General features: G+C 46.9%; 56 protein-coding genes and 1 tRNA gene (1 of these 57 running past the window's edge). 36 read left to right on the top strand and 21 right to left on the bottom strand.

Going from position 1 to position 57,671, the window contains the following annotated elements; genetic code table 11:
* Together AWU56_RS09055 and AWU56_RS09050 are read right to left on the bottom strand one after the other, a co-directional pair.
* Positions 1-171 carry the 5' end (the start) of a YchJ family protein gene (locus tag AWU56_RS09055; RefSeq protein WP_286682313.1) on the bottom strand. 207 nt of this gene lie to the left of the window's left edge, so only the first 171 of its 378 coding nucleotides appear in the window; its start codon is at positions 169-171; the stop codon falls past the left edge of the window.
* Between the two features lie 57 nt (positions 172-228).
* Positions 229-873 carry an outer membrane beta-barrel protein gene (locus tag AWU56_RS09050; RefSeq protein ID WP_286682312.1) on the bottom strand — a complete coding sequence of 215 codons (645 nt, stop codon included), beginning with the start codon at positions 871-873 and terminating at the stop codon, positions 229-231.
* Positions 874-1,087: 214 nt separating this feature from the next.
* Between AWU56_RS09050 and AWU56_RS09045 the strand changes: the two genes are divergently transcribed.
* Positions 1,088-1,462 (top strand): thiol-disulfide oxidoreductase DCC family protein, encoded by a 375-nt coding sequence (locus AWU56_RS09045; RefSeq protein ID WP_286682319.1) that lies wholly within the window; start codon positions 1,088-1,090, stop codon positions 1,460-1,462.
* 7 nt (positions 1,463-1,469) lie between these two features.
* Here AWU56_RS09045 and AWU56_RS09040 read toward each other — a convergent pair whose 3' ends face one another.
* Positions 1,470-2,075 (bottom strand): methyltransferase family protein, encoded by a 606-nt coding sequence (locus tag AWU56_RS09040; RefSeq protein ID WP_286682311.1) that lies wholly within the window; start codon positions 2,073-2,075, stop codon positions 1,470-1,472.
* 171 nt (positions 2,076-2,246) lie between these two features.
* On the opposite strand from AWU56_RS09040, the gene AWU56_RS09035 reads away from it, so the two are divergent.
* Positions 2,247-3,458, top strand: coding sequence for a M24 family metallopeptidase (locus AWU56_RS09035; protein WP_286682310.1), 1,212 nt, complete (start codon positions 2,247-2,249; stop codon positions 3,456-3,458).
* On the opposite strand, the gene AWU56_RS09030 is transcribed toward AWU56_RS09035, so the two are convergent.
* Positions 3,459-5,087 (bottom strand): serine hydrolase domain-containing protein, encoded by a 1,629-nt coding sequence (locus AWU56_RS09030; protein WP_286682309.1) that lies wholly within the window; start codon positions 5,085-5,087, stop codon positions 3,459-3,461. It lies immediately after the preceding gene.
* Positions 5,088-5,301: 214 nt separating this feature from the next.
* Between AWU56_RS09030 and katG the strand changes: the two genes are divergently transcribed.
* A complete protein-coding gene (gene katG / locus AWU56_RS09025) occupies positions 5,302-7,476 on the top strand; it encodes a catalase/peroxidase HPI (RefSeq protein WP_286682308.1) in 2,175 nt (724 codons plus the stop codon).
* Positions 7,477-7,538: 62 nt separating this feature from the next.
* Here katG and AWU56_RS09020 read toward each other — a convergent pair whose 3' ends face one another.
* Genes AWU56_RS09020 through AWU56_RS09010 form a run of 3 tightly spaced genes read right to left on the bottom strand, consistent with a single transcriptional unit; the run spans position 7,539 to position 11,249 of the window.
* The gene (locus AWU56_RS09020) at positions 7,539-8,537 is read right to left on the bottom strand and encodes a LacI family DNA-binding transcriptional regulator (RefSeq protein ID WP_286682307.1); all 999 of its coding nucleotides are present in this window, start codon (positions 8,535-8,537) and stop codon (positions 7,539-7,541) included.
* Position 8,538: 1 nt separating this feature from the next.
* A complete protein-coding gene (locus AWU56_RS09015) occupies positions 8,539-9,864 on the bottom strand; it encodes a glycoside-pentoside-hexuronide (GPH):cation symporter (protein ID WP_286682306.1) in 1,326 nt (441 codons plus the stop codon).
* Entirely contained in the window at positions 9,858-11,249 is a 1,392-nt protein-coding gene (locus tag AWU56_RS09010; protein WP_286682305.1) for a GH1 family beta-glucosidase, read from the bottom strand. The genes AWU56_RS09015 and AWU56_RS09010 overlap by 7 nt, the downstream gene beginning before the upstream one ends.
* Positions 11,250-11,371: 122 nt before the next feature.
* Here AWU56_RS09010 and AWU56_RS09005 point away from each other — a divergent pair, with 122 nt between their 5' ends.
* Both AWU56_RS09005 and AWU56_RS09000 read left to right on the top strand, forming a co-directional pair.
* Positions 11,372-12,646 (top strand): sugar MFS transporter, encoded by a 1,275-nt coding sequence (locus AWU56_RS09005; protein ID WP_286682304.1) that lies wholly within the window; start codon positions 11,372-11,374, stop codon positions 12,644-12,646.
* Positions 12,646-15,165 (top strand): glycoside hydrolase family 3 protein, encoded by a 2,520-nt coding sequence (locus tag AWU56_RS09000; RefSeq protein WP_286682303.1) that lies wholly within the window; start codon positions 12,646-12,648, stop codon positions 15,163-15,165. The genes AWU56_RS09005 and AWU56_RS09000 overlap by 1 nt, the downstream gene beginning before the upstream one ends.
* A 118-nt stretch (positions 15,166-15,283) precedes the next feature.
* On the opposite strand, the gene AWU56_RS08995 is transcribed toward AWU56_RS09000, so the two are convergent.
* The 4 genes from AWU56_RS08995 to hexR form a co-directional block, all read right to left on the bottom strand.
* Entirely contained in the window at positions 15,284-18,247 is a 2,964-nt protein-coding gene (locus tag AWU56_RS08995; protein ID WP_272977495.1) for a TonB-dependent receptor, read from the bottom strand.
* A 30-nt stretch (positions 18,248-18,277) separates the two neighbouring features.
* Entirely contained in the window at positions 18,278-20,914 is a 2,637-nt protein-coding gene (locus tag AWU56_RS08990) for a glycoside hydrolase family 16 protein (RefSeq protein WP_286682302.1), read from the bottom strand.
* A gap of 87 nt (positions 20,915-21,001) precedes the next feature.
* Positions 21,002-22,060: a type I glyceraldehyde-3-phosphate dehydrogenase gene (gene gap, locus AWU56_RS08985; RefSeq protein ID WP_286682301.1), complete on the bottom strand. Its 1,059-nt coding sequence runs from the start codon at positions 22,058-22,060 to the stop codon at positions 21,002-21,004.
* Between the two features lie 12 nt (positions 22,061-22,072).
* Entirely contained in the window at positions 22,073-22,933 is an 861-nt protein-coding gene (gene hexR, locus AWU56_RS08980) for a transcriptional regulator HexR (protein ID WP_006955416.1), read from the bottom strand.
* 128 nt (positions 22,934-23,061) lie between these two features.
* On the opposite strand from hexR, the gene zwf reads away from it, so the two are divergent.
* From zwf to AWU56_RS08950, 6 genes are all read left to right on the top strand, one after another.
* Positions 23,062-24,525, top strand: coding sequence for a glucose-6-phosphate dehydrogenase (gene zwf / locus AWU56_RS08975; protein WP_286682300.1), 1,464 nt, complete (start codon positions 23,062-23,064; stop codon positions 24,523-24,525).
* Complete coding sequence (gene pgl / locus AWU56_RS08970) at positions 24,518-25,222, top strand: 6-phosphogluconolactonase (RefSeq protein WP_286682299.1); 705 nt, start codon at positions 24,518-24,520, stop codon at positions 25,220-25,222. The genes zwf and pgl overlap by 8 nt, the downstream gene beginning before the upstream one ends.
* A 9-nt stretch (positions 25,223-25,231) precedes the next feature.
* Positions 25,232-27,055 (top strand): phosphogluconate dehydratase, encoded by a 1,824-nt coding sequence (gene edd / locus AWU56_RS08965; RefSeq protein ID WP_286682298.1) that lies wholly within the window; start codon positions 25,232-25,234, stop codon positions 27,053-27,055.
* On the top strand, positions 27,056-28,072 hold the full coding sequence (glk, locus tag AWU56_RS08960) for a glucokinase (protein WP_272977501.1): 1,017 nt from the start codon (positions 27,056-27,058) through the stop codon (positions 28,070-28,072). It begins immediately after the preceding gene.
* An 8-nt stretch (positions 28,073-28,080) separates the two neighbouring features.
* Positions 28,081-28,641 carry a bifunctional 4-hydroxy-2-oxoglutarate aldolase/2-dehydro-3-deoxy-phosphogluconate aldolase gene (locus AWU56_RS08955; protein WP_006955411.1) on the top strand — a complete coding sequence of 187 codons (561 nt, stop codon included), beginning with the start codon at positions 28,081-28,083 and terminating at the stop codon, positions 28,639-28,641.
* A 126-nt stretch (positions 28,642-28,767) separates the two neighbouring features.
* Positions 28,768-29,469 (top strand): dUTPase, encoded by a 702-nt coding sequence (locus tag AWU56_RS08950; RefSeq protein ID WP_006955410.1) that lies wholly within the window; start codon positions 28,768-28,770, stop codon positions 29,467-29,469.
* A 29-nt stretch (positions 29,470-29,498) separates the two neighbouring features.
* On the opposite strand, the gene AWU56_RS08945 is transcribed toward AWU56_RS08950, so the two are convergent.
* Positions 29,499-30,341, bottom strand: coding sequence for a restriction endonuclease (locus AWU56_RS08945; protein WP_286682297.1), 843 nt, complete (start codon positions 30,339-30,341; stop codon positions 29,499-29,501).
* A gap of 261 nt (positions 30,342-30,602) precedes the next feature.
* Here AWU56_RS08945 and AWU56_RS08940 point away from each other — a divergent pair, with 261 nt between their 5' ends.
* The 3 genes from AWU56_RS08940 to AWU56_RS08930 all read left to right on the top strand — a co-directional run bounded on the left by AWU56_RS08940 (position 30,603) and on the right by AWU56_RS08930 (position 32,510).
* The gene (locus AWU56_RS08940; RefSeq protein WP_286682296.1) at positions 30,603-31,787 is read left to right on the top strand and encodes a GGDEF domain-containing protein; all 1,185 of its coding nucleotides are present in this window, start codon (positions 30,603-30,605) and stop codon (positions 31,785-31,787) included.
* A gap of 127 nt (positions 31,788-31,914) precedes the next feature.
* Positions 31,915-32,322, top strand: a complete 408-nt coding sequence (locus AWU56_RS08935; protein ID WP_286682295.1) for a hypothetical protein — start codon at positions 31,915-31,917, stop codon at positions 32,320-32,322.
* The gene (locus AWU56_RS08930; protein WP_071462655.1) at positions 32,319-32,510 is read left to right on the top strand and encodes a helix-turn-helix transcriptional regulator; all 192 of its coding nucleotides are present in this window, start codon (positions 32,319-32,321) and stop codon (positions 32,508-32,510) included. Before AWU56_RS08935 ends, AWU56_RS08930 begins: the two co-directional genes overlap by 4 nt.
* 45 nt (positions 32,511-32,555) lie before the next feature.
* On the opposite strand, the gene AWU56_RS08925 is transcribed toward AWU56_RS08930, so the two are convergent.
* The 3 genes from AWU56_RS08925 to AWU56_RS08915 all read right to left on the bottom strand — a co-directional run bounded on the left by AWU56_RS08925 (position 32,556) and on the right by AWU56_RS08915 (position 34,844).
* Positions 32,556-33,554 (bottom strand): NADP-dependent oxidoreductase, encoded by a 999-nt coding sequence (locus AWU56_RS08925; protein WP_286682294.1) that lies wholly within the window; start codon positions 33,552-33,554, stop codon positions 32,556-32,558.
* A 121-nt stretch (positions 33,555-33,675) separates the two neighbouring features.
* Positions 33,676-33,752: transfer RNA gene (locus tag AWU56_RS08920), tRNA-Val, on the bottom strand.
* Positions 33,753-33,869: 117 nt separating this feature from the next.
* On the bottom strand, positions 33,870-34,844 hold the full coding sequence (locus tag AWU56_RS08915; RefSeq protein WP_286682293.1) for a DUF3080 family protein: 975 nt from the start codon (positions 34,842-34,844) through the stop codon (positions 33,870-33,872).
* A 94-nt stretch (positions 34,845-34,938) separates the two neighbouring features.
* Here AWU56_RS08915 and AWU56_RS08910 point away from each other — a divergent pair, with 94 nt between their 5' ends.
* The gene (locus AWU56_RS08910; protein ID WP_286682292.1) at positions 34,939-35,550 is read left to right on the top strand and encodes a riboflavin synthase subunit alpha; all 612 of its coding nucleotides are present in this window, start codon (positions 34,939-34,941) and stop codon (positions 35,548-35,550) included.
* Here the strand turns inward: AWU56_RS08910 and AWU56_RS08905 are convergent.
* The gene (locus tag AWU56_RS08905) at positions 35,544-35,753 is read right to left on the bottom strand and encodes a CPXCG motif-containing cysteine-rich protein (RefSeq protein ID WP_286682318.1); all 210 of its coding nucleotides are present in this window, start codon (positions 35,751-35,753) and stop codon (positions 35,544-35,546) included. The genes AWU56_RS08910 and AWU56_RS08905 overlap by 7 nt on opposite strands.
* 35 nt (positions 35,754-35,788) lie before the next feature.
* The gene (locus AWU56_RS08900) at positions 35,789-36,673 is read right to left on the bottom strand and encodes a DMT family transporter (RefSeq protein ID WP_286682291.1); all 885 of its coding nucleotides are present in this window, start codon (positions 36,671-36,673) and stop codon (positions 35,789-35,791) included.
* A gap of 151 nt (positions 36,674-36,824) precedes the next feature.
* Between AWU56_RS08900 and thrS the strand changes: the two genes are divergently transcribed.
* From thrS to AWU56_RS08865, 7 genes are all read left to right on the top strand, one after another.
* A complete protein-coding gene (gene thrS, locus AWU56_RS08895; protein ID WP_071462661.1) occupies positions 36,825-38,741 on the top strand; it encodes a threonine--tRNA ligase in 1,917 nt (638 codons plus the stop codon).
* A 20-nt stretch (positions 38,742-38,761) separates the two neighbouring features.
* Positions 38,762-39,304 carry a translation initiation factor IF-3 gene (infC, locus tag AWU56_RS08890; RefSeq protein ID WP_083405017.1) on the top strand — a complete coding sequence of 181 codons (543 nt, stop codon included), beginning with the start codon at positions 38,762-38,764 and terminating at the stop codon, positions 39,302-39,304.
* 77 nt (positions 39,305-39,381) lie between these two features.
* On the top strand, positions 39,382-39,579 hold the full coding sequence (rpmI, locus tag AWU56_RS08885; RefSeq protein ID WP_006955398.1) for a 50S ribosomal protein L35: 198 nt from the start codon (positions 39,382-39,384) through the stop codon (positions 39,577-39,579).
* A gap of 14 nt (positions 39,580-39,593) precedes the next feature.
* A complete protein-coding gene (rplT, locus tag AWU56_RS08880) occupies positions 39,594-39,947 on the top strand; it encodes a 50S ribosomal protein L20 (protein ID WP_006955397.1) in 354 nt (117 codons plus the stop codon).
* Between the two features lie 126 nt (positions 39,948-40,073).
* A complete protein-coding gene (gene pheS, locus AWU56_RS08875; protein ID WP_006955396.1) occupies positions 40,074-41,054 on the top strand; it encodes a phenylalanine--tRNA ligase subunit alpha in 981 nt (326 codons plus the stop codon).
* A 13-nt stretch (positions 41,055-41,067) separates the two neighbouring features.
* Complete coding sequence (gene pheT / locus AWU56_RS08870) at positions 41,068-43,452, top strand: phenylalanine--tRNA ligase subunit beta (protein WP_286682290.1); 2,385 nt, start codon at positions 41,068-41,070, stop codon at positions 43,450-43,452.
* 3 nt (positions 43,453-43,455) lie between these two features.
* Positions 43,456-43,752, top strand: a complete 297-nt coding sequence (locus AWU56_RS08865) for an integration host factor subunit alpha (protein WP_272978396.1) — start codon at positions 43,456-43,458, stop codon at positions 43,750-43,752.
* Positions 43,753-43,785: 33 nt separating this feature from the next.
* Here AWU56_RS08865 and AWU56_RS08860 read toward each other — a convergent pair whose 3' ends face one another.
* From AWU56_RS08860 to AWU56_RS08850, 3 genes are all read right to left on the bottom strand, one after another.
* Complete coding sequence (locus tag AWU56_RS08860; RefSeq protein WP_272978395.1) at positions 43,786-44,466, bottom strand: ChrR family anti-sigma-E factor; 681 nt, start codon at positions 44,464-44,466, stop codon at positions 43,786-43,788.
* Positions 44,459-45,079 (bottom strand): sigma-70 family RNA polymerase sigma factor, encoded by a 621-nt coding sequence (locus tag AWU56_RS08855; protein ID WP_040487855.1) that lies wholly within the window; start codon positions 45,077-45,079, stop codon positions 44,459-44,461. Before AWU56_RS08855 ends, AWU56_RS08860 begins: the two co-directional genes overlap by 8 nt.
* An 81-nt stretch (positions 45,080-45,160) precedes the next feature.
* Positions 45,161-45,739, bottom strand: coding sequence for an LON peptidase substrate-binding domain-containing protein (locus tag AWU56_RS08850; protein ID WP_272978394.1), 579 nt, complete (start codon positions 45,737-45,739; stop codon positions 45,161-45,163).
* A 181-nt stretch (positions 45,740-45,920) separates the two neighbouring features.
* On the opposite strand from AWU56_RS08850, the gene AWU56_RS08845 reads away from it, so the two are divergent.
* From AWU56_RS08845 to AWU56_RS08795, 11 genes are all read left to right on the top strand, one after another.
* Positions 45,921-46,856, top strand: coding sequence for a YbgA family protein (locus tag AWU56_RS08845; protein ID WP_286682289.1), 936 nt, complete (start codon positions 45,921-45,923; stop codon positions 46,854-46,856).
* 2 nt (positions 46,857-46,858) lie between these two features.
* Positions 46,859-48,265, top strand: coding sequence for a cryptochrome/photolyase family protein (locus AWU56_RS08840; RefSeq protein ID WP_286682288.1), 1,407 nt, complete (start codon positions 46,859-46,861; stop codon positions 48,263-48,265).
* Positions 48,258-48,692 carry a nuclear transport factor 2 family protein gene (locus AWU56_RS08835; protein ID WP_006955388.1) on the top strand — a complete coding sequence of 145 codons (435 nt, stop codon included), beginning with the start codon at positions 48,258-48,260 and terminating at the stop codon, positions 48,690-48,692. Before AWU56_RS08840 ends, AWU56_RS08835 begins: the two co-directional genes overlap by 8 nt.
* Positions 48,689-49,414, top strand: a complete 726-nt coding sequence (locus AWU56_RS08830) for an SDR family NAD(P)-dependent oxidoreductase (RefSeq protein WP_272978392.1) — start codon at positions 48,689-48,691, stop codon at positions 49,412-49,414. Before AWU56_RS08835 ends, AWU56_RS08830 begins: the two co-directional genes overlap by 4 nt.
* Positions 49,414-50,688, top strand: a complete 1,275-nt coding sequence (locus AWU56_RS08825; RefSeq protein WP_286682287.1) for an NAD(P)/FAD-dependent oxidoreductase — start codon at positions 49,414-49,416, stop codon at positions 50,686-50,688. The genes AWU56_RS08830 and AWU56_RS08825 overlap by 1 nt, the downstream gene beginning before the upstream one ends.
* Positions 50,681-51,418, top strand: coding sequence for a DUF1365 domain-containing protein (locus AWU56_RS08820; protein WP_006955385.1), 738 nt, complete (start codon positions 50,681-50,683; stop codon positions 51,416-51,418). Before AWU56_RS08825 ends, AWU56_RS08820 begins: the two co-directional genes overlap by 8 nt.
* 12 nt (positions 51,419-51,430) lie before the next feature.
* Positions 51,431-52,663 (top strand): SAM-dependent methyltransferase, encoded by a 1,233-nt coding sequence (locus tag AWU56_RS08815; RefSeq protein WP_286682286.1) that lies wholly within the window; start codon positions 51,431-51,433, stop codon positions 52,661-52,663.
* A 19-nt stretch (positions 52,664-52,682) separates the two neighbouring features.
* Entirely contained in the window at positions 52,683-53,192 is a 510-nt protein-coding gene (locus AWU56_RS08810) for a DUF2878 domain-containing protein (protein WP_006955383.1), read from the top strand.
* Entirely contained in the window at positions 53,189-53,731 is a 543-nt protein-coding gene (locus AWU56_RS08805; RefSeq protein ID WP_286682285.1) for a chalcone isomerase family protein, read from the top strand. Before AWU56_RS08810 ends, AWU56_RS08805 begins: the two co-directional genes overlap by 4 nt.
* Positions 53,709-54,260 carry a DUF3833 domain-containing protein gene (locus tag AWU56_RS08800; RefSeq protein WP_286682284.1) on the top strand — a complete coding sequence of 184 codons (552 nt, stop codon included), beginning with the start codon at positions 53,709-53,711 and terminating at the stop codon, positions 54,258-54,260. The genes AWU56_RS08805 and AWU56_RS08800 overlap by 23 nt, the downstream gene beginning before the upstream one ends.
* An 84-nt stretch (positions 54,261-54,344) precedes the next feature.
* A complete protein-coding gene (locus tag AWU56_RS08795; RefSeq protein ID WP_006955378.1) occupies positions 54,345-54,596 on the top strand; it encodes a DUF3912 family protein in 252 nt (83 codons plus the stop codon).
* Between the two features lie 38 nt (positions 54,597-54,634).
* Here AWU56_RS08795 and AWU56_RS08790 read toward each other — a convergent pair whose 3' ends face one another.
* The gene (locus AWU56_RS08790) at positions 54,635-54,976 is read right to left on the bottom strand and encodes a hypothetical protein (RefSeq protein ID WP_286682283.1); all 342 of its coding nucleotides are present in this window, start codon (positions 54,974-54,976) and stop codon (positions 54,635-54,637) included.
* A gap of 141 nt (positions 54,977-55,117) precedes the next feature.
* On the opposite strand from AWU56_RS08790, the gene AWU56_RS08785 reads away from it, so the two are divergent.
* From AWU56_RS08785 to AWU56_RS08775, 3 genes are read left to right on the top strand one after another with little or no spacing between them, the layout of a single operon-like run.
* Entirely contained in the window at positions 55,118-55,879 is a 762-nt protein-coding gene (locus AWU56_RS08785; RefSeq protein ID WP_286682282.1) for a Nif3-like dinuclear metal center hexameric protein, read from the top strand.
* On the top strand, positions 55,876-56,652 hold the full coding sequence (locus AWU56_RS08780; RefSeq protein ID WP_286682281.1) for a methyltransferase domain-containing protein: 777 nt from the start codon (positions 55,876-55,878) through the stop codon (positions 56,650-56,652). Before AWU56_RS08785 ends, AWU56_RS08780 begins: the two co-directional genes overlap by 4 nt.
* Positions 56,653-56,665: 13 nt before the next feature.
* Positions 56,666-57,553, top strand: coding sequence for an NAD(P)-dependent oxidoreductase (locus tag AWU56_RS08775; protein ID WP_286682280.1), 888 nt, complete (start codon positions 56,666-56,668; stop codon positions 57,551-57,553).
* Positions 57,554-57,671: the final 118 nt, after the last annotated feature.

Here is a 57,671-nt window from a genome sequence, read left to right as displayed (position 1 = left end):
TCGGTGCCATGTCTTGCGGATATAGGGCAAGTCGCCAATTACGTACGCCGTATAACGCGATCGCATGAGTTGTTCGGGGGTTTGTGCGAGTGTTCGATCACTCAATAACAAATGGCAGCAGTGTTTAAAACTCTTTTCGCTACCACAGGGGCATTGATGGTCAAGATCCATAGGGCATACTTGTCTCACAAAATGCCAAGTATGCCATGTTCAGATGGACAACCCCACTTAAAACCAAAAACGTAGGTTAAGAAGATAGTTGTCTTGTCGATAATCGGTATCAGAAGCAGTGCGGCGTTGATAGCTGACGCCAAGTGCAGTGCGTGGGTTCATCATGTAAAACGCGCCCAATTCGGTCTGCCAATAGCGCACATCGCGTGTGAGGCGGCTATAGCTCGCAGAAGCAAATAGCGTTAGCTGAGTTTGAGTTTGGTGTTCAATACCGAGCTCAATGCCAGGACCCGTTTCTTGATCTTCTGTACGCGTGGTGCCGTCGTCAACTTCAACTGTAAGACGTTGTATGAATAACTCTGAAAACAACCGTGTGTTCGCTGATAAGAAATGTTGTGTGCCTAGTCGTAAACTCATTTGGTCAGTGAGCATGTCAATGTTGTTATGGCTGACTTCGGAAAATTGACCTGAGACACCAACGTACCAATCATTTTGCCATTGCAGTTGAAGTTCAGCACGAGCGCCACCACCATCAAATGCATTTTGTTTAGAGCCGCCATCTAAGTCGGTTTCAGTACTAAAACCGCTCAATGTTAACTGGTTGAGGGATTGTGCGGGCATGGTAAATGCGCTTTGAGCAAAACTAGGAAAAGAAACTGATGCAATTAAGGCGAATGCTGAAATATTAAAAAAAACTTTCATAAAGACTCTCAGTTAAAGTGACTTTCGTTGACTAGATTAGTTCGAATTATCATGTTCGCTATCGGTAAAAAGCCGCAAACGGTGTACGCTTTAACTGAGAAATGGCTCGACTCATTAATCGATAACTTGGAATAAATCGTATTTTAAAGGGAACAAATTGAAACCTAATCTGAGGTGTCTTGTGTCAAAAAGTAAACCAAAGACCAGTGGCAAGGTGCTCATTTTTTATGATGGCGGATGCCCTTTATGTGTGAAGGAAATGCGTCACTTAAAGCGTTTAGATACCAACAACAAACTGGCGTTTGAAAATATTAATGTGAACGATTTCAGTGCGCGGTATCCCGACATCGATCCAGATGCCGCCAATCAATTTTTACATGGTATCAACGCCGATGGGAACGCAATATACGGTCTTGATGTCACTCACGCTGCTTGGCAGGCGGTTGGGAAGGGCGCTTATATCGCGCCCCTGCGATGGCCTGTGATCCGTTGGTTTGCTGACCGAGCATATTTATTATTTGCCAAACATCGTAACCGTATATCACGCTGGGTTACCGGGCAAGCTCGCTGTGAACAGTGCAATTTATAACACTGAATTAGAGCCAACGCGGTGTCTTTTGCTTGTACTGGATATAGACGTCCCCATGGCTTTTTTCGAGCGCTATTTCTTCCTGACGAACTTGGAGACAAATCATGGTAACGCCCGTGATAAGGCAGACGAGTGTAAATAGTGAAGGGAAGGTTAAAAACAAACCGAGTTGACCGAGCAACACGCCCTTAAAGATAGGGTTGCGGGTTCGTTTAAAAGGACCACTCACTAGCAGGGGGTGTTGCGAATCTTCATCAATGCCTGAACGCCACTGGGATTGCATGTAAGCGTGACTAAAACTTACTAAGAAAAACGAACAAAGCATCAGAATAACCCCAGAATAAACGGTTACGGGCTGATAAATCACCTCAATCACGCCAAGCTGGGTGTCAATATCCCACAGTAAACGAGCAATACAAATGGCTAATATTGCCGAACGAAACATGTTGAAGGTTTGTCTTATCCACCATGGTGCGCTCAGAGCCTTGCCTACGTGCACTTGTTTTTGTTGTGTTCTTGCTTTTCGGCCAAGCGCAACGCTACTGTAGTGAACGGCTATAATAGTAAAATAAATCGCAAGAAAATACTGACTCAGTATGTCAAAGTTGAACACACGATACCCCTATATTTTCGAATGAATATAGCATCTATTGTACTATTATTTTAAATAATTGAAACCCTTCTGAGTGTGCATTCAAAAAGCAATGATTTGCCTTTTGGTCTACGCCATGCGAGCCTTGCTGTTCAATATTTGAGTTTTCATTACTTAAGGCTGGAGTGCAGTATGACGCGCGGTATTGGTTATCAAACACAGAACGAAGCATTAACTCAATTGGTGAATAGGGCAAAGGGAGCTAAACCAATTGGTATTGACGAGTTTAATCAACGTATCGAGCGCGCTCAGACTCTCATGAAAGCGCAGGGGATCGATGCTATTTACCTTAATGCGGGCACGAATCTTGAGTACTTTACAGGGTTGCGTTGGTATCCGAGCGAACGGTTAGTGGGGGCAATTATCCCAGTTGAAGGTACACCGCGGCTTATTGCTCCGGCTTTCGAACTCGGTTCACTAAAGCAAGCGATGCAGGTCCCCCTTGAGCCATTACTGTGGGAGGAGCATGAATCGCCCATTGAGCTGATGGCAAGCACGTTAAAGGATACGTTCGGCGCTAAATTAAGGCTGGGCATTGACGAGTCAACGGCCTACAGTTTCGTCGCTCGACTGGAGGAATACGTCCCGGCACAGCAGTTATGTGATGCCAAAACGGTTATTGCTGAATGTCGAATGCACAAGTCAGAGGCCGAACTTGCACTCATTCAAACTGCCATGGATATGACGATTGCTGTTCATCGCGCGACAGCATCGATGCTGAAAGAGGGGATGAGTGCGACGGAAGTGCGGACATTCATTGATGAAGCACATCGTCGAGTTGGTGCTTCGGGCTCTTTTTTCTGTATCGTCCTATTTGGTCAAGCAACCAGCTATCCGCATGGCGTACAGCACGAACAGTACTTGAACGCTAACGACTGGGTGTTGATTGATACAGGTTGCAAGTTGCATGGTTATCACTCTGACATCACGCGTACGTACGCTTTTGGTGAAGCGACGTCTGAGCAACGTGAATTTTGGCAATATGAGCGTCAATTGCAACAAGTCGCTTTTGACTCGGCGCATCTAGGCGAGCCATGCTCTAGCGTGGATGACGCAGTGCGGCAGGAGCTTGCTCGCTTATCCCTTAAACCGGATTATCAGCTACCGGGAGTGCCTCATCGAACAGGGCATGGTATCGGCATGGACTTACACGAATGGCCTTATCTAGTGGGCGGAGACGAAACACCTTTAGCGCGCGGTATGTGTTTTAGTAATGAACCCATGTTAATACAGCCAGAACAATTTGGTGTCCGGTTAGAAGATCATTTTTATATGACCGATGAGGGACCGAAATGGTTTACTGAGCCCTCTCGGTCGTTGGATGATCCGCTTAACCTAGAGTAATTAGTCCGCAGGTGCTAGCAGCAGCTGCTGACCTAACTGAGTAACTGGGCGTGCCTGGTTACTCAGTAGCACGACGCCGCGACGACCATCTAATGTAAATCCAACATAACTGGTGAACCCCGCTGTTTGACCGTTGTGCCAAGCCCATTCTTGTTGGCCGTTGCGTTGAATTAACCAACCCAGTGCCTGTTGCGTTTGTTGGCTGAGTGATTCGCGTGGTGCTAACACGGTCGCGACGGTTTCTGTTTGTGAGTCGGGCGGTTGCATCATCAGCTTTAAATAAGCAACCATATCATCAACCGTGGATACCACGGCGCCAGCACCCGCCATCGCATCGAAATACCAGTGTGGTGCTGAACGACCATCAAACCGATGTCCTTGAGCAAGCGCGTGAATATGCGCTTTAACATGCTCCTCATTTTCCAGAGCAAGATAACTATGGTTCATGTTTAATGGTCTAAATACGGATTCAGTGAGCAGTGTATCGAGCGATTGATGATGAAAAGCAACCAATGTTTCGGCGAGCACGGAGTAGCCAAAGTTAGAATACTGATAACCTACGGGTGATGCTAAATCGGTGTCGCGAAGGGCGTCCGATAACTGATTGAGATGATAGTCTGCATACGGATTCTGATCGTCGTCGACGTCGAGGTTGGCAGGTAAACGCGGTAAGCCTGAAAAATGGGTAGCAAGCGAAACTAAACTGATTTCACTGACCGGTTTTGATAACTCGTCCCAAATGTTACCCAACTGCGCATCACTCGCTAATACTCCATTTGCCAAATCCTTAGCCAGTAAAAACGCTACCATAGTTTTTGTCACTGAACCAATCTCAAATTGAGCATCCGCAGGTACTTGGTGAGTAAATCGTTTTATTTGCCAGCGGTCATTATTATAAGTGATCACCGCACCATCGACGTTGAACCCGGCAGGATCTAACTGTTGTTGGGTCGAAGCGGTCTGCGTTTGCTCAAGACACAAGGTAAGAGGTAGTTGCCCGCCCTGGGAAAACTGTCCTTGATAGCAACCTGATGATCCATCCTTGGTCAGAGTGCCTGTGTATGATGCGCCAATCAGGCTAGAGCTAAAAGTAAGTTGTTGGTCACCGATGTTAATTTGATTAATTGGAATGCCAAAGGACTCTTGGGCTGGGCTATCGAGGGTCGCTAAGTACCCATCGGCGACAACCGCAATGTTAAGTTGTAGGGGTAATGTTGTGCGAGTATTTATCTCTAATGTGCCTTTGTAGGCCCCTTCAAAACGCAGCCGTTGTTTGTCTTGGTTGTTTAAACGCGTCAGTTTAATCGGCGTCGCTTGGCCTTGCTGCCATTCACCGCTCAATACTTGGTCATCAACTTGACCGACAAATTGAGCTTTGAGCTTGTCAACTTTAATGGTTAGCTGGTTATTATTCACAGTGACTGAGGACGCTGGAAAATCGTACATGCCTTGATTAGGACTGTCGATAAAGACGCTAATCTCACCGTCTGTATCTTGATTGATATCAAACCCTAATACGATAGAAGCACCGCGCCCAACTTCAAGCTCACCGCGCCAAATACCCGCAAAATCGCTGGCTGATACGAGTGGGGTCACAAAAACAAGAAAATAAAGTAGAAATCGTTTCATAAAGCAGAGTGGGCTTGTAAAAGTAATGCGTATGTTATCATTTAGTTTGTTTAATAAATCAACAAAGATCAAGTATCCCTTAAACTCTAATCGAAAAAACCTTTTAAGGTGACCGTTTTAATAACCTTGGGCTATTTACCCTCTGAGTGCTATAAATCTAATCAGTAGAAAGGTTCGTAGTTATCTCAACACAACGAAAAGAGGGAAGCGACATATGAGCTCAGGTAAATGTCCTGTCATGCACGGTAGCATGACCAATACCGGAAAAACGAATACACATTGGTGGCCCAACTCACTCAAACTCGAGATCCTGCGCCAGCATGACACCAAAGCGAATCCAATGGATCCGGATTTTAACTACGCTGAAGAGTTTAAAAAAATAAACTTGGAAGAGTTAAAGAAAGACGTAAAAGACTTGATGACCGACAGTAAGTCTTGGTGGCCAGCTGACTGGGGTCACTATGGTGGCTTTATGATTCGTATGGCGTGGCACTCTGCAGGTTCTTATCGTCTCGCTGACGGCCGCGGCGGTGGCGGTACAGGTAACCAACGCTTTGCACCGTTAAACAGTTGGCCTGATAACGTCAGCTTGGATAAAGCTCGCCGTCTGTTGTGGCCAGTTAAAAAGAAATATGGCAACAAGCTATCTTGGGCAGATTTGTTCATTCTTGCTGGCACCATGGCTTATGAGTCAATGGGGCTTAAGGTGTTCGGTTTCGCTGGGGGACGCGAAGATATCTGGCATCCAGAAGAAGATATTTATTGGGGTAGTGAGAAAGAATGGTTGGATGCAACTAAGAACCGTTATGACTCGGATCAAGAGCGTGAGTCACTCGAGAATCCGTTAGCCGCTGTTCAAATGGGTCTTATCTATGTCAACCCAGAGGGTGTTGACGGTCAACCCGATCCGTTGCGTACTGCGAAAGACGTGCGAGAAACGTTCAAACGCATGGCTATGAATGATGAGGAAACGGTCGCTTTGACAGCCGGTGGTCATACGGTTGGTAAATGTCATGGTAACGGTAAGGAAGAGAACTTAGGTCCAGAACCAGAAGCCGCCGATGTGGAAGAGCAAGGCCTAGGCTGGCGCAACAGCGCTGGCAAGGGCATGGGTCGTGACACAATGTCGAGCGGTATTGAAGGCGCTTGGACAACTCATCCTACTCAATGGGATAACGGCTACTTCTACTTGTTATTCAACTATGATTGGGAACTTAAGAAAAGCCCGGCGGGCGCTTGGCAGTGGGAACCTATCGACATCAAAGAGGAAGACAAGCCCGTTGATGTAGAAGATCCTTCGATTCGCCATAACCCAATTATGACGGACGCCGATATGGCGATGATTAAAGATCCTGAGTATCGTAAGATTTCTGAGAAGTTTTACAATAATCCCGACTATTTTGCCGAAGTGTTCGCACGTGCTTGGTTTAAGTTGACGCACCGCGATCTGGGTCCAAAAGATCGGTACCTTGGAGCCGATGTACCTGAAGAGGATTTGATCTGGCAAGATCCGATTCCGAAAGTGGATTACAGCCTGTCTGATAGCGAAGTGGCTGAGCTCAAGAAAAAGCTACTTGAAAGCGGTTTAACCGATTACGAGTTGATTTCTACGGCATGGGATAGTGCACGTACATTCCGTGGCTCAGACTATCGTGGCGGTGCTAATGGCGCCCGCATTCGTCTTGCGCCACAAAAGGATTGGCACGGTAATGAGCCCGAGAAATTACAACGTGTGTTGGCGACTTTAGAGCGTGTTCGACGCGAACTCGAAAAGCCTGTTAGTATTGCTGACTTGATTGTTTTAGGCGGCACGGCCGCAGTTGAGAAAGCTGTGCACAAAGCAGGATACGATTTTACTGTGCCGTTCACGCCAGGGCGCGGTGACGCGACCGACGGGTGGACCGACGCTGAGAGCTTTGAACCACTTGAGCCCTTACACGACGGGTACCGCAATTACTTGAAGAAGGACTACCAAGTTCCAGCAGAGGAGTTGATGCTCGACCGAACTCAACTGATGGGGTTAACGGCACCTGAGATGACAGTGCTCGTCGGTGGTCTACGCGTACTTGGCGCGAACTATGGTGAATCCAAACATGGCGTTTTCACTGACCGTGTGGGCACATTGACCAATGACTTCTTTGTCAACTTGACGGATATGGAAAATGTCTGGAAAAAAGCGGGTGATCATTATGAAGTCCGTGATCGAGCGACTGATACGGTCAAGTGGACAGCCAATCGTATCGATTTGGTATTTGGTTCAAACTCAATTTTGCGTGCTTATTCTGAGCTGTATGCGCAAGATGATAACCAAGAGAAGTTTGTAAAAGACTTTATCAATGCGTGGGTCAAAGTCATGGATGCAGACCGTTTTGATGTGAAAGCAGCTTAGTCTGCGTTAAAAGTCGATATCTTAGAAAGCTCGTGTGTTAAGCACGAGCTTTTTTTATGCGCTCAAATACTGTGAACAGAATCGCGTTCAATTACGCGAGGCTCAAACACGGTCTGGATATTATCGAGTTTTTGCTGATAAATATGTTTAAGTACCCAACGCGCAGCCATGACGCCCATGCCGCCGATGGGGTAATCGATAGTGGTTAGTTTTGGATACATATAGTGGGAGAAATTGACGTTATCAAAGCCGACAATAGACAAGTCGTCGGGCAACGTTAAGCCTTGTTCGCGTGCGGTGGTCACAGCCCCCGCGGCCATCTCGTCATTCGCGCATACAATAGCGGTGATGTCAGCATCGGCGTGTAATAGTGCTGCAACGCCTTTAACACCGCCAAGTTCATGGAAATCACCTTCATAAAATAGGCTACTTTTGGATTCGATGCCATACTCCGCAAGAGCGCGCAAATGCCCTAAGTACCGTTGCTCAGCATCGTTTTTCCACATCGGGCCGGAAATATAGCCAATTTTACGGTGACCATTACGCAGTAGATGTTGGGTAGCGAGGTAGCCACCGTGCTGGTTATTCAACGTTACACAGCGATCTGACAAGCTCTCGACAAAACGATTGAGAATAACGAATGGCGTGCCACCTTGATTAAGTTGACTTAAGTAGTCATCTGAAACCGCTTCAACATGTAAAATGAGGGCATCGCAGTTACGACTTTTTAAAAATGCGATACTTTCCTTTTCGAGCCTCTCATCACTGTGTCCAGCCGCTATGATGACATGCTTTCCTGCACGTCTGAAAGCAGCCTCAATATCACTTAACAAAGTTCCAAAAAATGGACCGTTGAGTTCGGAAACGACAATGCCGATTGAGTTGGAACGGCTCGATGCCAGAGACTGTGCAATAGAATTAGGGTGATAACCCAGTTTATCCATTGCATCGAGAACTTTCACTCGAGTTGCCTGGCGTACGGGCGCGTTATTGTTAATAACACGAGACACGGTCGCTAAGGAAACGCCCGCGAGTTTCGAAACTTCGTAAATGGTCGCCATGTTAAGAGTATTGCTCCAACGCTTCTGATATTTGCTGAACACGCTTTTGTTTTAAGGTGTAGCGAAGCATAACTGCTGCAACGAGCAGGGATGCAAGTGCCGGCAGCACGGTAAACGCTAACTGAATGCCGTGTTGCGCCTCAATATTTTGCATTTGATTGGGGGTGTAGCCGTAAAATGCCAACCACCAACCGCTAATCGCCCCCCCTAACGCGAGGCCAAACTTGATAAAAAATACCACCGATGAATACACCAGACCCGTCGCACGCACGCCTGTTTTCCAGTAGCCATAATCTGCTACGTCGGCGATCTTAGCCCACAGCATCGGTGTTCCCATCTGTAAGAAAAGGCCCCACAAGAAGTACATAACAAATGCCGTCGTGAGTTGTTCGGGCGCTACCCAATAGGCTGCCACGCAGACGATAGCGGCTAGAATCTGAATACCGATATATGCATTCACTTTATCCATATATCGACACACATACTGGGCTAATGCGCAACCCATGATATTACCGACCATACCAGTGCTTACAAAGGCGGTCACTAGATCATCGCGCACAAGGTAATACTTTACATAGTAAACAGCGAGTGTATTTTTTAAAGCGATACCTGTCAGTACAAGCGCTGCTGCAACGGATAGTCGGCGCCATTGTTCATTCTGCCATAAGGTCCGAAGCGCCTGTCGAAACGAAAGATGTTGTTGCTTTGGTGGTCTGAGACGTTCTTTTGTACCCAAAAAGCATACAACAAAAAGTATCATTCCGAATATGCTCAACGTGACGATAGTGAGTTGATAGCCAACGACTGGACTACCATCGCCGAACCAATCGACCAGAGGCAACGTACAAGTGGTGACTAATAAGCCACCTAACATGCCAAGTACAAAGCGATACGATTGAATTGATACACGTTCCGATGGATCTTCCGTTAATACGCCACCAAGTGCGGAATAAGGAATATTGATCGCCGTGTAGGCCAACATGAGTAACGTGTACGTAATGTATGCATAAATAAGTTTACCGAAACCGTCTACTTCGGGAGTAGTAAACGCCAATACGCTGAAAACTGCAAAGGGTACTGCCATCCATACTAGGTAAGGGCGGAACTGACCGTGATGCGAGCGTGTCTTGTCGGTAAGTAAACCCATGAGTGGGTCGGTGACGGCATCGATAAGTCGCACAACGAGGAACATACTGCCCACAGCGGCGGCTGAGATGCCAAAAATGTCTGTATAAAAAAAAGCCAGAAACAACATAACCGTTTGGAAAATGATGTTACTGGCAGTGTCACCCAAGCCATAGGCTATTTTTTCGGTGCGACTTAGCATATATCCTCCACAGCGTGATGCTGTGATTGTCTAGCTAAGAAGAGTTTCTGTAAAGCTTTTGCACTGTTTTTAAATGTGCGCTGTTGTGTATTGTAGTCGACATAGATAATCCCAAAGCGTTGTGTATAGCCCTCTGCCCACTCAAAGTTGTCCATCAGGCTCCAGGCAAAATAGCCCCTTATATCCACACCGTGATTAATTGCGTCGTGAACCGCCAATAAATGGCTTTGAAAATAATCAATACGCATCACATCGTCAACTTCACCTTTATTACAGCTGTCGGCGGTCGCAATACCGTTCTCGGTAATGTAAATCGGTGGTAGGTTGTCATATTGGCGATCCAGTGTAAGCAAAATTTCAGTCAGCCCCTTCGCATAAACTTCCCAACCCATGGTGGTTAACCCGTCGCCCGATGCCGGTACATCACTGAAACCATGTTGCTGGTTGGCCTTAAATACGGTTCGGGTATAGTAGTTCACACCGAGAAAGTCGAGTGGCTGATTGATGATCGCCATATCGCCGGCATTTATTTGCGGACGATCCGTAACAGCCAATTGCTCAATAACATCGGGATAAGTACCGCTAAGCATTGGTTGTAGATACCATAAGTTGTGGTACTGATGAGCAAATTCAGCGGCGTCGCGATCGGCTTGCTGTGAAGTCAGCGGATGACACGGGCTAAAATTAAGTACCACGCCTAACGCCGGCGCTTTACCATCAGCGAAGCTGTCGCGCAGGGCTTGTAATGCTAAACCATGTGCTAAAAGCAAATGGTGAGCAGCTTGACGTCCTTGCTTGCGACGTGAAGCATCACCTGCTTGAGGTCCTGGAGCATGAATACCTGCCTCATAACCTAAATATGCACTACAGAAAGGCTCATTCAGTGTTGCAATACTTGATACTTGGTGACCGAGTGCATCGGCTATCACACGCGCGTAATCAGCGAAACGATAGGCAGTTGCGCGATTTAACCATCCTCCTTGATCCTCCAAATACTGAGGTAGATCCCAGTGGTATAGCGTTATGTGAGATTGGATTCCGCGCTCCGCGAGTGCCGCAACGAGCTTGATATAAAAGTTTAAACCGCTTCGATTAATTTCACCATTGGCTTTGATTACACGCCCCCAAGCGATGGAAAAGCGATATGCATCAACACCCAGCTCGCTAATTAGTTCAACATCTTCTTGCCAACGGTGAATGTGATCGCAAGCCACGTTGCCGTTACTGCCATCTTTTATCGTGTTCGGTTGCTCACAAAAGCTGTCCCAGATACAGGGTTCGCGGCCAGCAATATCGCCCTCAATTTGAAATGATGATGTAGCAACACCAAACGTGAAACTCGGATGGTTTAGTCGTGACTGATAAGGTAGCGTTATTTTTTTCATAAGAGTTCGCTCGCCAGGCAGGTTTTAATTGCCTTTGAATTAAATTATGCTATACATGAAAGCGCTTACATAATATTAGATGGTCTGATGGCTATCGTCAAAAAATAAAGCAAGAGGGAATTATGACAACTCCACAAACCTCAGCGTTACACGGGAGTGAACAACCGACCAACTATCGGTTTGCTCTGACTGCGCTCACATCACTATTTTTTATCTGGGGCTTTATTACCTGCCTCAATGACATTCTTATTCCATATTTGCGTTTGTTATTCGATTTAAATTACGCGCAGTCTATGTTGATCCAATTCTGTTTTTTTGGTGCTTACTTCATCATTTCAGTACCGGCAGGGTTGATGGTGGGTCGAATCGGATATAAGTCTGGGATTATCGTTGGCCTACTAACCGCGGGGGCAGGTTGTGTGCTGTTTTATCCCGCCGCACAGCTAGAGATTTACGGTTTATTTTTAGGTGCCTTATTTATTTTGGCTTCCGGGGTTACGATTCTACAAGTCGCAGCGAATCCCTATGTCACACGGTTAGGTCCAGAAAAGACCTCATCCAGCCGCCTAACGATGACACAAGCTTTTAACTCTTTGGGCACAACGGTAGCGCCGTTCTTTGGCACTTGGCTTATTTTTGGTGGTGTAGCCGATCCCGAGGTATCCGGTGTGTCAAAGGATACCGTTTCGTTACCTTACTTTATCTTAGCGGCAACACTCGTCATTATGGCGTTGGTTTTCGTTCGGTTGAAGCTCCCCGCGATGGGCAAAGTCGACCAAGCGGCACCACTTCCAACTGGAGGCGGTGCATGGGGTCAAAAGCACTTGGTATTAGGAGCGCTGGGGATTTTTGTCTATGTCGGCGCAGAAGTCGGTATTGGCAGCTTTCTAGCGATTTACTTGTCACAAGACCACATTGGCGGAATGACGACATCGCAAGCCTCTCATTATATATCTTGGTATTTTGGCGGTGCTATGGTTGGACGTTTCATTGGAGCCGCCGTCATGCAGCGTTTTGCTGGCAATCGAGTGCTATTGTTTAACGCAACATGTGCGATATTGCTTGTTCTTACTACCATCTTGAGTTCAGGTGCCATCGCAATGTGGTCGATTCTATTTGTTGGATTGTGCAACTCAATTATGTTCCCAACGATTTTCAGTCTTGCATTACAAGGCTTGAAAGAAAGCACGGGTCAAGGCTCTGGCATTTTGTGTTTAGCTATTGTCGGTGGCGCGGTGTTGCCACTATGTCAAGGAGCGTTGGCTGATGTGGTAGGCGTGCAAACAGCCTTTATTGTGCCCCTTATGTGTTATGCCTACATCGCATACTACGGTTTCGCTGGCTATGTACCCCGTGCCTTTAAAAAAGCAAAGCAAACAGCTGAGGTGGCAGAATAATGAGACAAAAAAAATGGCTATTGGCTGCGTTACCCGCAGCCATTCTTTCGGCCTGTACGGCAGACACAGCAGCACCTACGAGTGAGGACTCAGTTTGGCCACAGTTGGATATTCCTGTTGCTCAAAAGCCAGCAATGGAACAACGTATTGATGCATTACTCGCCGAGATGACGCTCGAGCAAAAAGTGGCGCAGATGATCCAGCCTGAAATTCGTGACATTACTGTCGAAGACATGCGTCGTTACGGTTTTGGTAGCTACTTAAACGGTGGTGGAGCTTTCCCAAATAACGATAAATATGCCACACCGCAGGATTGGATTGCTCTTGCAGAGTCAATGTATCAAGCTTCTGTTGATGATAGTGTCGATGGTATTGATATTCCTACGATGTGGGGTACTGATGCGGTGCACGGTCATAATAATGTATTGGGCGCAACCATCTTCCCTCATAATATTGGTTTAGGAGCCGCACGCAACCCGGCGCTTATCGAAGCTATCGCTGAAGTAACGGCGACCGAAGTGATAGTCACCGGGATAGACTGGGTGTTTGCGCCGACTGTTGCAGTGGCACGCGATGTGCGCTGGGGGCGCACCTACGAGAGCTACTCTGAGGATCCCGCGGTAGTGCGCGATTATGCAGCCTCAATTGTGCGCGGATTGCAAGGCCATGTGGATGGCGACTTTCTTTCAGAAAAGAATGTCATTAGCACGGTAAAGCACTTTATTGGTGATGGTGGTACGACCGACGGTATCGACCAAGGTAATACAGAAGTCGATGAGCAAACCTTATTTGATATCCATGCTCAAGGCTATGTGGGAGGCCTCGAGGCTGGCGCACAAACGGTGATGGCAAGCTTCAATCGGTGGAATGGTGATAAGATTCACGGTAGTAAATACCTGCTGACTGATGTCTTAAAAGAAAAAATGGGCTTTGATGGTTTTGTCGTGGGTGACTGGAACGGTCATGGACAAATTGAAGGCTGCACCAATGATAATTGCCCGCAAGCAGCAAATGCAGGGCTTGATGTCTATATGGTGCCAACCCAAGCTTGGAAACCGCTATACGAAAACCTCATTGCACAGGTAAAAGATGGCACTATTGCAGAATCTCGTATTGATGACGCAGTGCGCCGAATTTTGCGTGTAAAAATGCGTGCTGGGCTATTTGATAAGCCGTCACCCGCTAACCGTCCATTGTCGGGTAAAACCGAACTCATTGGTGCTGAAGAACACCGCGCAATTGCTCGTCAAGCCGTGCGAGAGTCTTTGGTGTTACTGAAGAACAACAACAACGTGTTACCGATAAAGCCGAACCAACGTGTGTTGGTTGCTGGACCGGCAGCCGATAATATTGGTCAACAGTCCGGTGGCTGGACGATAAGCTGGCAGGGTACGGGTAATACCAATGAAGACTTCCCAGGTGGCACGTCAATCTACGATGGCATCGCTGATGCTGTAAAACAAGCAGGCGGCGAAACTGAGCTTGCTGTTAATGGTGAGTATCAAGAAAAACCTGATGTTGCAGTGGTCGTTTATGGTGAAACACCTTACGCTGAAGGTAATGGCGATATTGACAATGTAGATTATCAACGCGGTAATGCGGTTGATCTTGAACTGTTAAAACGACTTAAAGAGAAGGGTATCCCTGTTGTTTCGGTGTTTATCAGTGGTCGACCCATGTATGTGAACCCGGAGCTCAATGCTTCTGATGCCTTTGTAGCGGCGTGGTTACCTGGTAGCGAGGGAGCAGGCGTCGCGGATGTACTTGTGACAGACGCCGAAGGACAGACACGTTTCCCAGTCTCTGGTCAATTGCCTTTTTCTTGGCCGAAGACGCCAACTCAGGGACGCTTAAACGGAGATGAGGCAAATTACGATCCACTGTTTAAACTCGGCTATGGTTTGAGTTTTGACGATAATGTAACCCTTGATACGTTAAACACCGACTTTGCGACTAGCGACCAACCGTTAGAAATGGCGATCTTTGAGCGCTCGCCACAAGCGCCTTGGCGCTTGATGATAGGCAATAGCGCAAAGCGTATTGAAGTGACAAGCAGCATCCAGTCACTGAATGGCGTAAAAGCTGAAACTTTTGATGATCAAGTTCAAGAGGATGCCCGACGCTTTATGTTTGAAGGCGAGGGTGCAAACTACTTTAGTTTTGTAAGTCCTTTCCCACGCGATTTGCGGGCGTATAGTGTCGAGGATGGCGTGTTGAGTGTGACGGTTAAAGCGAGTCCAGATAAGCCGCTGACATTGTCACTGAACTGTGGACCTGATGCCTGTGAGTTTAGTCAGAACATTGAAGCGTATCTAAATGAAGACTCAGCGCAACAATGGACCACGTTAAATTTCTCGGTTCAATGCTTGGAACAAGCCGGCGTAGACACGGCGAGTACGGGTGAAGTACTGCGTCTGGGAAGCTCTGCGGATAGCCATGTCAGTATTCGCGATGCGCGCTTGCAAGTCACCAAAGCCATAAACGATGAAGTGCTATGTTTGTCGGAAGACGTTAATTAGTTCGCTCATTAATCGGTGATAGGGCAAAAGCAAAGGCCAGCTAATAACTTAGCTGGCCTTTTTAATGGGTGTTGCTTGTTGGTCCAGGGAAGACAACAAGCAACTGAGTTACGCAAGCTTAGAAGGTGTAACGTGCACCGACTGCGTAACGCGGACCGTATTGACGTGCGAATAAGAACTGCTCTTCGTAGCGTCCGTAACCTTCTTCGGTTTCGTTGTTGAGGTTAATACCTTCAAAGAATACCGTTAGCTTTTCAGTCACGTCATAGTTAACACTTAAGTCCCACTGTCCATAAGACTTAGCGAACTGTGGTGGCGCATCAGAAGAGCCCTGTGCCTGACCAACACCAATCAGGTAGCTATCACGCCACGCGTATGTAGCGCGGATAGACCAACCATCTTTCTCGTAGAATGCTTGGAAGTTAGCTGAGTCACTTAAGCCTGTAAGCGGTGCTTGCTGCTCAAGGCTGGTTACGTCAAAACGCACATCGCCATCGACGAACGTTGCGTTAGCAGCTAAACCAAATCCAGAGCGTCCAAAGAGGTGTTGCGCCGCAATTTCGAAACCGTCGACGCTCTTACTATCGGTATTGCTTGGACGGCTAATACTCCACACAATTAACGGGTCGTCTGCGTTCGGCTCAATAGCACCATCCGCATTGCCGTAACCGTTGGCTATCATTTGCTCAAAAATCGCCGTGCTGGTGGCTTGCTCACCGCGCGCTTCAACATCAGCGACAGCTTGCTGATAGCGAGGCCCTTCAAAGATGTCACGCAAACCTTCTACCGTCGTTTCGGTGATGGTGGTTTGAACAAAGTTATCAACATCCTTCTTAAAGTAACCAACCGATGCATAGCTACCTTCGCCATAATAATATTCAATGGCTAAGTCGAGGTTGGTTGACTCAAATGGCAACAGGTTAGGGTTACCTGAGCTACCTGTGCGAGCACCCGGTTTTGGACTTGCTGATAAACTGCGACCACCGGCTAATGCGCCTAATGGTGCACGAGAGATGGTTTTGCCTGTTGAGAAGCGACCAATCAATTGATCAGTAAAGTTGACCTTCAAATCGAGCATTGGCAAGAACACGTCGTGTTCACCGGTTTGCGTCAAGAAAGTCGCATCACCTTCTTCATATTGCATGATCCACTCTGAAGCACTGACCCAGTTGACTTGCTGTTCTACTCGTTGACGCACTGTACTGGTAACATCCGTTGTTTCATAACGAACACCGACATTGAGCTCCGTTGGAAACGCACCGAGCGAGAATTCCCATGATGTTTGCAAGAAGATAGCATCTGTTTTCTCACGTACGTAGCTTTGGCTATCAATACCGTCATAGTAGGCATCGGCTACAAACTCATCAGCACCCATGAGATCTTCGGTCAAATAGGCCACATGACGCGCAAGCGCTTCGTTGTAATCGTAGGTGTAATAATAGTTTTGCGCGAGGTCAGAACCGCCACCTTCAAATTCGTCTAGGAAACCACTGGTGTCATGGTATTCGAACATACCGTCTGGGAATATTTCGGCGAAACTAGGACTGAAGCCGGGCCCACCGCGTAAACCACTCCAAGCTTCGTAACCGCTCATATCTTGGTCGGTGCGTGAAATACCCGCTTTCACAGAGACCAGAGGAATATCCAACACCGAATTATACCAAGTACCTTCAATCTGATACTGTTTTACGTTGGATTCGCCTGGAGAGTGGATGAATTGACCAAAGTTAGAGCCAATTTCGTTGGGTGCTAGCACCGAAGTCCCATTGTTCCAAAGTACGCTCGCTTGCGGAATTTCGCCGTTGCGATAATCGTAGAATTTGGTTTGTAACTGGTCAGAACCCATAATGATTTGACCATTTGAACCGAGACCGGGATCTGCACCGTTGTCGATGCTGTTGCTTGAGTCATGGGCATCGACCCAAAGTCTAAAGTCGGGCGTGATGTCCCATGTCAGGTTTAAACCGACGGAATCCGCCTCGATTTCAGTGGTATCCCAGTTTGCGGTAAATGAGGCATCATTACCTGCGATATCGGCATAAACCGCTGTACCGTTCTCATCTAAGATATAGGAATTGATGTTACCACCAAATTCGTTCCATATACCCCAGCCAAAGCCGACGCGACCCGACGTTCGGCGTGAACCGGTGTAGTCGGCAGTCAGTACCATGGTATCGGTCGGTGCAAACTGTAGCGTCACTTGACCGTTAGTACGTTCGTTTTGAACGTCGGTAAAGCCATAGTTCATATCTTTAGGAAAGAAGTGGTTGCCGATACGCTCACCATCCTCGCCGATGGGGCGAGGATCAACATAGTCCCCTTCGTCAAGGTCAGGTAAACCGACATTCGCCTGCCAACCTTGTATATTGGCGTACTGTTGGCGGAAGTCACGGCGTTGCTGGGAAACCGAGAAAGCGATACCGAACGTATCATCGGCAAACGTATTACTGTACACCGCAGCCAGTTCTGGCGTCACGCTATCGCCTTTTTCGACTGAGCTATCGTGCAGGGCTTTGCCCATGATTACGAACTTTTGTCCTGAGTGCTGGAATGGGCGAGTAGTAACAATATTTACCGTTGCTCCTAAACCACCACTGGGTGTATCAGCCCGTGCAGTTTTATACACTTCAAGTGCTGTAACTCCCTCAGACGAAAGGGCTTCCATATTGTAAGAACGACTAAAGCCAGTGCCTGGCATTTGCCGGCCATTGAGGGTGATCAAGTTAAACTCTGGGCCAAAACCACGTACGGTTATTTGGCTACCTTCGCCATCATTGCGACTCACCGAGACACCGGTAATACGCTGCAGTGATTCTGCCAAGTTGGTATCTGGGAATTTACCCATTTCCTCAGCAGAAATCGCGTCGACAACACCGCTTGACTGGCGTTTAAAGTCAGTTGAGCGTGCTAAGCTACCGCGAATACCACTGACATTAATGACTTCAATGGATTCATCTTTGGCTTTTTCTTCGTTATCTTGTCCTTGATCTTGCGCATATACAGGAAACGCCAGACCCGCGGTCAGTACGAGAGACACTGCCGTCGCAACAGGACTTATGCTAAACGTCATTGGTTTTTTCATTGTTCTATCCATTTCTGTTTGTCGTACTGCTTAGAAGTTATCGATGACTAAGTTATCGACTTGATACTCAGCACCGAGCGACTGACCCCAGGTCGGGAAAATCATAATGGTTTTGATATCGCTAATATCTAAACCTGCGTCAAACAGTGATTGCAGGGTAAAGTTATATGTCGCCCATTCACCTGCTACTGGCTCTTCGCCGTAGTTACCGCTGGCCAGAGGCACTTCCACGAATATTTTGCTATCGCTCGATTCAACTTTAAATAACCACTGTGCGTCAGCACCTTCCGGCTGACTCATAACCCGAATATCAAAACTGATTGCACCGTTAGCTAACATCGCTGAAGCGTCAAAAGAAACCTCGTCCTTCGCTTGGAAACCAAGTACCGTATCAGGGGTACTTTGAATGACGAACTCAGTGACTTGTCCATGATCATCGCCACTATCGACGACGCCAGGTTTGGAACCGGCACAGCAATCAAACAGGTTCCAGTCTTCGTTCAAGGACTCTTCGAATATCGCCAAACCTTCTTGCCCAGCACTAGGATTATAAATGCGTGCCTCATCAACACGATAGACAGCGCCTTCACCGGTGTCCCAAGCAGGGTACATCATGACAACGTCAATGGCAGAGAGGTCAAAACCTTGATTGGCGATTTCTTGCAAACTAAAGGTATAGGTTTGCCATTCACCCACGACCGGCTCTGCGCCACCGCTACCCTCAGTGAGGTCAAGTTCAAGCGCTGATTTCGCGTTGTTGGATTCAATCTTGAATTTCCAAACAGCGTCAGGATTAGAGGGTGACTCGACGACTTTTAAATCGAACTGAACCACACCTTCGACCATTAGGGCGCTCGCATCAAACTTGATACCTGAATCTTCCGGTGGCTTAAAGCCCAATACTGCGGGTTCCGCGCCAACAGAAAACTCCGCGACATTGCCACGTTCTTCATCAGTAACAACAATGGGCGTCGTACCGCCACAACAGTCCCACATGGGCCAGTCAGGGTTTTCGCTGTCACCGAATAAAACCAGTTCAGGCGATGCCGCTTCTGGTGATACGATCTCGGCGTTAGTAACAAGGTATTCAGCACCATTACCCATATCCCATGTCGGGAAGATCATTAACACATCGATTGCTGAGGCTTCTTTTAAGCCGGCGTCGACCAATGCTTTAATTGGGAAGGTATAAGTTTGCCATTCGCCGACTGTTGGAGCGACACCTTCTTCGCTCGCAGTTAGCGGCAGTTGTCCTGCGTATTGACCGTCGTTGTTTTCAACCTTGAACAGCCATTCTGCGCCGCCGTTACTGGGTGGCGTTACCACTTTTAAGTCAAAGGTGAAATAGCCTGAATCGATGATTTGTGAAGCATCGTAAGGTTGTGGCGAAACGGTTTCGTCTTCAATAAATGCTTCGCGACTTACAAAGCCATTTACAGTCGGTGTTTCGTTGACCACAAACTTGTAAACATCACCTTTGTCGGCATCACTGATCAACTCGGGGGTTGAGCCACCACAGCAATCCCATGCAGGCCACGCTGGATTAGGCGTGCCGTCAAAAATGGTTAACGTGTCGGGGATAGTTGTACTTGGAGGTACTGGAATAGGGGCTTTACCTGTGACAAGGGTTTCTTCGTCTTTATAACCCGCACGAACGGTTTCACAACCTTTACCCGTATCCGGGTTTTGTGAGCATTGGAATACGCGAATATAGTCGATTTCTAACGTTTGACCTTCTGCGAAAGCGCTTTCATCTATGCCCGTGTTATTCGTGTTTTCTGGCCAGTCTCCGCCGACTGCAAGATTCATGATGAGGTAAAAACGTTGGTCAAATGGCTCAGGACCATAGGCAACTTCCAGCTCACCTGTACTCTGATTATAAAACTCGGTATACCAACCTTGATGATTCAAACCAATGGCTTCACCTTTGCTGTTATAGCGAACCGTGGACTCCATTTGAGTTGCATATAGATAATCGTCTACGTACCAACGAATTTCGCCTTCTTGCCATTCGATAGCATAGGTGTGGAAAGCATCTGCTGGATTACCTTCTACCGCGTATGACTTGCCCGAAGAATCGTTATCAGGCCATTCGCTACCATAATGAAGGGTACCGTGGACATTGTTCTCAACGTTACCTTCTTCGTCGGTCGTTTTGAGGTTAACGGCTTCGACAATATCGATTTCGCCAGATTTCGGCCAAGTACCATAGACTGAATCGGTTGGCATCATCCAGACTGCGGGCCAACTACCTTGCCCGGACGGCATTTTTGCACGTACTTCGATACGGCCGTACTTGAAGTCACCTTTCATTTTGCTGTTTAAACGTGCTGATGTATATGGTTTCTCAGCACCTTCTCCAGCGGGCAGGGCAACTATTTTCAAAGTATCGTCGGAAACATACGCATTGTCAGGACTGTCGGTGTAGCATTGTTGCTCATTATTGCCGCCACCTTGGCAGTTGACTTCAAAGTTCCATTTACGTTCGTCAATACTGTTACCGTCGAACTCGTCACTCCAAACAAGTTCCCAGTCCTCAACGGGAGCAGTAGTATCAATTTGGGTGTAGTCAGTGTTGGTTTCGACACTGTCGCCACCACACCCCACTAAGCCGAGCGCTACGAGCGCTGCGGCAATAGGGCGTATTTTTGTTGTTATCGGGTTCATAATTGAATTCCTGATTCATCGTTCTTGTTGTACGGCTGCGTAGAAAATGTAAGCGCTTTCACAAATTAGAACAAAAAATTAACAACGTCAATGTGTGGTATTAACTTCTTGTTTAGAATTTGTGACAACCTTTTTGGACGCCGCATTCATCAGAGCTATTGTATTATCAAGCATACGATTACTAAAGCCCCACTCATTGTCGTACCACGCCATCACTTTAACTAACCGTCCATTGACCCGAGTTTGGCGCGCATCAAAAATACTCGAATGATCATTATGATTGTAGTCAGAGGAGACCAAAGGTAACTCGTTGATCGCCAAGACCTGGCTCATAGGCGCTTGGTTTGTAGCGGCTTTAACGATAGCGTTCACCTCTTCTACGGTTGTATCACGTGCTGCGATAAAGTTGAGGTCCACTAAAGACACATTCGGGGTCGGGACACGCACAGCCAAACCATCAAAACGACCCTGTAACTCGGGAATAACGAGTCCAACCGCGGCAGCTGCGCCTGTTTTTGATGGAATCATGTTTTGTGCAGCTGCTCGGGCACGTTGTAAGTCGCTGTGATAGGAGTCAGTTAAGCGCTGATCGTTAGTGTATGCATGCACGGTGGTCATCAAACCGGACTCAATACCCAGGGATTCGTGCAGTATTTTCGCCACCGGTGCCAAACAGTTAGTTGTGCAGGAGGCGTTCGAAATAATATCCATGTCTGCTGTTAGTATTTCATCATTAATACCGAACACGACGGTCGCATCAACGTTTTTGCCTGGTGCAGAGATAATTACTTTTTTTGCGCCAGCATCAATGTGTGCTTTGGCTTTATCGCGTTCCGTGAATAAGCCTGTACATTCTAGTACAACATCAATGTTTAGTGCCTGCCAGGGTAGCTGGCTCGGATCACGCTCAGCGTAAACACTTACAGTATGGCTATCTATCGACAAGCTATCGATGCCAGCTTCCACTTGCGCAGCAAATCGACCGTGCACCGTGTCAAATTGAAGCAGATGTGCAAGTACATCGGGTGAGCCAAGGTCGTTAATCGCGACGAGCTCGATATGGTCAGTCAGACCTCGTTCATAAAGAGCGCGTACAATATTTTTTCCGATTCGTCCAAAACCATTAATTGCTATACGAATGGGCATAACTACTCCTAACTATTCTTTTGTTGTGGTTTGTTTGCTGTAACGGGAGCCCTTGAGACCCTCTTTTACACGCGCGAGTTTTTCTCTAAATTTAGGGCCTCGTTGCAATGTGTAACCGGCAATGATCGCGTCAATTAGTACCAACTGAGCGATACGAGAGGCCATTGGCATATATTGGTCGGTATCTTCGGGCACGTTTGTCGACACAGTAAATTGACAGTTTTCGGATAGCGGGCTATTCGGTGCCGTTATACCGATGACCGTTGCCTTGTTGTTGTGTGCTATGGCGGCTATTTCACAGAGTGCCTTGGTGCGGCCCGTGTGGCTTATGCAAACAAGGACGTCATTAGGTTCGCTATTAATAGCCCACATACGTTGGACCAGTGGATCATCTGAAAACACCGATGGCGTATCAAATCGGGCAAATTTGTTCTGTGCGTCGTGGGCGACAGAGGCGGACGCACCGAAACCAAAAAATGCGATTTTTCGAGCACTCACCATGGCTTCAACGGTGGCAGCAATAGGGCGGCTATCCAGCGACTGCCGCGCAATACTCAACGCATTTAATGTTGAGTCAAAAATCTTCTGTGTGATTTGATCAACATTGTCGTTCTCTTCGATATCGCGGTTCACGTACGGCGTACCTTGCGCCAGACTTTGTGCTAGCTGTAACTTAAAGTCAGGATAGCCTTTGCATCCCAAGCGACGACAAAATCGATTGACGGTCGGTTCGCTGACACCCGCCAGAGCCGCCAAACTGGCAATGCTTCGGTGGATGGCTTGCTCGGGCTCATGCAAAATCAGCGCAGCCACTTTGCGTTCAGACTTGCTGAACTGACTCTGCTCTGACGAGATACGGTTAATCAAATCCATATGTTTTACGACTCATTATGTAATTTAGTTACGAAATTATTTGTTATATTGACAAAGTTATCACCCTTAAACTAGTCTAAATGTAGTAAAGTTACAAAAACAAGCAACTAAAATTAATCGAGGCATGCATGACAGACAGTTTGCAACGCAGTGATTTAGTGTTATTCGGGGTGCTGGGTGACCTGTCACGGCGCAAATTAATTCCTGCGCTTTTTCAATTAGATCGCAGTGGGTTATTGCATCAAGAGAGTAAAATTATTGGTGTCGCCAGAGAGGAATTAAGTGCCAGCCAGTTTGAAGAGCGTGTTAAGGATACGCTGCAAACGTTTGTGTCTAACGATGAGTTAGTTGACGATGTATTGGCACGTTTTTGTAAGCGCTTTCATTATGTTGAAATGGATTTTTCTCAAGATGAAGCTTACCAAGCACTCAAAGCCTCGACCTCCGATGAGGTCGATCGCGTGTTTTATCTCGCTACGCCACCTAGTCTGTATGCCACTATTTGCGCCGGCTTAAGCCGCCAGTCACTGATTCATGACAGTACGCGGGTTATTCTGGAAAAACCTATCGGTCACAATTTAGCTTCTTCACAAACGATTAACCAAGCGGTGGCGCAGTACTTTCAAGAGAGTCAAATCTATCGAATCGACCATTACCTCGGTAAAGAAACCGTATTAAATTTGCTCGCGCTACGTTTTGCCAATGCACTATTTGCTTCCAACTGGGACAACTCGGCTATTGACCATATTCAGATTACGGCTGCCGAGAAAGTGGGTGTCGAAGGGCGTTGGAGCTATTACGATGACGCGGGTCAGTTACGTGATATGGTGCAGAATCATCTACTGCAAGTGCTCTCGCTCATTGCAATGGAGCCACCCTCTCGGCTTGATGCAGAGAGTATTCGTGAGGAGAAGTTAAAGGTCTTGAAAGCTCTACGACCGATTGATACGTCAAACTGCAAAGATGTTTCGGTACGAGGTCAGTATCAAGGTGGTTTTATCGGTGAGCAAAAAGTACCGGGTTATTTGCAGGAAGAGGGCGCTCGCGAGAATAGCGATACAGAAACCTTTGTCGCCCTAAAAGTCAATATTGATAACTGGCGTTGGTCAGGCGTTCCATTCTATTTGCGTACAGGCAAGCGCATGCCAGAAAAACGCAGTGAAGTCGTCATTACATTTAAGAAACAGCCTCACAACATCTTTAGCGATACAACCACAGATTTACAGCCAAACAAATTGGTTATTCGCCTCCAACCCGACGAAGGTGTGGAAGTGCAAATGTTGAATAAGATCCCGGGTCTTGGCAAACAAATGCACCTAAAGGCGACCACACTGGATTTAAGTTTTGATGAAACGTTCGAGAAAAAGCGTATTGCCGATGCTTATGAGCGACTCATGCTCGAGGCAATGCAGGGTAACCAATACCTATTTGTGCACCGTGACGAGGTCGAGTATGCATGGCGTTGGGTCGATGGCATTCTCGCTGCATGGGAACAAAATGAACAGCCGCCAAAACCTTATCACGCAGGCACCTGGGGACCTGTATCCGCCGTTTCTTTATTAGCGCATGACGGAAGACAGTGGGATGAATAAAATAGAGGGAATCAACGTGAATACTTTTGATAGTAACCAAGCATTATCGAGTTCATTAAGCGATCGTATCGCAGAAATTCTTGCGTGCGCCATCGAACAAAAGGGCGAAGCGACCTTAGTGGTATCCGGTGGACGCACACCGAAGCCTTTATTTTCTGAGCTTAATGAACAGTCTATTGATTGGTCAAAGGTTACTATATTGTTAGCTGATGAACGCTGGGTGTTACCCGATTCAGACGACAGCAACGATAAGCTGATAAAAACTTGTTTATTGAAGAATAAAGCGGCTGCTGCTAAGTACGTCAGTCTTTTTACAGGTCATGAACATGCTGAAAATGCTGCTAAAGCATTAGAAACCAGAATAGCGAGTTTACCCACATTTGACGTGGTCGTGTTGGGCATGGGTAACGACGGGCATACCGCTTCACTCTTTCCATGTTGCGAGCAACTTGAAGCTGGGTTAACTCAGCCGCAGGCACTGATTGCGACGCAGCCAACAACGGCACCTTATACACGACTGAGTTTAACCAAACAGCGCCTGTTGAACAGTCATAATGTGTTTTTCCACATTACGGGCGATGATAAATGGTCGGTATTGCAAACAGCGCTCGAGCAACCTGATCCGAAAAAATATCCGATTAGTGATTTTGTTCACGCGGGAACAACGCCTATTAATGTTTACTATTCAGCCGCGTAAGAGGTGCTTATGAATCCGGTAGTAGAACGCGTAACGCAGCGTATTGAAGCGCGCAGCGAAGCAACACGTCACGCATATCAGGAGCGCATGAAACATGCGCGACGCAAAGGTCCACACCGTAGCGCTTTGTCATGCGGTAATTTAGCGCATGGATTTGCTGCTTGTGGTCAATCGGACAAAAGTGAGCTGCGCAGCTTGACGAAAGCAAATATTGGTATCGTGACAGCGTATAACGATATGCTATCAGCTCACCAGCCTTACCATGATTATCCGGAAAAGCTAAAAAAGGCGATTCGTGATGTTGGCAGCGTCGCACAAGTCGCCGGCGGTGTGCCCGCTATGTGTGACGGGGTTACGCAAGGACAACCGGGCATGGAGTTGAGCCTACTGAGTCGCGACGTCATTGCCATGGCAACCGCTGTGAGTTTGTCACACAACATGTTTGATGGCGGCTTGATGCTTGGCATTTGCGATAAGATCGTACCCGGTCTATTGATCGCTGCATTGAGCTTTGGTCATATGCCATTTATTTTCGTACCTGCAGGTCCCATGCCGTCGGGTATTTCTAATAAAGAAAAGGCGCGTATCCGCGAGCTTTATGCGGAAGGTAAAGTTGATAAGGAACAGTTACTTGACGCTGAATCTGCATCTTATCACTCGGCGGGAACGTGCACGTTTTACGGCACCGCCAACTCGAATCAGCTGGTCATTGAGATGATGGGGTTGCACCTGCCCGGTGCTTCGTTCGTGAATCCTGGCAGTGAACTGCGTGAGCAATTGACTCGTGCCGCTGCGCAGCACGTCACGCGTATCACCGATCTGGGAGCCGATTATCGGCCTATCGGCGAAATTGTGACGGCTAAGACTATCGTAAACGGGATCATTGGTCTGTTGGCAACAGGCGGCTCGACCAATCACACCATGCACCTTGTAGCGGTAGCAAAAGCCGCAGGTTATCAAGTCGATTGGAATGATTTCGCTGAGTTATCATCCGTTACGCCGTTATTGACACGAATATATCCTAATGGACAAGCGGATATTAATCACTTTCAACGCGCCGGCGGTATGCCGTTCTTAATTCGTGAACTATTGCGAGCCGGTTTATTACATAACGACGTTGAGACGGTTGTCGGCCACGGGCTCGACAAATATCAGCAGCGCCCAACGCTCACCGAAGAAGGGCAACTGACCTGGGTCGATATTGCTGAAGAATCGCTCGACGAAGACGTTTTACGACCGCACACCCAAGCATTCAATAAGCATGGAGGCTTAGAGGTCCTGTCTGGTAACTTGGGCCGTGCGGTCATCAAAACATCCTCTCTACCTGAGGGCATCAAACCGATCACTGCACCGGCAGCGGTGTTTACCAGCCAGCATGAACTGGTTGATGCATTCAAAGCGGATAAGCTCAACAAAGATTGTGTAGTCGTTGTGCGTTATCAAGGACCCAAAGCCAACGGTATGCCTGAGCTGCATAAGCTAACGCCATCACTGAGTGTTCTACAAAAGCGCGGTTACCACGTGGCTTTAGTCACGGATGGGCGTATGTCAGGCGCATCAGGGACAGTGCCTGCGGCTATCCACGTAACGCCCGAAGCGGTCGATGGAGGGGTGATCGCGAAGATCAAGGATGGTGACTTGGTTAGCGTTGACTTTGAAAATGCCCGTTTAGAGGTGCTTGTTGACGAGAATGAACTCAATGCGCGTGATATAGTCGCGCCAGATTTATCAGAATATCAATTTGGCATGGGACGAGAGTTGTTTGGCAACTTTCGAGCTAATTTGAGTGGCGCTGAGTCAGGCGCATCCGTGCTCTTTAGGGAAGATCAGTAAATGGTAAATGACTCACAACTCGACCTAAGCACGGAATTTGCCGTGGTCGCAGATATTGGTGGTACCAATGCGCGTTTCGGTCGTATCAACTTAAAAACCTTTGAACTCGATCGCATACAAGTGTTTCCTTGTGCGGATTATTTGAATCTAACTGATGCGCTCATTGCTTATCGTGAGCAACAAGACGTTGCGTTAGAACATGTCGCGATTGCCATTGCTTGTCCAGCAGAGGGTGACTCGATTCAAATGACTAACCACCACTGGCAGTTTTCCGTGCGTGGTACGCGTGAAGCACTGGGATTAACCAGTTTTATCGTATTAAACGATTTTGCGGCCGCTGCGATGAGCTTGCTGACACTCGATAAAAGTGAGATGAAGAAAATCGGCGGCGGTAAAAAGGTGGAAACGGCTCCCTGTGCTGTACTTGGCGCAGGTACCGGTCTCGGTGTGGGACATTTGGTGCACATGCCTAACGGTGATGTAATGCCGTTGCCGGGTGAGGGCGGGCATGCCGATTGGGCACCACTTAATGAAAAGGAGTGGGCGATTCACGAATTTCTGGCACGTCGTTTTGATGGTCGGGTATCAGCAGAACGTCTTCTTTCCGGCCCCGGCATTGAAAACCTTTATCAAGCCATTGCGCACTACCACGACAGAGCAGTACCGCCGTTGCGCGCGAAGACAATTGGAGCGCGCGCTTTAACTAACTGCGATGCGATAGCGACAGAGACCGTCAATCAGTTTTTTGCCAGCCTGGGTAGTTTTGCGGGCAACCTTGCGCTCACGCTTAACACTCGTGGCGGTGTGTATATCGCAGGAGGCGTGGTACCCAAACTATTGCCACTCATGGCCGCTTCCGAATTTAGAACACGATTTGAACAAAAAGGTCGTTTCTGTAATTTAGCCGAGTCGATTCCCTGTTATGTGATAACCGCCGAACATGCGGGCATGCGCGGCGTGGCACAGTACTTAAAACAAACATTGCGTAAAGCACCAGCGACAGCTGATATCGATTGAGGACTCTAATGAACTATTCTGCTAACGATATTCTTAATGCGTCAAGCGTTATTCCAGTCATTGTCATTGATGACATTCAACAGGCTGTGCCGCTCGGGAGAACACTTTGTAAGCAAGGCTTTAAAGTGTTGGAAGTGACCTTAAGGACGACCGCTGCGTTGCACGCGATTGAGGAAATGCGCCGCGAGCTACCCGATGCTATTGTTGGCGCGGGTACCGTCACAAACATCACTCAGCTTACCCAAGTACAAACGGCCGGCGCACAATTTGCGATAAGTCCAGGTGCCACGCCCGCTTTATTAGAGGCAGGCAAGGGCGCTGATATTCCATTGATTCCCGGCATTGCAACCGTATCTGAATTAATGATGGGGATCGAGTACGGCTATGATCGGTTTAAGTTGTTTCCGGCTGAAGCCGTTGGCGGCGTAAAATTATTGAAATCGATTCATGGACCGTTCCCTGACATTCGCTTTTGCCCCACAGGCGGTATCAACGAGAGCAACTACCAAGACTACCTCGCGTTACCTAACGTAAGTTGCGTGGGTGGCTCATGGATCATGCCTAAGTAATGTTGCAACTGGGTTATCTGTATTCCAGGTAACCCACATCTATTGACCCTTCCTATTGCATGGGCAACCTACGAACCGCTACTATAAGGTACGCTTTTGCCCTATTCGTCAACCAAGGACGCATTCATGCCCGCCGATACTCAATTAACGGTCAAACAAGCCCAACAAATTGCTAAGTTACAGACTCAATTTAATCAGGGCCTCGATGCACACTGGCCGATAGCGCCAAAACTGGTCCGTGATGATTTCGCGGCTGTCATTGTGGAGCTTGGTGAACGCTATGAACACCTTGGCTACAAGTGGTGGAAAAAGCAAACCGTCGACCACGCCCAAGCCAATATGGAGTTGATCGATGTGCTGCACTTCGCGGTGTCTGACGTTATCGAAATTTTGGTAGAAGATGACAGTGCCAGTCCCGTTGAGACAGCCGCACTTAAGCTCGCTGAAGCGAGTATTCGCGCACATGCTGATGAAGCTCGAGACGCCCGGTGGTTGTTGCGTCATACTGCGTTAGAAGGACGCCCAGACTTAAACCGTCCGTTGTGCTTTGGTGATGAATCATTGACGCAACTATTTAGCATGTTATATCAAGCCTACGGTACTGCAGAAGCGGTTTATATCAGTTACGTAGGGAAAAATGCGCTGAATCATGTGCGCCAACAACGGGGCTATAGAGAGGGCAGTTACATTAAGATGTGGCGAGAGGAGGAGGATAACCAAGTGATGATGCGTTTGCTACTCGACAGTGCTGACATCCTGAAAAGTGACTCGCCGCTTGACGATGCAATATCTCTTTTACTCAATTACTATGACACCCATGTTGCGTAGGTCGCGCATCATACGCGATTAACCCAGCACTATGGGCGCGTGCCATGACATTTTGGAAACCGCTTGCAACCCCAAAAAGATTCGCCCCTATGGGGTCCACGACGGGCTATGCGTTTTACCATAGGCCCTTCACACTTGGGACAAACCTGTGTGGTTGGACGTGTGTTTGGGCTTGGGGGAAATCTAACAGCGGCTTTTTCGCGTTGTCGCACAAATCGATGGAAGGTTTCGCCATCGATAATATGTATGGGTTTTCCCTTTGCGAAAATGTGCGCGTCATGCGTCAGCTCGCCAGACGTTACGATAAAGCCACCAGCGGCGCCTTCTGCTATGACAACACCAAATAGTTCCCTTACGACTGAAACAGGTACTTTGCGATATTTCCACTGTTTACATTGCACCAAATACAACTGACCGTTTCGTTCGATCCTTAAATCAATTCCACCATCTGGTCCAGTAGGTGTTGGCTTCACATGATAGCCCTCGCGGCTAAAAAATTCGCCAACGAGTTGTTCAAAATGCTCCCAATCCACAGTTTTTAATACGGCAGGTTCGGACGATTGGATAACACGTTCATAGCGTTGTTGGTTCGATAAAGCGTTTATTAATGAAACGATACTGGCCAAAATTAGAAGTGCAGGGAGCGCAAATTGCAATAGAGGTAACAGCAGTTGCCCCATGAAGTGGGCCATATAAGCGGTCATGCTGGTGGGATCATTAATGTCTATTTCAACGGTACCCCATGTATGCGACTGAACAATGAGATTGATACTAAAGTAGGTAATGGGGGCAAGAAAAAGACTGATATACCAAGGCCAAGTTGAGAATAAGTCGAGCAACCCCTCGATTAATGATTTACTTCTACGCGGCATCACGGTTCCTCGCTACCGTTAACTCAACGTCTATCGAACTCACATTACAGATAACATGCAAGCGAATCGCTATGACATTTAAAGGATACTTATTTTTAACATTGTGCTATGAATATATATTTGTGTCGCACTTAAATCAATAGATTCGTCAAGTGCCGTGTCTATTTTCTCGGCTTCAGCGTATTTTATTTGTTAAACAGTTCTGCGTGAATTACGATAACGGTGCTCACCATCATAACTTATGTACAAGGACTTTCTCGCTTGTCATTACAACAAAAATACAATGACATTAATTGGCTAACAGGGCAGTTTAGGGATTCACGGCTCGAAGCAAGCTATCGCGACTCGATAAAATTACGGGTTAGGCATGACTCTCGCTTAGCACTGATGCTGGTTTCCCTTATTTTCGCGATGTTTGCTGTCACTGATTATAATCTGCTCGGTCATTCAACTGATTTTTATACCTTAATATCGATGCGAGTGGTCGTGGTTTCAAGTTGTGTCGTGTTGGCATTAATTCTTGGACGGGTCGGTAGTTTTTCTCGAAAACCACTTCTACATGCCTTGCCGTTATGGGTTCTTGCCGCGGGTATTATCTCGATTGTCCCATTAAGACCCGAAAGCCTTTATACTCAAATTACGGCGGTTGTTGTCGCCATCATGGCATTCTATTTACTCATTCCAAGTCTATTAACCATTGCCAGTTGGGCGAGTGGATTTCTCAGTGTTGGATTTATAGTAGCTTCAGTGGCCTATGCCGACGTATCCGCACCTACTGCTACGCGTCTCGTTCTTCTTCTTATCATGGCGAATATTGTCGGTTATTGCGCGTTGTTAAGACTTGAAATACTCCAACGTAAGCAGTTTTCTTTATTAAATGAAGAGCGCGACCAGAATTTAGCCTTGCAACAAGAAGTAGAACACCGAAAGTCTCTCGAAGCACAGTTAAGAAGATTAGCCGAACGGGATACCTTAACCGAGCTTGATACGCGTAGTCATTTTATTAAACGTGCTGAAGCTTTATTAGAAAGAGCTTTACGCGAAAACACGGCATTTTGCTTACTTATGATAGATGTCGATCACTTCAAGCAAATTAATGATACTTGGGGTCATACGCGGGGTGATGAGGTACTTAAGCAGGTTGCTAAAACCATTCGTCAATCGCTTCGACGTGTCGATGTGGTTGGTCGTTTTGGTGGTGAAGAGTTTATCGTGGCGATGCCGAACACGCACCATAAAGAGGCGGTCAAGTTAGCTAAGCGGTTAACTTCCAATATCAACGCAATCGAGTTACCACCCCCGCTCAACCAAGTTTCGGTCAGTATCACCGTCGGTATCGCAATGAAAAGCAATGAGCGCAGCTTGGATCTGCTCATTCAGCGCGCTGATGAGATGCTTTACAAAGGAAAGCGAAACGGTCGAAACCGAGTTGAGTTGGCGCGCTGAGAGACTCATCCACAATAATTGATTCGCATGTCAAATAAACTTGACTTTATTCTTTGTGTGTCTACTATGGTAAAGTGTATTTTACATTATGACGTGTTTTATTTACTTTACTGAATGGAGAACAAAAATGACTGAACGTAACGAATGGCAGCAACAGCAGTGCCGATCGAATAAAATACTGGCGGTTTGGACAGGGTTATGGGTACTGACACTGGCGTTGTCGAGCTTTGGACCACAACAATGGTGGGAAAGCGCGACAATGACCTATTTAGCTACGGTGGTAAATATTATTATGGGCGCTGCCATGATATGGGCGAACAAACGCCACTTAGACCATCAAGACGAGCTACAACGAAAAGTTCAACTCGAGGCCATGAGTTTAGCGCTTGGCATCAGTGTTGTTTTAGGCCTTGCGGCGACATCTCTAACGCAAAATAGCTTGTTGGGCTTTGATTTTGAGATTTCACACTTGATGATGGTGCTCGGCGTCACTTATATTGTTGCGCTTTTATTAGGGATGAGGAAATACCAATGAAAAACCGACTCAAAGTGTTAAGGGCTGAGAGAAACTGGACTCAGAATGATCTTGCGCAAGCACTGTCGGTTTCGCGTCAAACAATCAACGCGATTGAAACAGGAAAGTTTGACCCGAGTTTACCGCTGGCATTTAAAATTGCCAAGGTATTTCAATGCTCTATTGAAGACATTTTTTTTGACGAGTAGTCGGTTGTACAGCCGCCTGCGATGAACACGCAAGCGGCTGAAATATTATAGTTTGACCAGTAATTTACCTTGGTTCTCACCACTTAGAAACATGTTAAGTCCTTCAATCGCAGACTCTAAGCCTTCAAGCACGTGAGCCCGATATTTGATATCGCCATTTGTCACGTAAGGCGTTAATTGTTTCAGTAAGGTCGGGATTTGATCAAAATGGTCAGGCATCGTGAAGCCCTGAATTGTCAGTCGCTTCTTAATGATTGGAATCCAGCTCGGTCCAGGGCTTGGTTGCTCTTTATCGTAATCCGCAATCATGCCACAGACAACAATGCGTCCATGTGCATTCATGCGTCCCATGACCGCATGTTGAATCGGACCGCCGGTATTCTCAAAATAGAGGTCAATGCCATTAGGCGTTAATTCAGCTAACTTGGCGGGAATATCATCAGTCTTGTAGTTGACTGCGCCGTCAAACCCAAGTTCGTTAACAATCCACTCTGCTTTTTCGTCTGAACCGACTACGCCAATAACCGAGAGGCCATCGGCTTTAGCCATTTGACCGACAATCGAGCCAACGGAGCCGGCTGCGCCTGTGACTACCAACGTTTCACCTTGTTTGGGTTTTCCCACGTTTAATAGACCTTGTGTTGCGGTAAGGCCGGGAAGAGCAAACACCGAAAGCACCATTTCATCGGGCGCATCTGTTTGCACTTTATTAATTCCTTGACCATCGCTAAGCGCATACTCCTGCCAGCCCATCATTCCCATGACACGATCGCCTTCGGCAAAATCAGGGTGTTTACTTGCAACGACTTCACCGACACCTGAACTGCGCATCACAGAGCCGAGTTCAACCGGTGGAATATAACTTTCTTTGTCTGGGCTCATCCAGCCAAACATGGCGGGATCCAATGACATGTGGGTTTGTTTAATCAGTATTTGACCGTCGTCGACGCTGGGACGATCGAGTTCAACGATCTCGAAAATATCCTTGGAGACAGGACCAGGCTGAGGACGTTTGACTAGTTTAATTGCTTTATATTGGCTCATGAAGCTCCTCGCTACAGGTAAGTGTACTGACGATGCAGATTAACTATGTGCGAAACTTACGAATAGAGCAACTTGAGCGGATCAGAGGGTATAAAAATAAAAATTGTTAAATTTAAGGAAGTGGTGCGTCCGAGTAGACTCGAACTACCGACCTCTGCCATGTCAAGGCAGCGCTCTAACCAACTGAGCTACGGACGCACTGTTTGGGGTTGTCGTGAAGACGGGCGCTATATTATTGATTTGAAGTTAAGCATGCAAGTACTTTTTTATCGGATAGCGTGTGTTTGCTTGTTAAATCACCAAAGTGTACGAAATTTAGCGTCCAGCCTTAAATCCACATGCTTCAAAAAACTGTTGCCAGGGTTGGACGAAAGACTTAGTTGCTTGCGTTAACCGCGCGTCGTAAAGGGCCCATTGATTTAAATAGTGTTTAAGCTCAGGTTGCGGCGCTCTCATTGCAAGCGTGTTTAATGCCTCGCTAAAACGTTGGTACTGGCGTTGTATATCTGCTAAGTCGCCTTGCGTTTGTTTGATAAAAACTGAAATAAAGGCGCTATGTAAACGGTGAGCGCGCTCGGGTATACCTTTCGATAAGCAACCGGCAGGCTGAGCAAGGTTATCGAGTTGCAAGGAAAATTGCGTGAGTAAAACAGAGTACTCAGCGATGCTTCGCATCAGTTGAGGCAAGTAGTTTTCTTGCGCCAAGACTTTTAAGGGCTCATTAAGGTCAACGGCTGTATTTGGCTCCTCAAGCCATGAAGTGACCGCATTCAACGCATTTATACTGTGACTAAATTCAGTGTCGGAAATGGTAACTAATGGCGTTGCAGCCATCGTTAGCGCGTGCCTGAGTCCTTTGTCCGTTGCAAGCGCGCGTGCCAGACGAGCAGACGTTGTGTCGCTCAGTTGCTGCGCAGCGGTAATGAGCTCAGCTGCAAAAGCTTCTGACTGCGGTGACTTAGCACATTGTCTGAGCGCTTTAATGAGGCTTTGATCATCTTGAAAACGAGAGAATCCATCATCAAGGCGACCTAATGCACTGTTACGCTCAGCAATCAGTTGACCCGCGCGACAATGATTCAGTTGTAGCGCTGTTAAAAAGCGCATGGTGGGTGTTGATGCCGTCGGTTTGAGGATGCGAATGTCAGGTAACTGTGGCGGTCGGGGCTCGAATGTGAGCGGCGTTAATTCAATATCTAAGGTAAAGGCTACGCGCTCGTGTAGATCGTGCAAACTGGATACAGTCGAGGGCTGCGAACAACCTACCAACGAAACTAATAAAATTGCCACTGTCCATGCGTTGACACAACGCTTTGGCTGGAGTCGCGTAAATAAAAGCTTTAAACTGGTCAGTATTGTGTTGTCAACTAAGGACATAAGCTAAATGTTCACAGGTATTGTTCAAACCAAAGCCAACGTGGAATCGCTGACTGATAAAAGCGATTTTCGTCATTTGACCGTCTCAGTTGAGCCGCACCATCTTGATGGCGTTCAACTGGGGGCCAGTATAGCGATAAACGGTGTTTGCTTAACAGTGGTTCACTTTGATGAGACACAGGTTTCATTTGATGTGATCGATGAAACGCTGCGGCTGACTAACCTAGGCGAACTAAAAGTAGGCTCGGAGGTTAACTTCGAACGCTCGTTGCGGGTTGGCGATGAAATGGGCGGTCACTACGTATCAGGGCACATTCATTGCACCGCTTCGATCCTTGATATTGAAGTCAGTGAACATAATTGGTCAGCTTGGTTGTCGTTACCGCAAGCTCAAGTACCTTATTTGTTCGCGAAGGGCTTTATTGCAGTGAATGGTGCGAGTTTGACGGTTGGGCAGGTACAGGGTAATAAGTTTAGTTTGCACCTTATTCCTGAAACATTGCGTTTAACGAACTTGGCTGCACTGAAGCCAGGCGATAATGTGAACATTGAGATGGACCAACAAACTATCACGACTGTCACAACGGTGGAACGCGTCCTCGCTGCACGCGGTCAATAGAATTGTTCATCGTTGCCGTCGACCCTTAAACGAGTTTGGGCATTAATGGGGTCCACGGTGAGCTGGATATGAATCAGATCACCGCAGGCTGAACATTCTTCTTGATAATCCTGATTGCCGTTACTGGTATCTACGCCGAGTTGCGTGGTATGCCCGCAGTGGGGGCAACGAACGATGGTATGGGTCAGGTCTTCCTCGTGCATAACGGTCACCGTTTGGTTTTTTCGTATAGCCTTAATTATAGAAAGAGAATCGCAATACCACCTAATGATACCAGTGCGCCGAACAGCGAACGCACGGTAATCTTTTGTTTTTTCAATAAAGAAATTGGAATTAAAAAAAGTGGTGCAGTGGACAGAAGTGTTTGTGTTAAACCCGGATTGATATGTGCAATAGATAGCTGCTGTAACCAAATCGCTAAAAAGGTCCCAAAAAAGATAGCACCCAGCAGTGGCAGTGGGTTAATGGCACGGCACTGGCGAAAAATGGCTTGAAAAGCGTGGCGTTGTGATATTCCAACAATCAGCGCTAATAGAATAGAACCGGCGGCAAGGCGAATAAATGCCGCACTGAGCGGATCAATGACATCATTTTGTAATACCGAAAAAGCCATTACCAGCCCAGTTGCTTGACAGAGCGCAGCACCACAGCCAAACAGGAGTCCGCTGATGGATAGCGACGGCTGCTGATTAGGCGCACGTTCGGTGACGACCAACAAAACACCCAACAAAGTCACGAACGCACCGATAATTTCGATACCTGAAAGACCGTCGTTTAAAAATAACCAAGCCATAAACGCAGCTAGCGGTGGCGCTAAGTATTCGAGTAGCATGGCGTGCCAGGGGCCCAAACGGCGCAATGCGGCAAAATGGCAGCTGTCGCCTACGGTAATACCAATTACTCCGCTGAGGGCGAGTAACCAGAGCCCTGCACTAAATACCAACGGTGCGCCAAGCAGGGCACTCATACCGAATAGCAACGGACTGGCAATTGCGCCTTTGATGAGATTCATTTGTAACGCCGAAAAGTGTGCACCGGCGCGATGATAAAGTATCGAAGCCACTGCCCAAAAAGCGGCTGCTGTTAACGCTGCTAGCTGCCCCCAAACACTCGCTAGATCCATGTGTTACCCTTGCTCTCACAAAAAGCCTGCATTATAGTGTGGGTTTACGTTCGATGGTACCGAACGTAAACAATTTCGTATGGTTCGACAAAGAATCGATGTTAGCGCATGTGGCACTTGGTAGGTGTCACCACTGTAGAAAGGAAGTTTCATGCCTGTAATCACTCTCCCTGACGGTAGTCAACGCGAATTTGATCAACCTGTATCCATTATGGATGTGGCTCAAGATATTGGTGCTGGCTTAGCTAAAGCCACCGTGGCAGGTCGTATTGACGGGGAACTCGTCGATGCCTGTGAAATGATTGAGCACGATGCGCGTATTGAGATCGTGACACCGAAAGATGATGACGGTGTACATATTATTCGTCATTCCTGTGCTCACTTATTAGGCCATGCGTTTAAGCAATTATGGCCGGACGCAAAAATGGCGATAGGTCCAGTCATCGATAATGGCTTCTATTACGATGTTGACGTTGATCACACTTTAACGCAGGACGATCTCGATAAACTTGAACAACGCATGAAAGAACTCGCGAAAACCGAGTATCAGGTCATCAAGAAGAAAGTCAGCTGGCAAGAAGCGCGTGAAACGTTTGTCGAGCGCCATGAACCATACAAAGTCGAAATTCTCGACGAAGATATTCCAACGGACGCTAAGCCGGGTCTTTACCACCACGAAGAATACATTGATATGTGCCGTGGACCACACGTGCCAACGATGAAATTCTGCCAACATTTTAAAGTGATGAAAATGGCGGGCGCATACTGGCGTGGTAACTCAGATAACAAGATGTTGCAACGTGTGTACGGTACTGCGTGGGCGGATAAAAAACAGTTAAAAGCGTATCTGCAACGTTTAGAAGAGGCCGAAAAACGCGACCACCGTAAAATTGGTAAGGCGCAAGACTTGTTCCACTGGCAAGAAGAAGCGCCAGGCATGGTATTTTGGCATCATAATGGCTGGACCATTTTCCGCGAACTCGAAGACTTTGTGCGTGAGAAGCTACGCGAATACCAATACCAAGAAGTTAAAGGTCCGATGATGATGGACCGTGTATTGTGGGAAAAGTCCGGTCATTGGGAGAAATTTTCAGACCTGATGTTTACGACATCATCGGAAAACCGCGAGTACGCGGTAAAACCAATGAACTGCCCAGGTCACGTACAGATCTTTAACCAAGGCCTTAAGTCTTATCGTGATCTGCCATTACGTATGGCAGAGTTTGGTTCGTGTCACCGGAATGAACCTTCAGGTGCGTTGCACGGGCTGATGCGTGTACGTGGCTTCACACAAGACGATGCGCACGTTTTTTGTACTGAAGATCAGGTGCAAGAAGAAGTCGCTGCGTGTATCAAAATGGTCTACGAAACATACGAAACGTTTGGTTTCGATAAGATCGATGTGAAGCTTTCAACACGCCCAGAAAAACGTCTCGGCGATGATGCAACCTGGGATCGCAGTGAAAAAGCTTTAGCCGATGCCTTGAAAGCACATGATATCGACTTCACCTATTTACCCGGTGAAGGCGCATTTTATGGTCCTAAAATTGAATTTACTTTATTTGATTGCTTAGGTCGTGCGTGGCAGTGTGGTACAATACAGTTAGATTTCGCCTTACCAGGTCGTTTAAATGCGACCTACGTAGGTGAAGATAACGATCGCCATACGCCTGTAATGATTCACCGAGCCATTCTTGGTTCACTTGAACGTTTTATGGGCATTCTTATTGAAGAGTATGCGGGGAATTTCCCGTTGTGGCTTGCACCGACGCAAGTTGTGTTGATGAATATTACCGATAATCAACGCGATTACGTCAATAAAGTAGTGAAATCCCTGAATGAAAAGGGAATTCGTGCATCAGCCGACTTGAGAAATGAGAAGATAGGCTTTAAAATCCGAGAACACACTTTAAAACGTGTTCCCTATTTGCTAGTTGTTGGCGACAAAGAAGTCGAGGCTGGCGAGGTTGCGGTTCGTACTCGTAGCGGTGAAGATTTAGGTAAGTTCCCGCTCGAGCAGTTTGTTGAGCAGTTACAAGCAGAAGTGCGTACACGCAAAATCAATTAATTAGTTTGGAGGAATAAACCATTAAAGGCGGAAAAAGAACTCAGAAAAGCGCTGACAAAAATCGTATCAATGACGAAATTCGTGTTAATGAAGTTCGCTTAATTGGCACGGAAGGTGAACAGATCGGTATTGTAAGTATCAATGAAGCTCTTGAAGCAGCAGAGGATGCTGGTGTTGATTTGGTCGAAATGAGTCCAAATGCTGAGCCACCTGTCTGCCGCCTTATGGATTACGGTAAGTTTCTCTACGAAAAGAGTAAAGACCAGAAAGAGCAGAAGAAAAAGCAGAAACAGATTCAGGTTAAGGAAGTCAAATTCCGACCTGGCACAGATGAGGGCGACTACCAGGTAAAACTGCGCAACCTGCGTCGCTTCCTCGAGGGAGGTGACAAAACTAAAGTCACTATCCGTTTCCGTGGCCGGGAAATGGCACACCAAGAGTTGGGTATTGAGCTGCTAACTCGTATTAAAGACGATTTAGACGAAATCTCAACTGTTGAGTCGTTCCCTAGAAGGGCCGAAGGTCGCCAGATGATAATGGTTCTGGCACCGGCTAAGAAGTGATTGTGGTACACAAGTAGTTCAGCTTCGGTTGAACTCACCCTGTCACACTTTTAATCAACAATGCGGAGTTTTATTTCATGCCAAAAATGAAATCAAACAAGGGCGCGTCAAAGCGCTTTAAAAAGACTGCTTCAGGCGGTTACAAGTGCAAGCAATCTCACTTGCGTCACATTCTGACTAAGAAGACACCTAAGCGTAAGCGTCAGCTTCGCGCGAAGAGCATGGTCCACGAGGCCGACGTCAAATTAGTCGATCGTATGTTACCATACGCGTAAGGAGGGATTAGCAAATGGCACGAGTTAAACGTGGTGTGATCGCGCGTGCGCGTCACAAGAAAGTCCTAAAGCAGGCGAAAGGTTATTATGGTGCTCGTAGTCGCGTATATCGCGTTGCGGTGCAGGCAGTTACTAAAGCAGGTCAATACGCATACCGTGACCGTCGCAACAAGAAACGTCAATTCCGTCAATTGTGGATTGTTCGTATCAATGCGGCAGCGCGTCAAAACGGTTTGTCATACAGCCGCTTTATCAACGGTCTGAAGAAAGCATCGGTAGAAATCGATCGCAAAATCCTTGCCGACATCGCTGTACATGACCAAAGCGGTTTTGCAGCCTTGGTTGAAAAGGCGAAAGGTGCACTGTAATCGGCAATAAAGGCTTTGCCAAAAACCGATAAACAGATTTAAAAGGGAGCCAATTTGGCTCCCTTTTTTATGGCTTTTTCGTTAGAATAGAGCTTTCGTAATTTGCATGATAGGTTGAGGGAACGAATGCAGTTAGAACAAATCGTTGAACAGGCGCAGCAAGCTATTGCTGAAGCTGATTCGCCGCAAGCACTGGACGAAGTGCGCGTTGAATACATGGGCAAGAAAGGTCGGTTAACTGAGCTGTTAAAAGGCTTAGGTCAACTTGAACCATCTGAGCGTCGGGACGCGGGACAAAAAATTAACCAAGCTAAACAACAAGTCCAAGCTGATATTAACGCCCGTAAAGAGGTTTTAAAGGCGGCTGAGCTCGAAGCAAAGCTTGATGCTGAGCGTATTGATGTGACCTTACCTGGACGCGCTAGCCAAGTGGGTGGCGTACATCCCGTTACACAAACCATTCGCCGTATTGAATCATTCTTTGGTGACTTAGGTTTCAGTGTGAAGCAGGGCCCAGAAGTGGAAGACGGCTTTCACAACTTTGACGCACTCAATATTCCGGCGAATCACCCCGCACGTGCAGACCACGATACGTTCTACTTTACTCCCTCAACGATGCTAAGAACGCAAACTTCGGGTGTGCAAATCCGCACTATGGAGGCTGAGCAGCCACCATTACGCATCATTTCACCAGGTCGCGTTTATCGTAACGATTATGACCAAACGCACACACCGATGTTCCATCAGGTAGAAGGCTTGATGGTTGATAAAGACGTGAGCTTTACGCAGTTAAAAGGCATTTTAGAAGACTTCTTAAATAACTTTTTTGAGGAGTCGTTAACGGTTCGTTTCCGTCCTTCTTATTTCCCGTTTACTGAACCTTCTGCTGAAGTGGATGTAATGGGTAAAGATGGTAAATGGTTAGAAGTATTGGGTTGCGGAATGGTTCACCCCAATGTGCTTCGTGCAGTCGGTATTGATCCTGAGCAATACACGGGCTTCGCTTTTGGCATGGGTGTTGAGCGATTAACCATGCTGCGTTACGGCGTGACCGATCTGCGTGCGTTCTTCGAGAACGACCTGCGATTCCTAAAACAGTTTAATTAAGAGGGCGGCGAACATGAAATTTAGTGAAAATTGGCTAAGAAGTTGGGTCAATCCAGACATTTCTAGTGAAGCGCTGAGTGAGCAACTCAGTATGGCTGGCCTTGAGGTTGATGGCTTAGAACCGGTTGCAGCAGACTTTCATACTGTTGTCGTGGGTAAAGTCGTTGAATGTGGTCCTCATCCAGACGCTGATAAGTTGCAGGTCACTAAAGTCGATGTGGGTGAGGATGAATTACTTGATATCGTTTGCGGTGCCCCAAACTGCCGTAAGAATTTAATGGTTGTGGTCGCTAAGGTTGGCGCGGTATTACCGGGTGACTTCAAAATTAAGAAGGCAAAGCTGCGCGGACATCCATCGCATGGTATGTTGTGCTCGTTTAAAGAGCTGGGTCTAATTGATGACCACGACGGTATCATTGAGCTACCTTCAGACGCACCCATCGGCAAAGATTACCGCGAGTATTTGGGTCTGGATGACTTAACTATTGATATCGATTTAACACCCAACCGCGGTGACTGCCTGAGTATTCGTGGCATAGCACGTGAGGTCGGTGTACTGAATAACATTGATGTGTCCGAGCCGACAGTAGACGCGGTTGCAGTAACCCTCGAAGAGACTAAGGCGATTCATTTAGATGCACCGGTTGGGTGTCCTCGTTACTTGGGGCGCGTAGTAAAAAATGTCGATGTTAAGCAACAAACACCGTTGTGGATGAGTGAGAAACTACGTCGCAGTGGTATACGTAGCATTGATCCTGTGGTTGATATCACCAACTATGTATTGTTGGAGCTCGGCCATCCGATGCACGCATTCGACCTCGAGCGCGTTCAAGGCGATGTGCATGTGCGCTATGCCAATAAAGGTGAGACCTTAACTTTATTGGATGAGCAAGAAGTGAAGCTCGATGACGATGTGCTAGTTATTGCTGATGACACGCAGGCATTGGCTATGGCGGGCGTTTACGGTGGTCTCGACAGTGGTGTAACACGAGAAAGCAAAGATATATTCCTCGAAAGCGCGTTTTTTGCACCTGATGCGATTTTAGGTAAAGCACGCCGTTTTGGTTTACACACGGATGCGTCTCATCGTTATGAGCGCGGTGTTGACCCCGAATTGCAACGTCAAGCCATGGAGCGCGCAACACAGTTATTGATTGAAATTTGTGGTGGCGAGGCGGGTCCTATCGTCGAAGCGAAGTCAGACGAGCATCTACCTAAGCCAGCTGAGGTGACACTACGTGCAGCACGGCTCGCGAGTGTATTAGGAATTGATATTGAAACTGCTCGCGTGACTGTAATTCTCGAGCGTCTAGGCTTTGACGTCAAAGTGGAGACAGGCGAGTGGTTGGTCAAAGTGCCGACTTATCGATTTGATATTGCTATTGAAGAAGACCTTATCGAAGAAGTCGCACGCGTATTTGGGTATAACAATATTCAGGCAGCTGCGCCTGCTGCACAATTACGTATGCGCCCACAACAGGAATCACTGATCAGCACACATCGCTTAGTGGATGCGATGATCGAGCGGGGCTATCAAGAAGCAATTACGTATAGCTTCGTCGATCCGAAACATCAAGCGGCGTTATTTGATGAAAGTGCATCGTTAACATTACCCCATCCTATTTCGGTGGACATGTCATCAATGCGGTTAAGCTTGTGGCCAGGTCTATTGAATGCGCTAGCGCATAACCAAAAGCGTCAGCAATCAGTGTTAGCTTTTGTCGAAACAGGCTTACGTTTTATCCCTGATGAAGCGGCTGAAAATGGTGTGGTGCAGCAACCGATGTTTGCTGGCGTGCGTTCAGGTAAGGCCTATGGCGAACATTGGTCGGCGGAAGACCGTGGCGTCGACTTCTATGATGTAAAAGGTGATGTCGAAGCCTTGTTGAAAAAAACGGGCGTCAATGATGTTCGTTTTGTAGCGAGCGAACACAGCGCTCTGCATCCAGGGCAATCGGCAGCGATATACCGTGGTGAGCGGTGCATTGGCTATATGGGCGCCTTACATCCTAAGTTTGAGAAGACATTCGGTCTTAATCAACGCGCGTTTGTGTTCGAATTGCAACTTGATGCGATTAACCAACGTAGTATTCCATCGGCTCAACCCGTGTCGCGGTTTCCGAGTATCCGCCGAGACTTAGCGGTTGTTTTAGATGAGCGTATCGCGGCGGGTGAAGTGTTAACTACGTTGAAGAACATTGGCGTTAATCAGTTGATTGACCTAAACTTATTTGACGTGTACCAAGGCGATAACTTGCCAGAAGGTAAGCGTAGCTTAGCTCTTTCTGTTACACTTCAAGATAACGAAAAGACACTTGAAGAAACCGAAATAAACGGCATTATGGAAAAGCTAGTATCGACGTTACAGTCGGAGTTTGATGCAACCTTGAGGGATTAGGATATGGCGCTGACTAAAGCAGAACTCGCTGAGGTACTTTTTGACAAGTACGGTGTAAGTAAGCAAGACGCTAAGGATTTAGTAGAGGCGTTTTTTGAAGAAATACGTTCTGTTTTAGAGTCGGGGGAAATGGTCAAGTTATCAGGCTTTGGTAACTTTGAACTTCGAACAAAGAATCAGCGCCCAGGCCGGAATCCAAAAACGGGTGAGGATATTCCTATTTCAGCTCGCCGAGTGGTGAGCTTTAAACCCGGTCAAAAGTTCAAAAGCCGCGTAGAAAACACAAAGCCCGAGCATTAGCTCGGGCTTTGTTATTACGTTATGCTTAAAACGTTAGCGAAAAAATAAACTACTAAATGGATTGAGCAGGCGACTAATACCCGACGTAAAGAATAACGGCGCATCGAGTGTCGCGAGCGTTAAGCAGTCTTCCGTCGCAGTGCGAGGGGTATGCTTACGATCCGCATCCAACAAGATGAAATCACCGTCATAATAAGCATCGTGCTCATCATTGAATACGCCATCAATCACCAGTGTGGCTTCTTGCCCTTTGTGAGTATGTTCCGGTACTTGCGCACCAGGTTCCATGTAAATTAAGTTGGTCTGCCCATCATCGGACAAAGCAACTGGTGCTCTCCATAGCTTACCCACTAAGTGAGTCCATTCTCCGATACGATGAGCGTTGTGCGCCAAAGTCGTCGGTAAATTAAAGCGACGACCCTCAAGGCTAATTAAGTCTTCGCGTTGAGCCGCTGGTTTAGCCTGAGAGTTAAAAATCGCTTCTAACATTTGGTCGCATTGAGTTTTCGACATGGCACCTTTAGAGGGGGCACAAATCGTCTCAACAAGGCTATCCAAATGCTTGTTACATAAACCTTCCTCTATTTCACAAACTGTTCGCTTGCAAATAGGGCACATATCAATATGTGTACCAACAACTAATGTCATTGACGCACTAAGGTCGCCTGAAGCGTACTGATACAAAATTGCTTCAGAGGGATGTGACTTAATCATGCTCAACTATTAACTCTTTCAATTTCTTTAATGCAAGGCGCGTACGAGACTTAACCGTGCCCAATGGAATTCCAAGAGAGTCGGAAACTTCTTGTTGCGACTTACCCTCGACATATATTTTTTCTACCACGATACGTTGCGCATCTGGCAACTGACCGTAGTAGTGAGAAATCTCTTGCAACAGAATGTCTTGATCCAACGCGTAATCGTCATCTAGGTTATCATTCTGTTCAGCCAAAATCGGCCAAAGTTCATCTGCACTTATATCATCTTTGCGTTTTTTATTCTTTCTCAATAAGTCGAATCGAATATTACGCGCGATTGTGAAGATCCACGTTGAGGGAGAACCTTTATCGGCCTTAAATAGATGAGCCTTGTGCCATACGTTAGTCATTGTTTCTTGCACAAGATCCATCGCAGTTTGTTCGTTACCAAACTGACGCGTTCCATAAGCTTGCAACTTAGGCGCAAAGTGTGAGAACAATTCACTGAACGCTTGACGGCTACGCGTTTCAGCAATTTGAGCCAAAAGTTGCGCAGCTTTTTCTGCAGTGTCCTGCTGGGATGTGGTCATAACTCCCCGTTGTGAAGTATGAGATGTCACCGTTTGCATAACTAGACCTGCTATTGTTGTTAGTTGGTATATCTAACTACGAGAACAAGTTTAAGTTTGGATCAGTCGATCTCAAAAAAGTTACGTAACCAAGTTTAGCAGATAATCAGCAACTTGCTCACTTGATTGCGATTTAATTAACTCTTGTTTGGTGTGAACGTCGAGTGGTAAAATTTCGAGCCAACGTTGACACACCCAGTCGAGTTGTTCAAACGGTTTTTCATCATACAAATCCCCGAGTTCTGGATAAACACCATAAATTTCTTCAAGACGTTCTCTAAGCACGGCAACCTCATCCGTAATCGGTGTCGGCTGCCAAAAAGGCAGCGCTTCGACGTCACCGACTCGAAGACCATCCTCCTCGAATTCGTGATGTTTTATATGAACTCGACGTTCACCTTGTACAGTAATACCCAGAAAGCCATCGTTGAGCATTTCAAAGTCAACAATAGTGACTGCGGTGCCAAAGGGCAGAATATAGTCAGCATCATATTTGTCGATACCCGGGTCAAACATGCACACCACAAACTCGCTTTGGCTTGCCATGCAATGTTTAACCAGTCGTGTGTAGCGTTGTTCGAAGATGCGCAATTTAAGCTTCCCATTCGGCATGACATGCGCCGTCAAGGGAAATAAGGGTAAACGCTGCACTTTTTCCATACGATACAACTATCCTGAATTTGGTTTGATTTAACATGCTTTACGCATGCTTATTCAGCTTGGATCTAAATTTGTATAACTTAAGCAAACCTTTTTTGCTGTAAGTCCGTTATGGTAGATGGCAACACCGATGCAACAATATATATAATGTATTATAAGCTTGTAAATAAACGGAGTTTTGATGCGTCTAAAAGTTGGAATAAGTGCCTGTTTGTTGGGTGACGAAGTGCGTTTCGATGGTGGACATAAGCGTTCACCTTTTTGTGAAAATGAACTTGCCAAACACGTAGAATTTGTCAAGTTTTGCCCGGAAGTGGGCATTGGTTTACCAGTGCCTCGACCCACCATTAGGCTTGAGTTTCACGATCAGCAGATACGCGCTGTCATTCCTAAAACCGGTGAAGACGTAACCGATTCATTGAAAAGTTTTGCAGACCGAGTTCAACCAAAAGTTAAGGATCTATCGGGTTACGTGTTGTGCGCGAAGTCACCCAGTTGCGGTATGGAGCGGGTAAAACTCTACGATCCGAAAACCGGCAGCGCGCGCAAAGAGGCGATGGGCTTGTTTGCCGAGCGATTGCATGAATTGGAACCTGCACTACCGCTTGAGGAAGATGGTCGTCTGAATGACCCTCACTTACGAGAAAACTTTATCTTGCGTGTATTTTTATACGGTCGCTGGAAATCCTTGCCGCATCCGTTGAGTAAGTCGGCATTATTAAAATTTCACACACAGTCTAAATTGATTTTGATGGCTCACAACCAAGCCGAATATCGCGCCCTGGGGCGCGAGGTCGGTGAAGCAAAATCAATTGATGAGGGCTTCTGCCAACGTTACATCTTACAAGTTATGAACGCGCTTAGTAAGCCGGCTTCAAGGCGTAACCACACGAATGTATTGCAGCATATTCAAGGTTACTTCAAGCAGCATTTAGATAAAGAACAGAAGCACGAATTAAGTCAACTAATACTCGACTATCACGATGGTACGTTACCGCTTATGGCTCCCTTGACGCTTATTCGTCATTACTTACGCGAGTTTCCCAATGAATATCTAGCCGAACAGTGGTATGTCACACCATACCCTGAAGATTTAAAATTAAGATATGGACTATAACTATGGCGGCAGTTGTTTGGTTTAGAAGTGACTTGAGAACGGTAGACAATCCGGCGCTCGATGCAGCCTGTCTTAATCACAAACACGTTTATGCGTTATTTTTAGTACCCCAGCGTACTTGGCAGGCGCATGACTGGGCGCCCATTAAAGTCGATTTATGGTGGCGTCATTTAGCAGAGTTTAAGCAGGAGCTCGCTGACAAAGGAATTGGTTTTTCGATTTTTACAATCGATCGATTTAGCCAAAGTGGCGCAACGATTGCCGATTTCTGTGAGAAACATAAAGTCAATACGGTATACGCAAATAGAGAGTATCCACTGGATGAGATAGAGCGTGATAAGCAAGCCAGGGCATGCTTTGAGCAGCGTAATATCGAGTTTCAATTATTTGACGGTAACTTACTCGTGCCGCCAGAGGCTGTGGAAACAAAACAGGGCGGCTACTACAAAGTATTCACGCCATTTAACCGAGCTTGGCGTACTGAGGTTGCTAAAATCAGTGATTGGACCCCAGAGTCTTGGCGCGTTGAAAATACCGTAGCGAGCAGTACCGAGCTACCGCAGTGTCCGTTAGAGCGTAAAAATAGTCAAACCTACCCGGTCGGACGACAAGCCATTATGGGTAAACTGGGTCAATTTATTGAACATCAGGTTGACGACTACAAAGCGCGTCGCGATCAACCCTCCGTTGATGGTACCTCGATGATGTCTGCATATTTTGAAATGGGAGCGATTGCACCGAAAACTGTAGCGCGCGCACTCTCGTCATTGTCACCAGAGTTTCCGTATGGGCTCGAGCCCGGCGCAGACACTTGGCTAACAGAAGTTGCGTGGCGAGAGTTTTATCAGCACCTCATGTTTCATGAACCGCGATTAAGTCGAGGAGAGAACTATCAGACAGAAACCCAAGGGTTACCTTGGCGAGACGCTGAAGAAGATTTTCAAGCTTGGTGTGACGGGCGCACAGGCTTTCCTATCGTCGATGCCGGCATGCGACAGCTCAATGAGACCGGATGGATGCATAATCGTTTACGTATGATCGTGGCTAATTTTTTAGTCAAAGATCTACTGATCGACTGGCGCAAAGGAGAGCAGTACTTTATGCGTAACCTTGTGGACGGCAGCTTTCCAGCTAACAACGGCGGCTGGCAATGGAGTGCATCGGTTGGTACTGATGCGGTCCCTTATTTTCGGGTTTTTAATCCTGTCCGGCAGAGTGAGAAGTTTGATCCCGACGGAATCTACATTCGTACTTGGATAAAAGAACTGGCGGATGAACCGAGTAAACATATTCATTGGCCACATTCGTATTTGAAACAGCATAAAACGGGGTACGTGTCTCCGATAGTCGATCATAGCGAGGCGCGTGAGCGATTTTTATCGACGTTTAAGCAGGTGAAAAATGGATAACAAAGAGTTAGTGGAAAAGCTTAAGAGCTTTTACGAGGAATTTTCGACGGATCAACTCGATGATTTAGACTCGATATATCATGACGATGTTGCGTTTAATGATCCCATTCACCAAGTCGTGGGCCGAGATGACTTGCGCAACTATTTTGAGCACACCATGGAAAACGTAGAGTATTGTCATTTTACGTTTGAAGACGAAGTCATTGGTGATAAGCAGGCCTACTTGAGTTGGCAAATGCGATTTTCGCATCCAAAGCTCGCCAACGGTCGTGAAATCATTCTGCCAGGCGTTTCACATGTTCAGTTTGAAGACGAAAAAATAAGATTACAAGAAGACCACTATGATTTGGGTGCCATGTTATACGAGCATGTACCGTTGGTCGGGTTTGTTATTGATAAGATCAAACAGAGGCTGGTGTCATCATGAAAGTACTCATCACCGGTGCTACCAGTGGGATTGGTCAACAACTTGTTGCAGACTATGCCTGCGAGGGTCATAACGTGATCGCTTGCGGGCGCAACGCCGATGCGCTGAAAAAATTGGCAGACGAGTTCCCTGACTATGTCGAAACGTTGCAATTCGACACGGTTGATCGCGATAAAACAATTGAGCTTTTGGGATCAATCAATCAAATCGATGTTGCCATTTTGAGTGCGGGTGTCTGTGAATACTTGGATATTGAATCATTTGACGCAGAGCTCTTTGAACGGGTATTTACCGTTAATGTGCAAGGCACAATGAATTGCGTGCAAGGTTTGTTGCGGACGCTTCAGCCAGGTTCGAAATTAGTGTTGGTAGGTAGTCTTGCACGACTATTGCCATTTACGCGGGCTCAAGCCTATGGCGGATCAAAAGCAGCGATTCATTATATTAGTCGCTCACTCGAAGTGGATCTTGCCCCTAAAGGTATTCGGGTGCTCTCGATTTCACCTGGGTTTGTTAAAACCCCGATGACCGATGCTAACGATTTTGAAATGCCGATGCGAGTTTCTGTCGATTATGCCTCTCAGTGTATCCGCAAAGGTATCGACAAGAACAAACGAGATATCGGTTTTCCTACCATTTTTACATTGATGTTAAAAACCATGTCTATTCTGCCTCAAGCGTGGCAAGTAGCGCTCAGTAAACGTATGTCGAAGGGAAATTAATGCAAATAGCAGTTGTAGGAAGTGGTATTGCAGGCTTAACAACGGCATATTACTTAACTGACCACCATGAGGTGACGGTATTCGAAAAAAACGATTATATCGGCGGTCATACAAATACCATTGAGGTCAATGATGAGAAAGGCCCTGTTGGTGTCGATACGGGCTTTATCGTGTTTAATGACCGAACCTATCCGCGTTTCAAACGTCTAATGACTGAAGTGGGTGTGACGTGGCGGGACACTGAAATGAGCTTTAGTGTGCAAGATCCAGAGTCAGGTCTTGAGTATAACGGACATACTTTACTTACTTTGTTTGCCCAAAAACGTAACTTGTTTCGACCCAAGTTTTATAGATTACTTAAAGGTATTGTTACGTTTAACGAAGCGGCAAAAAAGGCTGCACAAGAGAATAGCGATAACGACCATATAACCTTGGGTGAGTTCATCGATTCGCTGGATTTAGATGAGCAAGTCGCGCATTATTATTTGCTACCGATGATCTCCGCGATTTGGTCATCGAGTATTAAAGATGCCTACCAGTTTCCATTAGGCTTTTTCTTGCGCTTTTTCTTAAACCATGGTCTGTTGGACATCAGCAATCGACCCCAGTGGCATACGATTGAAGGTGGTTCTAGCGCTTACATTCCCAAATTAACCGCTAAATTTAGTGACCGTATTCGTTTGTCTCAAGATATTAGTGAAGTCCGACGCACCGAGAATGGCGCATCGTTAACCTTCTTAGATGGTCATGTTGAGCACTTCGATCGTGTTGTGTTTGCTTGTCACAGCGACCAAGCATTGGCACTGCTAGCCGACGCTAATGATGCCGAAAAGCGCATTTTGGGTAGCATCCCCTATAAACTAAATGAGGTTGTATTGCACACCGACCGTGCTCTGTTGCCGCTTCGAAAGGCCGCCTGGGCAAGCTGGAATTATCGTTTAAGGGTCGGTGAGTCGGCGCAGCGCGAACCAAGTTCAGTGACCTACAGCATGAATATTTTGCAGGGTTTAAAGACGCAAGCGCACTACCTTGTTACGCTCAATAATAGTGAGGCTGTTGATCCGGACAAGGTGATTAAAAAACTGTTTTATGCACACCCTCAATACAGCACAACCTCAATGGCTGCCCGCAAAGATAGAGACCTGATCAATGGTCATCGCAACACCTATTTTTGTGGTGCTTACTGGTACAGCGGCTTCCATGAAGACGGTGTACACAGTGCCATAGACGTGGTTAATATGATTGCGCCGGAGCTTAATGTAGATAATGGATAGCGGTATCTATTGGGGGCAAGTTTTTCATGAACGTCGAACCCCAAAACATCATCAGTTTAACTATCGGTTTATGCAGTGGTGCGTGTGCCTAGACGAGCTTGACGAGGTACACCAGCAAAGCCGCTGGCTCAGTACCCGAGGCTTTGCGCCGCTGTGGTTCAGACGTAATGATTACCTACGGGGCTCAACAGGGGACCTAAAAACCGCTGTGCTTGAAAAAATGAACCAGCTCAATTCGCGAGCGCTTAGCGGTCGAATCTGGTTTGTCGGTAATCTGCGAACCTTTGGTATTTATTTCTCTCCTCTCAACCTATATTTTCTGCAGCAGGGTGAGCACTTTACCCACGTGCTCGCTGAGGTCAGCAATACACCTTGGCTGGAGAGGCACTATTACCTTGTTGACTTGGCCGAAACCGTGCCTGAGCACGAAAAGGCATTCCATGTTTCTCCTTTCAACCCGATGGATATGCGTTATCGATGGTATATCGAGCCACCAACTGATAAGTTGTCGGTAACCATAAAAGCTTGCCGCGAAAGGGCTGAGTTTATCGCAGGCATGAAGTTGTCTAGAAGTGAGTTAAACCGTAAATCAATAAAACACGTAATAAAAACTGTGCCGTTTATGGCGCTAAGAATAATCGGTGGAATTTATTGGCAAGCGTTAAAGTTGTTCATCAAGCGCATTCCCATATACGACCATCCTAAAACAAAAAAAAGTAAGACTAGATAAAGGGTACGATCGATGTCTCAAGGCGAAACTGTAATGCAAGCACCGCTGACTTACGGCTCGATAGATAAAGCAGCAAAACGTATGACGCAGGCGTTGCTTGCTCATTTAGGCGAAGGCCAGTTGATTGTTAAAGAACAAGGCAAACTGGTCGGTCATTATGGAGATAAGTCTTCAGACTTATGCGCTGAGATAAATGTATTAGACGCTAAATTTTATGTGCGCTTGTTGACCGGTGGCAGTATTGGCGCGGCTGAACTCTTTATTGATAAAGCGTGGGAAACACCAAATTTAACGGCAGTGATCCAGGTATTTGCTCGCAATATGGACGCGCTTGATAAATTGGAGCGAAAAGTCGCTTGGCTCACCTTTCCAATTAATAAATACCGTCATTGGGCCAACCGAAATCACAAGGCGCAAGCTAAGAAGAATATTTCGGCACACTATGATTTAGGTAATGAGCTGTACACCCGCTTTTTAGACACAAATATGCAGTACTCGAGTGCTCTGTTCTTACAAGGCAACGAGACACTTGAACAAGCGCAATTGAATAAAATGGATCGTCTGTGTCGGAAATTGGAGTTGAAGCCGAGGGATCACCTCTTAGAAATAGGCACTGGCTGGGGTGGCTTAGCAATTTTTGCTGCGCAGAATTATGGCTGTCAAGTGACGACTACAACGATTTCAGAAGAGCAGTATCAATATGTAGCGGAGCGTATCAAATCGCTCGGACTGGAAGACCGTATCACACTGTTGAAAGAAGACTATCGCGACCTCACCGGTCAGTACGATAAATTGGTATCGGTCGAAATGATCGAAGCGGTCGGTAAGCGTTATTTGCCTGGTTTTTTCCAAGTTTGTAATGATCGCCTAAAGCAGAATGGACTGATGTGTATTCAGGCGATTACGATTGCTGACCAACGTTACGCGAGTTATTCCCGCTCGGTCGACTTCATACAGAAACATATTTTCCCCGGTGGCTTTTTACCATCGCTCTCTCTAATGACCGATTTATTTAAGAAAGAAACATCGTTGGTGGTTCGCGATGTGCGAGATTTTGGTGAGAGTTATGCCAAGACATTAGCGGCTTGGCGTGATCGGTTTAATGGTCGTGCCGGTGAACTAGAGCAGTTTGGTTACGATGCTCGATTTTCGCGCTTGTGGAATTATTATTTTGGCTATTGCGAAGGCGGATTTTTAGAAAAGACCGTATCTGTAGTACAAGTCACTGCATCCAAAACGTCATAAGGCGCCTCCAAGGAGACCTATGTCAACTTCGCTACAACACAAGATCGTTAGCTTCGTACTGTTTAACTTATTGTGGTTAAGTGCAGTTGCAGGACGGAGTGATTACCTATGGCTGACTATTGTGCTGGCCATCGCCCAATTTGCCTATAGCTACTGGATTGCTGAAATACCCGTTAAGAAAATGGCACAACTGTTAGCTGTGGGCTTATTACTCGAGGCGATAGCCATTAGCCTCGGTGCGATTGACTTTGTGGGCTCGGTTTTTCCGTTGTGGTTGGCGTTGTTATGGGTCGGATTTGCTGCGATGGCACCGGTCGCATTGGATTGGCTCGTTAAGATGCCGTTCGTTGCAGCCTTATTAGGCGCAGTTTCTGGCCCGTTTACTTACTATGTTGGATTAGGGTTCGGTGCGGGGACGGCTGAATCGCTATTCTTTACGTTACTCGTCTACGCGGTTGTGTGGGGACTCTTTATGTTGTTTTTCTGTCGTGCTATGCGAGCCAGTCCAAATGAGAGGTTAGTTCTATGAAAACCAAGTCATTAGCTTTAGCAAGTGCCTTAGTATGTGCTGGGCTGAGCACGGCTGTCGGCGCACAATCTATCGATGAATGTAAGAAGCCATTGGCTGATGAATATAAAGAAGTTGGTCAAACACGTCTCCGTGTGCTGTTTTGGGACGTTTACGATGCCTTCCTTTATACGACAGATGGCGATTTTGACTGGTCGCAACGCAAGCAGCAACGCAAAGCCCTATTGTTGCGCTACTTACGTGATATTGAAGCAAAGGAGTTGGTGGAAACCACGTCAGAAGAGTGGGAGAAACTTGGCTTCAATAGTCAGGAACAGTCGCAGTGGTTAGATAAGCTTTCGGAAATGTGGCCTGATATCAAAGAAGATGACTGTATCTTATTGAAAGAGACCAAAGAGGGTTATGCGGCATTTTATCAAGGCGATAAAAGCTTGGGTGTGATTAACTCGAGTCAGTTTACTGAACAATTTTTAGCGATTTGGTTATCACCTGAGTCGCGTTTTGAGGAGGAAAGAGATGAGCTGGTTGGAAAACAGTAATAAGCGTGTATCTCAATGGCTATTGGCAGTGGTTGCCTTGTTATCGCTTTCGGCGTGTTCAACAGCGATAGAAGAGTATCAAGGTGAGCTACCGAAGTTACAGTTAGAGGAGTTTTTTAAGGGCGATTTGGTCGCTCATGGTGTCGTGCAAGATTACTCTGGTAAGGTCATTCAGCGTTTTACCGTGCAAATGCAAGGCTCTTGGGATGGTAAACAAGGCACACTTGACGAGCAATTCACCTACGCGGACGGTCGCACACAGGAACGTATTTGGAAGCTCACAAAAACGGGTCCCAACACCTACGAGGGGCGGGCATCGGATGTTGAAGGTGTCGCTGTTGGTACCACAGCGGGTAATGCACTTAACTGGGAATACGTGTTACAGGTTGAAGTCGATGGCGAAATGATGGCGCTCTCGTTGGATGATTGGATGTACTTGGTTGATGAAAACAATATGATTAACCGCACGCAAATGTATAAATACGGCTTGCCCGTGGGTGAAATTACGCTCTATATCGGAAAGCAGTAGCGCATTTACAAGAAATGGTTGTAGAAAATAGGGCGCTGGTCGATATAATAAGCATCTTTGAATATTAGGGTGTATGAGTCATTTATGGCAGGACCGACGTTTTCTTACAATAATCCGCGCATTAACGGTCAGACCATTTTTGTAAAAAGAGGTCCCCACTGCGGTAAGCTAGGTATTGTAAAGCAACAAAATAAAGATGGCTCTTATGTGGTATCTCAGGCTGATTTTGGTGATGAGCTTATTAGCTTTAAACGTGAAGAGTTTATCGTGTATCGCTACCGCAAAATCCGAGTCCCTATCGATCGTGTCGCAGGTAAAAATCCCGACGTGCTATAAATAAAAAAACCAACCGAAAGGTTGGTTTTTTAGTTCCATTAAGACCCTCTGGGGAAGCGACAGCGACCGGATTTTTGTTGCAATTTCTGTTGCCACAGCTCTTTTGCCGTTAATCCGCCTTTGCCACTTGATTTTACGGTAGCTTTTTGGGGCGCTGATTTGGACACCGCTGCTTTGGGTTTGCTCTCTTTTTTTGCGGGCGTGCCTGAGCCCTCAGCAAGTGACTCTGCTTCTTCCGCAAGCTGAGCTAAACGAACGTTTTTACCACCGTTTACACTGTACCAACCGCTTTTTGCCTCAATGGATGGCGCCTTACCGTGTGCTTTCTTGTAAGCTGCGGTGTAATCTGCAAGAACTTTCTCTTTATCCAGTTTGCTCATTAATCAAACCCTATTCGATTATAAAAATTTAACAGAAACGATTAAAAAGTAATCTACCTGATTGGTTATACCGTTTTTTCGGATTTATGTCTAATTTAAGGTAAAATAAGTCGCAAACACGCCGTAAAAGTAGGTGAATAAATGACAATTGAAGTAAGTCAGCTCACTGACTATTTAGATGAGTTGTTAAAAGCACGTCAAATAAAGGATTTTTGCCCCAATGGCTTGCAAGTGGCAGGCAAATCGCACGTAAAGCGTATCATGACAGGTGTTACTGCGAGTCAGGCATTGGTCGATGCAGCCGTTGCTGCCGACGTTGATGCCTTATTAGTGCATCATGGTTACTTCTGGAGAAACGAACATCAACCTATTGTGGGGATGAAAAAACGTCGTATTAAGGCGTTGTTGGAAGCCGATATCAATTTGATTGCCTATCATTTACCACTCGATGCCCACCCTTCATTGGGCAACAACGCGCAATTGGCCAAGCTAATGAGTTGGTCAATCGACGGTACGGCTAACCCGAGCGATCCTGGCAATGTGTTGATGCACGGTCATGTTGAACAACCCCACACAAGCGAACAGTTGGCGGATGCGTTGATCGAAAAGCTCAACCGCGATTTAACGTGCTATGTTCCGTGTCAGCAACCTATTCGGCGGCTGGCATGGTGCACAGGTGGTGGGCAAGGCTTTATTGACGAGGCGGCCGCACTCGGTGTTGATGCATTTATCACCGGCGAGGTATCAGAACAAACGGTGCACAGTGCTCGCGAGCAGGGGATTGCCTTTTTCGCCGCTGGGCATCATGCGACCGAACGCTACGGAGCCAAAGCACTCGGCGAACATTTGGAACAGCAATTTAACCTCGACGTGAGCTTTGTCGATATCGATAACCCTGCATGAATAAAAAACAAGCACGTGGCGATTTCACGGGTATCAGTCAAAAATTCGCCCGAAATATTTACGGTTCGACCAAGGGCCGACTGCGCATGGCTGTGTTGAAGCGTGACTTAGCGCCATTCATTGATGGGCCTAAGCGAACAATATTGGATGTTGGCGCAGGCTTAGGCCAAGTGAATGAATGGTTTCTTACGAAAGGGCATGCGGTGATTCACACTGATATTGCTGCCGATATGGTCGAAGAAGCACAACAAAATCATGAGCAATTGGGTTTAACACGAAGAGCTCAGTACATCGTGGCTCCACTCGAAGCGCTCACAGCGCAGTTACCTGACCAACAGTTCAGTTTGGTGTTATGCCACGCGGTACTCGAATGGGTTGAAGACGGTGAGCAGGCAATTCAGTGCTTATCTCAATTACTTAAGCCTGGCGGAACTTTGTCCTTAATGTTTTATAATCGCGATGCACAATTAATGGCAAATGCGGTCTATGGTAACTTTGATTATATCGCGCGCGGCTTAAAAGTTAAAAAAACGGTCCGTTTAAGTCCTCAACAGCCGCGCAGACCTCAGGATGTTGAAAAGTGGCTCACAGAGGCGGGCTTGCAGGTGGATACTAAAACTGGCGTGCGCTGTTTTCATGACTATCTGCGCGAAGTCGAGCACCAGCAACGCTATGACGAGTTGTTGGATCTTGAAATGGAATATAATCAACAATCACCGTTTCGAGAGTTAGGTCGTTATCAACATTGGTTGATCCGCAAGCCGGACAAGTAAAGGGAGAAAACGTATGGGACAACGCTGTAGTTTTATTGGTTTGGGGGTGATGGGCTACCCAATGGCTGGGCACCTTCAGCAACAAGGGTTTGATGTTTGTGTTTATAACCGCACATCGAGCAAAGCCGAGCAGTGGGTCAATGAGTATCAAGGCTGTCGTGCCGATACACCCGCTCAAGCGGTGGCTGATGCAGACTTTGTGATGGTATGCGTGGGTAATGATGACGATGTGCGTAGCGTTTTTTATGGTGAGGACGGCTTACTCGCGCAGTTGAAGTCAGGCGCAATCGTTATTGACCATACGACGGCATCGGCCGATCTTGCGCGTGAGCTCGATACGGCAGTTACACAACATCAAGGTGAATTCTTAGATGCTCCGGTTTCTGGCGGCCAAGCAGGCGCAGAGAAGGGCATTCTCACAACCATGGTCGGTGGTGAACAAGCAACCTTTGATAAAGCGCAGCCTGTATTGAACTGCTATGCGAAGAAAATCGTTCGTATGGGTGAAGCCGGCAAGGGTCAACTTGCTAAAATGGTTAATCAGGTGTGCATTGCCAACGTCATTCAAGGCGTCGCCGAAGGTCTGCATTTGGCACGAAAAGTTGGTCTTGACCCCGATGCATTGGTCGATGCAATTGGCGCTGGCGCTGCTGGCTCCTGGCAGTTAGTTAACCGGTACAGAACCATGTGGGACCAAGAATATGATCACGGCTTTGCCGTTGACTGGATGCGTAAAGACTTGGGTATTGCGATTGCAGAGGCTAACCGCCACGGAGCTGCGCTGCCGTCGACTGCGATGATTGATCAATACTATGCTGAAGTGCAAAGCCTCGGTGGCTCACGCTGGGACACTTCAAGCTTGATGGTACGATTAGATAAATTAGCTGGCGATTGGGAATAATAAAAAAGGAGGCTGATGCCTAATGCTTGTCAGTTAAGCTAACGACTAGCATTTTTTCTAGGCGACCGCATCGGATAACGTTGCGGTCGCCTTTTTATTGCTCGTGGATAGTGCCGTT

It is taken from the genome of Idiomarina sp. T82-3, from assembly GCF_001577655.1.
Classification (GTDB): Bacteria; Pseudomonadota; Gammaproteobacteria; order Enterobacterales; family Alteromonadaceae; genus Idiomarina; species Idiomarina baltica.
The sequence above is the reverse complement of the archived record's forward strand: the minus strand, read 5'-3'. Positions and strand labels throughout refer to the sequence as shown.

Bases quoted from the DNA above. Each gene is read 5' to 3' on its own strand.
- AWU56_RS09050 (WP_286682312.1), bottom strand. From the start codon at position 873: ATGAAAGTTTTTTTTAATATTTCAGCATTCGCCTTAATTGCATCAGTT.
- AWU56_RS09035 (WP_286682310.1), top strand. From the start codon at position 2,247: ATGACGCGCGGTATTGGTTATCAAACACAGAACGAAGCATTAACTCAA.
- AWU56_RS09030 (WP_286682309.1), bottom strand. From the start codon at position 5,087: ATGAAACGATTTCTACTTTATTTTCTTGTTTTTGTGACCCCACTCGTA.
- katG (WP_286682308.1), top strand. From the start codon at position 5,302: ATGAGCTCAGGTAAATGTCCTGTCATGCACGGTAGCATGACCAATACC.
- AWU56_RS09020 (WP_286682307.1), bottom strand. From the start codon at position 8,537: ATGGCGACCATTTACGAAGTTTCGAAACTCGCGGGCGTTTCCTTAGCG.
- AWU56_RS09015 (WP_286682306.1), bottom strand. From the start codon at position 9,864: ATGCTAAGTCGCACCGAAAAAATAGCCTATGGCTTGGGTGACACTGCC.
- AWU56_RS09010 (WP_286682305.1), bottom strand. From the start codon at position 11,249: ATGAAAAAAATAACGCTACCTTATCAGTCACGACTAAACCATCCGAGT.
- AWU56_RS09005 (WP_286682304.1), top strand. From the start codon at position 11,372: ATGACAACTCCACAAACCTCAGCGTTACACGGGAGTGAACAACCGACC.
- AWU56_RS09000 (WP_286682303.1), top strand. From the start codon at position 12,646: ATGAGACAAAAAAAATGGCTATTGGCTGCGTTACCCGCAGCCATTCTT.
- AWU56_RS08995 (WP_272977495.1), bottom strand. From the start codon at position 18,247: ATGAAAAAACCAATGACGTTTAGCATAAGTCCTGTTGCGACGGCAGTG.
- AWU56_RS08990 (WP_286682302.1), bottom strand. From the start codon at position 20,914: ATGAACCCGATAACAACAAAAATACGCCCTATTGCCGCAGCGCTCGTA.
- gap (WP_286682301.1), bottom strand. From the start codon at position 22,060: ATGCCCATTCGTATAGCAATTAATGGTTTTGGACGAATCGGAAAAAAT.
- hexR (WP_006955416.1), bottom strand. From the start codon at position 22,933: ATGGATTTGATTAACCGTATCTCGTCAGAGCAGAGTCAGTTCAGCAAG.
- zwf (WP_286682300.1), top strand. From the start codon at position 23,062: ATGACAGACAGTTTGCAACGCAGTGATTTAGTGTTATTCGGGGTGCTG.
- pgl (WP_286682299.1), top strand. From the start codon at position 24,518: ATGAATAAAATAGAGGGAATCAACGTGAATACTTTTGATAGTAACCAA.
- edd (WP_286682298.1), top strand. From the start codon at position 25,232: ATGAATCCGGTAGTAGAACGCGTAACGCAGCGTATTGAAGCGCGCAGC.
- glk (WP_272977501.1), top strand. From the start codon at position 27,056: ATGGTAAATGACTCACAACTCGACCTAAGCACGGAATTTGCCGTGGTC.
- AWU56_RS08955 (WP_006955411.1), top strand. From the start codon at position 28,081: ATGAACTATTCTGCTAACGATATTCTTAATGCGTCAAGCGTTATTCCA.
- AWU56_RS08950 (WP_006955410.1), top strand. From the start codon at position 28,768: ATGCCCGCCGATACTCAATTAACGGTCAAACAAGCCCAACAAATTGCT.
- AWU56_RS08945 (WP_286682297.1), bottom strand. From the start codon at position 30,341: ATGCCGCGTAGAAGTAAATCATTAATCGAGGGGTTGCTCGACTTATTC.
- AWU56_RS08935 (WP_286682295.1), top strand. From the start codon at position 31,915: ATGACTGAACGTAACGAATGGCAGCAACAGCAGTGCCGATCGAATAAA.
- AWU56_RS08930 (WP_071462655.1), top strand. From the start codon at position 32,319: ATGAAAAACCGACTCAAAGTGTTAAGGGCTGAGAGAAACTGGACTCAG.
- AWU56_RS08925 (WP_286682294.1), bottom strand. From the start codon at position 33,554: ATGAGCCAATATAAAGCAATTAAACTAGTCAAACGTCCTCAGCCTGGT.
- AWU56_RS08910 (WP_286682292.1), top strand. From the start codon at position 34,939: ATGTTCACAGGTATTGTTCAAACCAAAGCCAACGTGGAATCGCTGACT.
- AWU56_RS08905 (WP_286682318.1), bottom strand. From the start codon at position 35,753: ATGCACGAGGAAGACCTGACCCATACCATCGTTCGTTGCCCCCACTGC.
- AWU56_RS08900 (WP_286682291.1), bottom strand. From the start codon at position 36,673: ATGGATCTAGCGAGTGTTTGGGGGCAGCTAGCAGCGTTAACAGCAGCC.
- thrS (WP_071462661.1), top strand. From the start codon at position 36,825: ATGCCTGTAATCACTCTCCCTGACGGTAGTCAACGCGAATTTGATCAA.
- rpmI (WP_006955398.1), top strand. From the start codon at position 39,382: ATGCCAAAAATGAAATCAAACAAGGGCGCGTCAAAGCGCTTTAAAAAG.
- rplT (WP_006955397.1), top strand. From the start codon at position 39,594: ATGGCACGAGTTAAACGTGGTGTGATCGCGCGTGCGCGTCACAAGAAA.
- pheS (WP_006955396.1), top strand. From the start codon at position 40,074: ATGCAGTTAGAACAAATCGTTGAACAGGCGCAGCAAGCTATTGCTGAA.
- pheT (WP_286682290.1), top strand. From the start codon at position 41,068: ATGAAATTTAGTGAAAATTGGCTAAGAAGTTGGGTCAATCCAGACATT.
- AWU56_RS08865 (WP_272978396.1), top strand. From the start codon at position 43,456: ATGGCGCTGACTAAAGCAGAACTCGCTGAGGTACTTTTTGACAAGTAC.
- AWU56_RS08860 (WP_272978395.1), bottom strand. From the start codon at position 44,466: ATGATTAAGTCACATCCCTCTGAAGCAATTTTGTATCAGTACGCTTCA.
- AWU56_RS08855 (WP_040487855.1), bottom strand. From the start codon at position 45,079: ATGCAAACGGTGACATCTCATACTTCACAACGGGGAGTTATGACCACA.
- AWU56_RS08850 (WP_272978394.1), bottom strand. From the start codon at position 45,739: ATGGAAAAAGTGCAGCGTTTACCCTTATTTCCCTTGACGGCGCATGTC.
- AWU56_RS08845 (WP_286682289.1), top strand. From the start codon at position 45,921: ATGCGTCTAAAAGTTGGAATAAGTGCCTGTTTGTTGGGTGACGAAGTG.
- AWU56_RS08840 (WP_286682288.1), top strand. From the start codon at position 46,859: ATGGCGGCAGTTGTTTGGTTTAGAAGTGACTTGAGAACGGTAGACAAT.
- AWU56_RS08835 (WP_006955388.1), top strand. From the start codon at position 48,258: ATGGATAACAAAGAGTTAGTGGAAAAGCTTAAGAGCTTTTACGAGGAA.
- AWU56_RS08830 (WP_272978392.1), top strand. From the start codon at position 48,689: ATGAAAGTACTCATCACCGGTGCTACCAGTGGGATTGGTCAACAACTT.
- AWU56_RS08825 (WP_286682287.1), top strand. From the start codon at position 49,414: ATGCAAATAGCAGTTGTAGGAAGTGGTATTGCAGGCTTAACAACGGCA.
- AWU56_RS08820 (WP_006955385.1), top strand. From the start codon at position 50,681: ATGGATAGCGGTATCTATTGGGGGCAAGTTTTTCATGAACGTCGAACC.
- AWU56_RS08815 (WP_286682286.1), top strand. From the start codon at position 51,431: ATGTCTCAAGGCGAAACTGTAATGCAAGCACCGCTGACTTACGGCTCG.
- AWU56_RS08810 (WP_006955383.1), top strand. From the start codon at position 52,683: ATGTCAACTTCGCTACAACACAAGATCGTTAGCTTCGTACTGTTTAAC.
- AWU56_RS08805 (WP_286682285.1), top strand. From the start codon at position 53,189: ATGAAAACCAAGTCATTAGCTTTAGCAAGTGCCTTAGTATGTGCTGGG.
- AWU56_RS08800 (WP_286682284.1), top strand. From the start codon at position 53,709: ATGAGCTGGTTGGAAAACAGTAATAAGCGTGTATCTCAATGGCTATTG.
- AWU56_RS08795 (WP_006955378.1), top strand. From the start codon at position 54,345: ATGGCAGGACCGACGTTTTCTTACAATAATCCGCGCATTAACGGTCAG.
- AWU56_RS08790 (WP_286682283.1), bottom strand. From the start codon at position 54,976: ATGAGCAAACTGGATAAAGAGAAAGTTCTTGCAGATTACACCGCAGCT.
- AWU56_RS08785 (WP_286682282.1), top strand. From the start codon at position 55,118: ATGACAATTGAAGTAAGTCAGCTCACTGACTATTTAGATGAGTTGTTA.
- AWU56_RS08780 (WP_286682281.1), top strand. From the start codon at position 55,876: ATGAATAAAAAACAAGCACGTGGCGATTTCACGGGTATCAGTCAAAAA.
- AWU56_RS08775 (WP_286682280.1), top strand. From the start codon at position 56,666: ATGGGACAACGCTGTAGTTTTATTGGTTTGGGGGTGATGGGCTACCCA.